Consider the following 57,211-nt stretch of genomic DNA (forward strand, 5'->3'; position numbering starts at 1 on the left):
GCCCACCCACCAGCATGCTTTCCATCAAGCCCAGCCCTTGTTCCTCGGGCAACGCCTTCAACAGCCCCGGCAACTGGTTCAGCAGCGTCGCCAGCACATGCGCGGTAGCCACCAGGGCTTCCCCCTGCAGCTTCGCCTGCGGTGCGATCAACCGCAGCAACCCCGCCTCATAGCGCTTGCGCAACAAGGCCAGGCGCGCCTGCTGGTCGTCGCTCAGGCAACACAAGTCGCGCTCCGCCAGGCGAAACTGCATCGGCCGCTCGGCATGCAACTGCCAGTGTGCTGCGATCAGGCAGCTCAACGCCGACGCGCCACGGGCCATGGCCCGGCGGCCCTGGTCCAGGGTGGCCTGCAACTCCTCGTACAACTCTTCGATCAGGTCGTACAACAGGTCCTGCTTGCTGGGAAAGTGGTGGTACAGCGAGCCGGCGGTCAGGCCTACATGGGCCGCCAGCTCGCGCATGCTGACCTGGCCGAAGCCCTTTTCGGCAAACAGCGCCATGGCCCGCTCACGTCGCTCCTCGAAATTGGCACAGCGCATCGCGGCATTGACCGGGGGCATGGCGTTCGCTCCTCAGTAGGTGAAGAAACCGCGGCCGCTCTTGCGTCCGAGCCAACCGGCCGCAACCATTTCCTTGAGCAGCGGGGCAGGGCGGTACTTGCTGTCGTTGAAGCCTTCATGGAACGCCTCCATGATCGCCAGCAGCGTGTCCAGGCCGATCAGGTCGGCCAGGGCCAGCGGGCCGATCGGCTGGTTGCAGCCCAGGCGCATGCCGGTGTCGATGTCTTCGGCACTGGCCAGGCCTTCCTGACGCACGAAGATCGCTTCGTTGATCATCGGCACCAGGATGCGGTTGACCACGAAGCCCGGGCGGTTGCCGGCAGTGATCGGGGTCTTGCCGACCTTTTCGGTCACCACCAGCGCCTGGGCATAGGTGCTGTCGCTGGTCTGCAGGCCGCGGATGATCTCGACCAGTGCCATCATCGGCACCGGGTTGAAGAAATGCACGCCGATGAAACGCTCGGGGTGCTCGATGCTGGCGGCCAGTTGGGTGACTGACAGCGACGAGGTGTTGGTGGCGATGATGCATTCGGCGGCGACGTTGGCCGCAACCTGCTGCAGGATGCGTTGCTTGAGCTGCAGGTTTTCGCTGGCCGCCTCGATCACCAGTTGCGCAGCGCTGAGCTGGGTGTAGTCGGTACTGGTGCGGATACGCGCTTTCGCCACCGCAGCCTTGTCCGCATCGAGGGTGCCCTTGCTGACCTGGCGCTCGAGGTTCTTGCTCAGGGTGGCCACGCCGCGCTCCAGCGCCGCGTCGGAAACATCCACCAGCAACACCTGGTAGCCGGCGACTGCACACACCTGGGCGATGCCGTTGCCCATGGTGCCGGCGCCAATCACGGCAATTTGTTCAATGTTCATCTGTCAGGCTCCCTCAAACGCGCTCGAAGACCACGGCGATGCCTTGGCCACCGCCGATGCACATGGTGGCCAAGGCGTAGCGGCCCTGGATGCGCTGCAGTTCATGGATGGCCTTGGTGGCGATGATCGCGCCGGTGGCGCCGACCGGGTGGCCAAGGGATATACCCGAGCCGTTTGGGTTGACCTTTTCCGGGTCGAAGCCCAGTTCGCGGGCCACGGCGCAGGCCTGGGCGGCAAACGCTTCGTTGGATTCGATCACGTCCAGGTCCTGCACCTTCAGGCCGGTCTTTTCCAGTACCTTGCGGGTGGCCGGGATCGGGCCCAGGCCCATCAGCTCCGGCTCGACGCCGGCATGGGCGTAGCCCACCAGGCGTGCCAGAGGCTTGAGACCCAGGCGGCGCACCGCGTCACCCGTGGCCAGCACCAGGCCGCCAGCGCCGTCGTTGATGCCGCTGGCGTTGCCGGCGGTGACGGTACCGTCTTTCTTGAATACCGGCTTCATCCCGGCCAGTTGCTCGGCGGTCACTTCGCCCCGGACATGCTCATCCACACTGAACTGCACGCTGCCCTTGCGGGTTTTCAGCTCCAGCGGGACGATCTGGCTGGCGAAACGGCCTTCGGCGATGGCGCGGGCGGCGCGGCGCTGGCTGGTCAGGGCCAGTTCGTCCTGCATCTCGCGGGTAATGCCGTGTTTGGCCGAGACGTTCTCGGCAGTGATACCCATGTGGAAGTGCTCGAACGGGTCCTGCAGCACGCCGACGGTGTAGTCGATACCTTGCAGGTCACCCATGCGCGCACCCCAGCGGGCCTGTGGCAGCAGGTACGGGCCACGGCTCATGGATTCGGCGCCGGCCGCCACCGCCACGTCGGTGTCGCCGAGCAGCAGGCACTGGGCGGCCGAGACGATGGCCTGCAGGCCGGAACCGCACAGGCGGTTGACGTTGAAGGCGGGGGTTTCCTTGGGGATGCCGGCGTTCATCGCCGCGACCCGGGCCAGGTAGGCGTCGCGTGGCTCGGTGGGGATCACCGTGCCCATCACCAGGTGGCCGATGTGCTCGGCAGCCACACCCGAGCGCTCGATGGCGGCACGGGTGATGGCGCTGGCCAGGTCAGCCAGCGGCAGGTCCTTGAGGGAGCCGCCAAAGCCACCAATGGCGGAACGGACGGCACTGACGACATAGATTTCTGCGCTGCTCATAGGGGCTCCGATTGCGAAGGCATGGCGGGACCGGGCCAGGCTCTGCGAGAATGGCCGACGATCCCGGAGTGGGACCGAGTCTAGGCAAAGGCTCTGTTGCAGCCTATGCCGGAACTGTTCAGACAACCTGGCACTTTTTGCCACTCAGCATAGACAGCGAAAACCGCCATGCGCGATAGCGATTCGGTCGCCGTGTACTTCCTCAATGCCATGCTCCACGCCCTGCGTGGCTGCCCCGATGAACGCGATGCACAACTGCGCGCGGTGGGCATCGACCCGCAACTGCTCGCGCAGCCCCAGGCCCGCGTGCCGGCCAAGGCCTTTGCCCAGCTGTGGCTGGCGCTGATCCAGCGCCTGGATGACGAATTCTTCCGCCTCGACAGCCATGGCATGCCGCAGGGCAGTTTCGCCCTGATCTGCCGCGGCCTGATCCTCGAGCCGAACCTGGAAAAAGCCCTGCGCCAGTGCATGGCCGGTTTCGGCCTGTTCCTGCGCGACTTGCGCGGCAGCCTGACGGTGCGTGGCGGGCGGGCCGTGATCAGCGTGTACTCGAACATTGCCGACCCGCTGACCCGGGTGTATGCCGAGGAAACCTACCTGGTACTGATGATCGGCATGCTGTGCTGGCTGGCCGGGCGGCGGATCGCCATCGACCGTACCGAACTGGCGGTGTCGCGCCCGGCGCAAGAGGACGACCTGTTGTTGTGGGGGCCGGACCTGCGCCTGGGTAGCGGGCGTACCGAAGTGGAGTTCGACAGCGCCTACCTGCGCCTGCCGGTGGTGCAGGACCTGGCCGCCCTGAAAACCTTCCTGCGCAGTGCGCCACAGGGGCTGGTGATTCGCTTCCGCAACCAGAACGGGCTGGTGGCCGAGGTGTACCGGCACCTGCGGGCGCGGCGTTATGGGCAATGGCCGACGCTGGCGGCGCTGGCGCAGCAGCAGGGCGTCAGTGCCAGCACGTTTCGCCGCCAGCTGGAGCGGGAAGGCCGCTCCTACCAGCAGATCAAGGACGAGGTGCGCCGGGCAATGGCCTTCGAGCGCTTGCGCGAAGGGGTGTTGAGCATTGCCGAGATCGCCGAGCAGGCGGGGTTCCAGGAGCCCAGTGCGTTTCACCGGGCATTCAAGAAGTGGACCGGGCAGAGCCCTGGCAGCTACCGGGCGCGTTTGGCCGGACGATAGCATTTACCTGCACCGGCCTATCGCCGGCAAGCCGGCTCCCACCGGTACGGCGCAACTTTCGAATGCCATGAATTCCCTGTGGGTGCAACTGTCCTGCTCAAATGTTCAAAGCGGGCGTTATTTCTGGACTGCCCCCAAGGGTTGGATTGGTGTCCAACTTCTTGGGGCAGTCCATTCTGTGGGAGCGGGCTTGCCCCGCGAACACGGGCGAAGCCTGTGCCATCCACTGCGTCGCCTGTTTCGCCGGCAAGCCGGCTCCCACAGGTACGGCGCAACTTTGTGCATGCCATGAATCCCTGTGGGAGCGGGTTCACCCGCGAAGAGGCTGGCACTGGCAGCGGCTCAAATGATCAGGCTGGCACCATGGCAAACCCGACGCCAAAGCGGTTCCAGGCATTGATGGTGGCAATCGCCAGGGTCAGGTTGGCCACCTCGGCCGGTTCGAAGTGCTCCTGCAAGGCATCATAGTGGGCCTGCGGCGCACCGTGCTCGGGCAGCCGGGTCAGGCTTTCGACCCAGGCCAGCGCAGCGCGCTCGCGTGGGCTGAAGTAGCTGGTTTCCTGCCAGACGCACAAGGTCTGCAGGCGCGCTTCGGTCTCACCAGCCTTGCGCGCGTCGTTGGCGTGCAGGTTGACGCAGTAGGCGCAGCCGTTGATCTGCGAAGCCCGCAGGCGCACCAGCTCCAGCAGCGATTGCTCCAGGCCGCTCCTGGCCAGGGCCTGTTCCAGGCCGACCATCGCCTGGTAGGCCTCAGGTGCGTGTTTGGCCCATTCGATACGGTTGTGCATGGCTAACTCCAAGGGGGTAGGTGGGATGGCGCTACTGTAGCGCCGGCCATGCGCCGCCCCGATAGCCAATCGCGCGCATGAACAGGAGGCCAATCGGCTATTCGGCTGGCCACTGACAAGCATCCAATCTCTTCATTTCTGCCCTGACCTCGGGGCCGGGATAATGGCCGGGTATTGCTATTGGAGAAGCCATTCATGTCCGCAGAACATTTCATGCGCGAAGCCCTCGACCTGGCCCGCGCCAACATCCGCGCCGGTGGTCGGCCCTTCGGCGCTGTGCTGGTGTACCAGGGGCAGGTGCTGGCGCGCGCGGTCAACGAGATACACAGCACCCAGGACCCTACCGCCCACGCCGAGATGCAGGCCATCCGCAAAGCCAGCCATGCGCTGGGCCAGGCGCGCCTGGCGGGTGCCGAAATCTACGCCAGCGGCCATCCATGCCCGATGTGCCTGGCGGCCATGCATCTGTGTGGTATCGAGCGCGCCTGGTTTGCCTACGACAACACCGAGGGCGAACCCTTCGGCTTGTCCACCGCGGCGGTGTACGCGCAGATGGCCCGCCCGCCGCAACAGCAGAGCCTGCCGCTACGCGCACTGAAGCCCAGCGGCGAAGCCGGCCTGTACCAGGAATGGCTGCAGGCCAACCAGCAATGAGCGCGGCATTTAACCTGTTGCTGGTGATCTTGTTGGCACTGAACCTGCGGCCGATCCTGACCAGTATCGGCCCGTTGCTCGAGGCCATGCGCGCCAGTACCGGCCTGGGCTACCAGCAAGCGGCCTTGCTGACGGCGTTACCGGTGCTGTGTATGGGCCTGGTGCCGCTGCTGCAGCCATGGTTGCAGCGCTGGCTCAGCGAACATCGCGGCATGCTCGCGGGCCTGGCGGCGATCGCTCTGGCCTGCCTGTGGCGCCTGCAACTGGACAGTGCCTGGGCGCTGATTGCCAGTGCGCTGTTGGCCGGCCTGGGGGTAGCGCTGGTCCAGGGCATGATGCCAGGGTTGGTCAACCGCTGGTTCCCCGGGCGCCTGGCCGCCGCGATGGGCCTGTATTCGGCGGCGCTGATGAGCGGCGGCGGCCTGGCCGCCGTGCTCGGGCCGCACGTCAGTGACTACTTTGGCCATTGGCAGGTCGGCCTGGGCCTGTGGGCCGCCCCTGCGCTGCTGGCGCTGCTTGCCTGGGCCATGCTGCGGCCTCGCCGGCACGTACCGACGCAGGCCGGTGCTGCGCGTGGGCACTGGTTCGGGACGCGCCGGGCCTGGTTGCTGGCGCTGTACTTCGGCCTGATCAATGGCGGCTACACCAGCATGGTCGCCTGGTTGCCGGCCTATCACATGGAGCACGGCGGCAGCGCCCAGGGCGGCGCAGACCTGGTTGGCCTGATGACCCTGTTCCAGGTGGCTGGTGCACTGGGCCTGCCGCTGCTGTTGCGGCGCTGGACAGACCGCCGCCCCGGCCTGTGGCTGGCACTGGCGATCCAGCTGGCGGGTTTCCTCGGCCTGCTGCTGGCGCCCACACTGGCACCGGGGCTGTGGGTGGCGTTGATCGGCTTCGGCCTGGGCGCCTGTTTCAGCCAGAGCCTGACGTTGACCCTCGAGCATCTCAAGACCCCGGCCGAGGCAGGCAGCCTGGCGGCGTTCGTGCAGGGTATCGGTTTCATCATCACCGGCATCGTGCCGTACATCACTGGCTGGTTGCGCGATGTGAGCGGCGACTTCCAGGCGTCGTGGACACTGCTGAGCGTGACTGTGCTGGCCATGCTGCTGGTGACTGTCTGCTTCAACCCGCGCGGCTACGCCGCTGCCATCGCCCGCCCGCTGCCGACAGGCAAGGCCGCGGCGGTCAACTGAGGCGCTGCAAGGTATCGCGCACGCGGTCCAGCGCCGGGTCGATGTCCAGCAGTTCGATGGCGCCAAAGCCCAGCAGCAGCCCGGGGCGCACCGGGGTCTCGCTGAAGAACGGTGCCAGCGAGTAAAGGCCGACCTCCACCTTGCGTGCCAGGTTGGCCAGCAGCTCGACATCTACCCCAGGCTTGGCCAGCGCACTGAGGTGGAAGCCGGCACTGGCGGGAATGGCACTGAACCATGGCGCCAGGTCGCCGCCCAGGCGTGCTAGGATGCGTTCGCGGCGGGCGCTGTATATGTCGTGGCAACGGCGGATGTGTCTGTTCAGGTGGCCTTTGGCCAGAAAGCGCGCCAGCGCCCACTGCAACAGGGTCGGGCTGTGCCAGTCACTGAGGTGCTTGGCCACGCAGGCGGCTTGCAGCACGGCGGGTGGAAGCACGGCATAACCCAGGCGCAGTTCCGGCAGCAGGGTCTTGGAAAAGGTTCCCACATAGGCCACCAGGCCATGGCGGTCGAGGCGCTGCAGCGCATCTGCCGCCGGCCCGTGGTAGCGGAACTCGCAGTCGTAATCGTCTTCGATGATCAACGCCCCCAGCTCGGCGGCCCGCGCCAGCAGGGCGTGCCGGCGTGGCTCGCTCATCGGCATGCCCAGCGGGAACTGGTGCGAAGGCGTCACATAGATCAGCCGGGTGCCGTCGGCGATCTGCTCCACGCACAGGCCTTCGTCATCCACCGGCACGCACTGCAGACGCGCACCCAGCGCCAGGAACAGTTGCCGGGCGGGCGGATAGCCGGGGTCCTCCATGGCCACCTGGCAACCCGGCTCGATCAGGACCCGGGCGATCAGGTCCAGTGCCTGCTGGGCGCCGTTGCACACCAGCAGGTCGGCGGCACTGCAATGCACACCCCGGGCGTAGGCGATGTGGTGGGCAATGGCCTCGCGCAGCTCGGCCAGGCCCTGGGCCGGGAAGTGCCGCTCGGGGTGGCGCTGGCTGCGACGCAGGGCGTAGTTCAGGCAACTGCGCCACTGGTCGAACGGGAACTGCGCCTTGTTCGAGGCCCCGCCGACGAAGTCATAGCGTGAGGGGGATTCCAGCTGGCGACGGCCGAGCACGGTGGCGCGTTGCTGCCAGCGTTCGAGCGAAGCGGCGCTGGCCAGCGGGAGGGTGGTGGAGGCACTGCTGCGCAGCGGCTGACGCGGGGTGATGAAGGTGCCGCGCCCGACCACACCGCTCAACAGGTTGTCATAGGTCAGGCGCGAGTAGGCTTCGGCCACGGTCTTGCGTGACACGCCGAGTTGCTCGGCCAGCAGGCGGCTTGGCGGCAGTTGGGTGCCGGCAGCCAGGTGGCCGCTATCGATGCCGGCACGCAATTGCTGGTAGAGCTGGTCGGCCAGGCCTTTGCGGCCGTGCAGGCGAATATGCAGTTCCATAGGCGGGTCCGCAGTGGGGGGGGAGCGCTCAGGATAGCGGGTACCAGCGGCCGTGTGTTGCGCAAGAGGCGATGGCATGCGGGTGTTCAGATGCGGGCCGTACTCACCGTGATATAGCCTTTGTTCGCCAAGGCTATGCGGATCACCGTTTCATCCGCTGGCGCCGTGCGGGTGCGCTTGATGCGCACGCCTTCCACTGCTGCCGCCTTCATATGCTGCGCAATGGCCCGCCCGTGCGCGTCGAAGAACACCTCGCTGGCCAGCAATTCGATACGCTCGATCAACTGCCGGGAGCGTTCATCCGTGGCGCAGAAGAACATCACCCCTGACAGGTGGGGGTCTTCGTCGGGGTTGTCCATGTCATGGGCCAGCAGTTCGCGCAGGCTGCTGCGCAATTCGGCGGTGGAGCGGGCGTACTGGTGCATGCGGAGCCTCCTCTGGATCGCGACCTTGCGTCTCCAGTGCCGATCATGTTTTCAACGGCCAGGGGCAACAAGTAGGGCGTTTCCGAACGCCCTGTAGGAAAAGGCTGAGCGGGACAAGGCCCGCCCAGACTGGCTAGTGGCAAGGGTGGCGGCGGCCTTGCACCAGGCCGCTGCCGATCAGGGGGTGCCGCCCTCTAGCGCTGGACCTCCTGTTTGAAGCGCAACCGCCAGCCATGCAGCAATGGCTCGGTGTAGCCGCTCGGCTGCTTGCGCCCTTCGAACACCAGCGCCCGCGCGGCGCGGAAGGCATGTGAGGCAGTGAAATCGGCCGCCATCGGCCGGTACGCCGGGTCTGCGCCATTCTGCTGGTCGACCACGGCGGCCATGCGCTGCAAGGTCGCCTCGACCTGTTCGGCATCAACCACCCCATGGTGCAGCCAGTTGGCAATGTGCTGTGCCGAAATCCGCAAGGTCGCGCGATCTTCCATCAGGCCCACATCGTGGATATCCGGCACCTTGGAACAGCCGATGCCGTGCTCGACCCAGCGCACCACATAGCCGAGGATGCCCTGGCAGTTGTTGTCGAGCTCGGCCTGGATCTCGCTGGCAGTCCAGGGGCGCTCGGCGCTCACCGGGACACTGAGCAGGTCATGCAGCAGCTCGGCGCGCTGGGCATCCGCGTCAACCTGTTCCAGCGCCTGCTGCACGGCGGCCACATCCACCTGGTGATAATGCAGCGCATGCAGCGTCGCGGCAGTGGGCGAGGGCACCCAGGCGGTGTTGGCGCCCGCCCTGGGCTGGGCGACTTTCTGTTCGAGCATGGCCGCCATCAGGTCGGGCATGGCCCACATGCCCTTGCCGATCTGCGCCTTGCCACGCAGGCCGCAGGCCAGCCCGACCAGCACGTTGCTGCGCTCGTAGGCCTGGATCCAGGCGCTGCCCTTCATGTCGCCCTTGCGCAGCATGGCCCCGGCTTCCATGGCCGTGTGCATCTCGTCGCCGGTGCGGTCGAGGAAGCCGGTGTTGATGAACACCACCCGTGACGCGGCGTTGGCGATGCAGGCCTTGAGGTTGACGCTGGTACGCCGCTCCTCGTCCATGATGCCCATCTTCAGCGTGTGCGCAGGCAGGCCCAGCAGCGCTTCGACGCGACTGAACAGCTGGTCGGCGAAGGCCACTTCGGCTGGCCCGTGCATCTTCGGCTTGACGATGTACAGGCTGCCCTCGCGGGAGTTGCCGCGGCGCTTGAGGTCGTGCAGGCCGATCAGGCTGGTGACCACGGCATCGAGGATGCCTTCCGGGATCTCCTGGCCGTCACGGTCGAGAATGGCCGGGTTGGTCATCAGGTGGCCGACGTTGCGGATAAAGAGCAGCGAGCGGCCCGGCAGGGTCAATGGCTGGCCGTCCGCGCCTTGGTAGTCGCGGTCTGCCGCCAGGCTGCGGACGAAGGTCTTGCCGCCTTTGCTGACCTGTTCGCTGAGGTCGCCCTTCATCAGGCCGAGCCAGTTGCGGTACACGTTGACCTTGTCGTCGGCATCCACCGCGGCCACCGAGTCTTCGCAATCGATGATGGTGGTAAGCGCCGCCTCCAGGAGAATGTCCTTGACCCCGGCCGGGTCCTGCTGGCCGATGGCGTGGCTGGGGTCGATCTGGATTTCGAAATGCAGGTGGTGATGTTGCAACAGGATCGCGCTCGGCCTGTTCGGCTCACCTTGGTAGCCGCGCCATTGCCCAGGGTGTTCTAGACCGACCTGGCGGCCATCGGCCAAGGTGACTTGCAGCCTGCCCTGGTTGACCGTGTAGGCCCTGGCATCGTCATGTGATGCCCCTGGCAGCGGCGCACTGGCATCGAGGAACTGGCGGCCGAAGGCAATCACCTTGGCACCGCGCACCGGGTTGTAGCCATGGCCACGTTCGGCACCCTCGGTTTCGGCGATGGCATCGGTGCCATACAGCGCATCGTACAGCGAGCCCCAACGGGCGTTGGCGGCATTCAGGGCGTAGCGGGCGTTGCTCAGTGGCACCACCAGTTGCGGGCCGGCCTGCTCGGCGATTTCACGGTCGACGTTGCGGGTGCTGACCTGCACGTTCGCGGGGGCTTCCACGAGGTAACCAATGCCGTGCAGAAACTGCTGATAGGCGGCCATGTCACGGATCGGGCCGGGGTGCTGGCGGTGCCAGTGGTCCAGTTCGCCCTGCAGGCGCTCGCGTTCGGCGAGCAGGGCGCGGTTTTGCGGGGCAAGGTCGTGAACCAGGGTACTGAAACCTTGCCAGAAGGCACGGGCCTCGATGCCGGTGCCGGGCAGCACTTCGTCTTCAATGAAGCGCTGCAGGGTGGGGGCGATGTGCAATGGGTGGTTTGGCATGGGTTGTTCGCTCGAAAGTCTGTCGTCGGAAAAGAGAGCAGGTGCCGGCCTTTCGCGGGTTTACTCGCGAAAAGGCCGGCACCGGATTCAGAGGGCCGCAGCCCCGGCCATGGCCACCTGGGCATCCTGCGCGGGCTTTACCCCGGATACGCCAATGGCGCCCACCACCTGGCCATCCACCCGCAGCGGCACGCCCCCTTCGAGGCTGGTCAGCAGCGGCGCGGTGACGAATGCCGTGCGGCCTGCATTGACCATTTCCTCGTAATCCCGCGTTTCTCTGCGCCCAAGCGCTGCGCTGCGCGCTTTTTCCATGGCGATGTAGGCACTGGCCGGGGCGCAGCCATCCAGGCGTTCCAGGGCCAGCGGGTGACCGCCGTCGTCGACCACGGCAATGGTCACGTTCCACTGTTGCGCCAGGGCGTCCTGGCGGGCGGCGCTGAGCACACGGGCGATTTCGGCCTGGCCGATTACGGGCTTGCTATGCATGGGGGTTCTCCGGGTTCAAGGCTGCTTCGACGATTTCGATCCAGTGCCGCACCGGTGTGCGCCCGGCCCCGTCGAGGTGGGCCTGGCAGCCGATGTTGGCGGTGGCGATGACTTGCGGTTTGCCGCTTTCCAGGGCGTTGAGGCGGTTGTCGCGCAGTTGCCGCGACAGTTCGGGCTGGGTCAGCGAGTAGGTGCCGGCCGAGCCGCAGCACAGGTGGCTGTCGGCGACCGCGGTCAGGGTGAACCCAAGGCGCGTGAGCAAGGCTTCCACGGCCCCGCCCAGTTTCAACGCGTGTTGCAGGGTGCAGGGGCAATGGAAGGCCAGGCGCTGTTCGGCGCACAGGCCCAGTTGTTCGAGCGGCTCGTCGCGCAGTACCTCTACCAGGTCGCGCGACAGCGCGCTCACGCGCGCAGCCTTGGCCGCGTAGTGCGGGTCGTTTGCCAGCAGGTGGCCATAATCGCGCACAAATGCGCCACAGCCGCTGGCGGTCTGCACGATGGCCTCGGCGCCGGCCTCGATGGCCGGCCACCAGGCGTCGATATTGCGCCGCGCGCGTTGCAGGCCTTGCTCCTGGGCATTGAGGTGGTAGTCCACCGCGCCACAGCAACCGGCTTGGCGAATCGGCTCCACACTGATGCCCAGGCGGTCCAGCAGGCGTGCGGCGGCGGCATTGGTGTTGGGCGACAGGGCCGGTTGCACGCAGCCTTCCAGCAACAGGACCCGCCGCGCATGACGGGCTGCCGGACGCACGCCGGGGGCGGCAACCCGGGCCGGCAGCTTGTGCCTGAGCGCGGCCGGCAGCAGCGGGCGCAGCGCCTGGCCGCTGCGGGTCAGGGCCTTGAACAGCGCCGGGCGCGGCACCACTGCACGCAGGCCCTGGCGCAGCAGGCGCTGGCCGAGTGGGCGCGGTACCTGCTGGTCGACCACGGCGCGGCCGATATCCAGCAGATCGTGGTACTTCACCCCGGAAGGGCAGGTGGTTTCGCAATTGCGGCAACTCAGGCAGCGGTCCAGGTGCGTCTGGGTACTGGCGCTCACTGGCTCGCCTTCGAGCATCTGCTTGATCAGGTAGATGCGCCCGCGTGGGCCATCCAGTTCATCGCCCAGCAACTGATAGGTGGGGCAGGTGGCCGTGCAGAAACCACAATGCACGCAGGAGCGCAGGATGCTTTCGGCTTCGTCGGCGCGGGCCAGGCGCCGGGCGCTTTCGCTGAGGTTGGTTTGCATGGTCTGGGCTCACAGGTCCGGGTACAGGCGGCCAGGGTTGAATATGCCCTGGGGGTCGAGTTGCTGCTTGAGGGCGCGGTGGTAACGCATCAGCGCAGGGGTTAGCGGTGGGCTGCTGGCCGTGCCGGGGGCATGACAGGTGGCATGGCCACCCACCTTGGCGACCTGCTCGCGGATGTCCTCTGCTGCTGCGGTGGATTTCAGCCAGCGCTGGGCACCACCCCAATCGAGCAGTTGCCGGCCGGGCAACTCCAGTTCGCCGGTGGCCAGCGGCACCGACAGGCGCCATAGCGGTGCAGGGTCAGCAAAAAACGCCAGGCGCTGCTCGCGCAGGTCGCTCCAGAAGCGGCTGTCGAGCGTTCCACCGCCCAGGCGCTGGCGTGCTGACTGCACCGACCCTTCACCGCCTTCCAGGCGCAGGTACAGCGCGTCGCCGTCATGGCAGGCAGCGCTGATCGGCAACGGCTGCTGGCCCCATTCAGCGAGTTCCAGCAGCGCCTCGTGGCGGCTCATCGGCAGGCGCAGGCTCAGGCACTGGCGCGGACGCGGCAGCACTTTCAGCGACACCTCGGTCAGCAGCCCCAGGCAACCGAAGCTGCCCGCCATCAGCCGCGACACGTCGTAACCGGCTACGTTCTTCATCACCTCGCCACCAAAGCGCAGCAACTTGCCATGGCCGGTGATCACCCGTGTGCCCAGCACGTAATCGCGCACCGACCCGGCCCACGGCCGCCGTGGCCCTGACAGCCCGGCCGCGACCATGCCACCCAAGGTGGCATCGGGGCCGAGGTGCGGCGGCTCGCAGGGCAGCATCTGGCCGGCTTCGTGCAGCACCGCCTCGATTTCGCGCAGCGGCGTACCGGCTCGGGCGGTGAGCACCAGCTCGGTCGGGTCGTAGCTGACGATGCCGCGGTGGCTGCGAGTGTCCAGCACCTCGCCGGCAACCGGATTGCCGAGCATGGCTTTGCTGTTGCCGCCCTGGATACGCAGCGCCGTGGCCTGGTTCAATGCCTGGCTGACCTGCTCCAGCAGGGCCTGGCTCATATCACGGTCCATGCTCATCAGAAGCGCTCCAGCTCGGGGAAGGGCAGTTGCCCGTGGTGCACGTGCATCGCGCCGAATTCGGCGCAACGGTGCAGGGTGGGGATGTTCTTGCCGGGGTTGAGCAGGCCCTGCGGGTCGAAGGCGGCCTTGACCGCATGGAACAGGGTGATTTCCTCAGCGTTGAACTGTGCGCACATCTGGTTGATTTTCTCGCGCCCGACGCCATGCTCGCCGGTGATGCTGCCGCCGACCGCCACGCACAGCTCGAGAATCTTGCCGCCGATGGCCTCGGCGCGCTGCAGTTCGCCCGGCAGGTTGGCATCGAACAGGATCAGCGGATGCATGTTGCCGTCACCGGCGTGGAACACGTTGGCCACGCGCAGGCCATACTCGCGGGACAGGTCACTGATGCCTTTGAGCACCCTCGGCAGCTCGCGGCGCGGTATGGTGCCGTCCATGCAGTAGTAGTCCGGGGAAATGCGCCCCACCGCCGGGAAGGCGTTCTTGCGCCCGGCCCAGAAGCGCACGCGTTCGGCCTCGTCGCTGGCCAGCCGCACCTCGCGCGCCCCGGCCCGGGCCAGCACAGCGGCGACCCTTTCACAGTCGTCGTGCACATCGGCTTCGACGCCATCCAGCTCGCACAGCAGGATGGCCGCCGCGTCCACCGGGTAGCCGGCGTGGATGAAGTCCTCGGCGGCGCGGATCGCCAGGTTGTCCATCATTTCCAGGCCGCCGGGGATGATCCCGGCGGCGATGATCTCGGCCACGGCCCGGCCAGCATCCTCGACGCTGTCGAAACTGGCCAGCAGCACCCTTGCCACCTGGGGTTTGGGCAACAGCTTGACGGTGACTTCGGTGACGATGCCGAGCATGCCTTCGGAGCCGGTGAACAGCGCCAGCAGGTCGAAGCCGGGGCTGTCCAGGGCATCGCTGCCGAGGGTCAGGCGTTCGCCTTCAACGGTCAGGATCTCGACCTTGAGCAGGTTGTGCACGGTCAGGCCGTACTTCAGGCAGTGCACGCCACCGGCGTTTTCGGCCACGTTGCCGCCGATGGAACAGGCAATTTGCGAGGACGGGTCTGGCGCATAGTACAGGCCGTGCGGGGCGGCGGCCTGGGAGATGGCCAGGTTGCGCACGCCGGGCTGCACCCGGGCGAAGCGGCCCTGCGGGTTGACTTCGAGGATGCGATTGAAACGCGCCATCACCAGCAGGATGCCCTTGGCCAGCGGCAAGGCACCGCCCGACAGGCCGGTACCGGCGCCGCGTGCGACCACCGGCACGCCGCGCTGGTGGCAGAGCCTGAGCAACGCCTGCACCTGCTCCAGGCGCTCGGGCAGCACCACCAGCAGCGGCACCGTGCGGTAGGCGGAAAGGCCATCGCATTCGTAGGGTTTGAGGTCTTCCTCGCGGTGCAGCACCTCGAGGTCCGGCAGGGCATCGCGCAGCGCCTGCAACAGGGCCGGCTGGTCCACGGCAGGCAGGGCGCCATCGACGCGTTCGTCGTAAAGGATGTTCATGGGCTCACTCGGCAACGGTTCTTGTCGTTATTGGCACATCGCTCACCCTTTGCAGCCTGCGCGTCATAGGGGTTGGGGTCGAGTAGCGGGTGAGCTGGTCCTACCAGTTTGTGCCCGAAGCACTGGTTATTGACGGTAGGGCTCGGCTAGATTGGGGCCGGCAGGCAAACTGGTCCTACCAGTGGGAGGGTGCGCAATGGGTACTGAAGGCAAGGCCAAGGTCGCCGACCAGGTGGCCGAACGGGTCGAACGGCTGATCGTCGAGGGTGTGCTCAAGGTCGGCCAGGCCCTGCCATCGGAGCGGCGCCTGGTGGAGAAGCTCGGCTGCTCGCGTTCGGCGTTGCGTGAAGGCCTGCGCATCCTGCGTGGGCGCGGCATCATCGACACCGAGCAGGGCCGCGGTTCGTTCGTCGCCGACCTGACCGGGCAGGCCGGGGGCACACCGTTGATGCACCTGTTCACTTCGCAGCCGCGCACGCTGTTCGACCTGCTGGAAGTGCGCGCGCTGCTGGAGGCCGAATCGGCGCGCCTGGCCGCCTTGCGTGCCACTGATATCGACCGGCTGCTGATCCGCCGGCGCTATGACGAGATGCTTGCCGCGCATGCCGGCCACGAGGCGCTCGATGCCCGTGAACATGCCCGCCGCGACCACGCCTTCCACCGCGCGATCAGCGAGGCGTCGCACAACCCGGTGCTGGTGCTTACCTTGCAATCGCTGAGCGACCTGACCTTGAGCACGGTCTTCGCCTCGGTCAACAACCTGTATTGCCGCCCGGCGCAGAAGCGCCAGATCGACCGTCAGCATGCCCGCTTGTATCACGCCGTGATGGAGCAGCTGCCCGAGCAGGCGCAGAGGGCCGCGCGGGAGCACATCAACGGCATACGCGACAGCTTGCGCGAAATCGAGCAGGAGGAGCAGCGCTTGGTGCGGGCGACCATGCGTATGGATGGTTGGGGGTGAGGTTGACCAGTACTGGCCCCGGTGCAGGCAAGCCCGCGCAGAGGCCGGTACTGGGAGGGATCAATCAGTGATTGGCGACGGTATCGTCTTGCGACAGGATCGCCCGCGCCAGTTCTTCATCACTGGCCTGTAGGCCAGGGTGGTCCTTCCGGGCCTGTTCCAGCGCCGCCTCCACATAGGCGCCACGGATTGCACCGCCGCTGGCGACATAAGCGGAAAGCTCGTCACGCGCCGGGATGATCCGTTTGTCGTCCTTGAAGGTCGAGTAGAGCGAAGCGGAAACACCGGCCGAGGTGGCGACGTCGCCCGCGTCGACGTCAGCCAGGGCGGCACCGGCAGGCAGCAGAAGCAGCAAGGCAGGGGCGAGGAGTAGGTGGCGCATGGCATGTTCTCCAGTAACGTGCAGCACAGGGAAATAAACCACTCAGTGTTTAAGAGCGTGCGAACCTGGCCGGAGTTCCATGCAGTGTTCCACGGCCGGTGCGGCCAGCCGTCAGCAATCGTGCGTTGACTGTGGCGAGCCCGGCGTGATTTGCTCGGGTTGCCCACTACGGGCCCGCGCGATCGTTCAACGGAATCTGAAGGTCCTCTAATGCCCGACTACAGGCTGCATTGCTTCGCCGAATCCGGTAACGCCTACAAGGCTGCGCTGATGCTTGAACTCACTGGCCAGGATTGGCAGCCGGTGTTCGTCGACTTCTTCAATGGCCAGACCCGCGCGCAAGCCTGGCGTGACGAAGTGAACGAACAGGGCGAGGTGCCGGTGCTGGAACATGCCGGCAAAACCTTCACTCAGTCTGCGCTGATTCTCGACTATCTCGCCGCGCAGACCGGGCAGTTAGGCCCTCGCGACGAGGAGGAAAAACGCGAGATCTGGCGCTGGATGCTGTTCGACAACCACAAGTTCACCAGCTATTACGCGGCGCTGCGTTTCCTGTTTTGCCTGAAGAATGCCGGCGAAACGGATGTGACCCGGTTCCTGCGCGAGCGTGCTCAGGCGGCCTACGGTATCGTCGACGCTCACCTGGCAAAGGCCCCGTTCATGGTGGGTGGCCGCCTGACCATCGCCGACCTGTCGCTGGCGGGGTATGTGTACATGCCGGAGGACACCGGCATCCGGTTGGCGGAATTCACCCATATCGAGGCCTGGAAGGCCCGGATCCAGGCATTACCGGGATGGAAACACCCGTACGAGCTGATGCCCCGCGCAGCCGCCTGAGGCGTACCGCTGCCGAGCTGTCACGCCGTTTTCATGCCTAGCTGTGTGGCGCAGTGTGCGCGCCTGCGCCACCGGCATATTCAGGCTTCAGATGGCCCTGTTCGTCCAGCAGATAGGCGTCCATGACCTCTCGCACCACCGGGCCCGCTACCCGTCCACCGGCTTCGCCGTTCTCGATCATCACCGCTACCACCATGCTTGGGTGGTCAGCAGGCGCAAAGCCGACGAACAGGGCGTTGTCGCGGTGCCGTTCCTGGGTCTTGTCGCGGTTGTAGCGCTCGCCCTGCTTGATCGCCACCACCTGCGCGGTGCCGCTCTTGCCGGCAATCCGGTACTGCGCGCCAGCCGCTGCGGCGCGGGCGATCCCCCGCGGGTCGTGCATGACCATCTGCATGCCCTGGCTGACCTGGTCCCAGGCATGCTTGTCGTGCAGCACGATGTCGGGCATCGGGTGGGGGTCGACCGGGGCTGCACCGCCCACGGTCCGCGCCAGGTGCGGGCGGTGCCAGACGCCCTTGCTCGCCAGCAGGCTGGTGGCCTGGGCCAGTTGCAGCGGGGTGACCTGCATGTAGCCCTGGCCGATGCCAAGGATCAGCGTCTCGCCCGGGAACCAGGCCTGGCGCCGCGTGGCACGTTTCCACTCGGCCGATGGCATCAGCCCAGGGGCTTCCTCGAACATGTCCAGCGACACCTTCTGACCCAGGCCGAACTCGGCCAGGTAGTCGTGCAGGCGGTCGATGCCGAGCTTGTGGGCCAGGTCGTAGAAGTAGGTGTCGTTGGAGCGCATGATGGCGGTGTACATGTCCACCCAGCCATCGCCGCTACGGTTCCAGTTGCGGTACTTGTGGTCATAGTTGGGCAGTTCGTAGTAGCCAGGGTCGAATACCCGGCTGCCTGGGGTGATCACGCCGCTGTCGAGGCCGGCAATCGCGACCTCCGGCTTGACCGTCGAGCCCGGTGCATAGAGGCCACGCAGGACACGGTTGAACAGCGGTCGGTCGATCGAGTCGCGCAGCGCAGCGTACTGCTTGAAGCTGATGCCCTTGACGAACAGGTTGGGGTCGAAGCTGGGGTTGCTGACCATGGCCAGCACATCGCCGTTGGCCGGGTCGAGCACTACCACCGAGCCACGCCGGTCGCCCAGGGCTTTTTCCGCCGCCAGTTGCAGGTGCGCGTCCAGGGTCAGGACGATGTCCTGGCCCGGGGTCGGGTCCTTGTGGTTGAGCACCCGCATCACCCGGCCCTGGGCGTTGGTCTCGACCTCCTCGTAACCCAAGTGACCATGCAGCTGGCTTTCGTAGAAGTGTTCGATACCGGTCTTGCCGATCGACTGGGTACCGCGGTATTCAGTGTTGTCGAGGGCCTTGGCCTCTTTTTCGTTGATCCGCCCCACGTAGCCCACCGAATGGGCGAAGTGCTCGGCCAGCGGGTATTCGCGGATGAACTGCGGCTCCACTTCCAGGCCCGGCAGGCGGAACTGGTTCACCGCCACCAGGGCGATCTGCTCTTCGCTGAGGCCGACCATCAGGGTGACCGGCTCGAACGGCTTGCGGCCCCGGCGCAGGTCCTTGTCGAACTGCTTGCGCTCGTCTTCGCCCAGGCCCAGTACCTGCGCCAGGGTGTCGAGCACCCTGGCCGTGTCGCCGCCGGCCCGTTCGCGGGTCATGGTCAGGTCGAAGCTGGGTTTGTTGTCGGCCAGCACCACGCCGTTGCGGTCGTAGATCAACCCGCGCTCGGGAGCGATGGGCAGCACGTGCACGCGGTTGTTTTCCGACACCGCGCTCTGCTGGTCATGCTGCACCACCTGCAGCACATAGAGCCGGCCTACCAGGACGGCGCACAGGCTGAAGACCAGGGCGGCGCAGGCCAGAAGCCGGCGGTTGACCAGGTGCTTTTCCTTTTCGTGGTCCTTGAGGGGGATGGGTTGCGGCATCGGCGGTTCTGTCTGCGGGTGGCGTGGCTGGGTCAGGCGCGGGGGCGGTGATGCTACGCAAGGTGCCAGGCCCTCTCAAGGCGAACGCTGCTTGCCGCAACCGGGCGACGCTCGCCACGCCCATGATCATGCGGCCCGCCGCCAAGATGAAGATTTGTTCATCACCAGGGCAGCGGGCTGCAACCTGCCGATGCAACGATACACGCGCATCGCGCCGAACCTGCTATTCCTAAATGGACACCTGAACCGACCAAGGCCCCTCGATGCTGGTCATCGAACAACTGCACAAAGCGTTCCCCACCCCACAAGGCCTGCTGCCGGTATTGCAGGGCGTCGACCTGCACCTGGCACGTGGCAGCAGCCTGGCGCTGATGGGCGAATCAGGCAGTGGCAAAAGCACCTTGCTGCACCTGGTAGCCGGCCTCGATCGCGCCGACCGCGGCCGTATCCTGATCGACGGCGCCGTCCTCGACAGCCGTTGCGAAGCGTCGCTGGCGCTATGGCGGCGCGAGGCGGTTGGCCTGGTATTCCAGCAGTACAACCTGATCAGCAGCCTGGACGTGGCGGCCAACCTTGCCTTCCAGGCGCGCCTGGCTGCGCGGCATGACCCGCATTGGGTCGCCTACCTGGCACAACGCCTGGGCCTGGCGGGTTTGCTGGCGCGGTACCCGGAACAGTTGTCCGGCGGCCAGCAGCAACGGGTTGCCATCGGCCGTGCACTGGCCGGGCGCCCGGCCTGGCTGCTGGCCGACGAGCCCACCGGCAGCCTCGATGAAGCCAGCAGCGACGAAGTACTGAGCTTGCTGCTGCAACTGGTCGCCGAGGCCGGCAGCGGTGTGCTGATGGTGACTCACAGCCCGCGCCTGGCGGCACGCTTGCAGCAGCGTTGCTACTTGCAGGCCGGCCGCGTGCGCGCCGAGCAGGGCCGATGAGACTGCTGTGGCTGGCCCTGTGGGCGTTGCTCAGCCATTGGCGGCGTCACCGTGTGCAGTGCTTCAGCATCTTCACCGGCCTGTGGCTGGCCACGGCCTTGTGGACCGGCGTGCAGGCGTTGAACAGCCAGGCGCGCAGCGACTATGCCCGGGCCAGTGCGGTACTGGCGGCGCCCATGCAGGCGCAACTGGTGGCGCGCCATGGCGAACGCTTCGACCAGGCGCTGTACGTGCAGCTGCGCAGGCTGGGCTGGGCGCTGAGCCCGGTGCTGGAAGGCCGCCTGCGTTTGCCGGGCGAGCCGGCGCGCAGCGTGCGCTTGATCGGCATCGAGCCGTTGAGCCTGCCGCCGGCCAGCAGCATTGCGGGCGTACAGCCGCAGGCATTCGACCTGCAGGCGTTCATTGGCCCGCCTGGGCAAGCCTGGGTCGGGCCAGACCTGCTGCGGCAACTGAAGATGGCCCCGGGGGAGGTGACACGCGACAGCGAAGGGCAACTGCTGCCACCGGTGGTGCTGCAGCCAGCACTGGCACCAGGGGTCATGGTGGTCGATATCGGCCAGGCGCAAGCGCTGCTGCACGCGTCCGGGCAGTTGTCGCGCCTGCTGGCCACTGCACCTGGGCCGCTGCCGGCGCAAGTCGCTGCCGAGCTTGAATGGCAACCCCGGCAGGACGACGGCGGCCTGCAGCGGCTGACCGACAGTTTCCACCTCAACCTCACAGCCCTGGGCCTGCTGGCGTTCGTCGTCGGCCTGTTCATTGCGCATGCCGCGATCGGCCTGGCGCTGGAACAGCGGCGCGGGCTGATCCGCAACCTGCGTGCTTGTGGCATCAACCTGAAGGCCCTGTTGTGGGCGCTGGTGCTGGAACTGGGCCTGTTCGCCGTGCTGGGCGGTGTTGCCGGGGTGGCCAGTGGTTATGCGCTGGCGGCGTGGCTGCTGCCTGATGTGGCCGCCAGCCTGCGTGGCCTGTATGGCGCCCAGGTGGCCGGTACGCTGAGCCTGCCGGCGTGGTGGTGGCTGGCGGGGGTGCTGGTTGGCGTGGTGGGGGCGTTGCTGGCCGGGGTCGGCAGCGTATTGCGCGCTGCACGGCTACCGTTGCTGGCGCTGGCACAACCCCAGGCCTGGCGCCTGGCGCAGGGGCCGTGGTTGCGGCGGCAGGCTTTGCTGGCGGGCCTGCTGCTGGTGCTGGCCCTGGGTTGCGGCCTGCTGGGTAACAGCCTGCCCAGCGCGTTCGGCCTGCTGGCGGGGCTGCTGCTGGCGGCGGCGCTGTTGCTGCCAGCCTTGCTCGACAGCGCGCTGGCCTGGCTGGCGCGCCGTTGCCGGCGACCCTTGGCGCAATGGTTCGTCGCCGATAGCCGTCAGCAACTGCCCGCCTTGGGGCTGGCGCTGATGGCCCTGTTGCTGGCGCTCGCCGCCAGTGTCGGGGTAGGCAGCATGACCGAGGGCTTTCGCCAGACCTTTGTCGGCTGGCTTGACCAGCGCCTGTCGGCCGAGCTGTACATCACCCCACGGGATACCGCCCAAGGCCTGCAGATTGCCGAATGGTTCAAGCAGCAACCGGTGCCCGCCACGCTCCTGCCCGCCTGGCGCGTGGAAACGCAGCTGCAAGGTTGGCCGGTGCAGCTTCAAGGCATCGTCGAACATCCTGCCTACCGCACGCGCTGGCCATTGCTGGAGCAGCAGCCGGGCGCCTGGGAGCGACTGGCCAGCGGGCAGGCCGTGATGCTCAGTGAACAACTGGCCAGGCGTCTGCGCCTGCAACTGGGGGACAGCCTGACGCTGCCGGCAGACACCCCGCGCGCGCTGACTGTCGTAGGTATCTATGCCGACTATGGCAACCCCAAGGGCCATGTCCTGGTCAGCGCCGACGGATTGCGCGAGCACTGGCCGCAGGCAACCCTGACGGGCTTGAGCGTCGATCTGGCCGCAGACCAGGTGCCATCGCTCATGGCCGCATTGCAGCAGCGTTTTGCCCTGGACGACAGCCGGGTGGTCGAGCAGGCGCGACTGAAACGCTGGTCGACCGAGGTGTTCAACCGTACCTTTGCCGCCACCGCTGCGCTCAACAGCCTGACCCTTGGCGTGGCCGGCCTGGCGCTGTTCATCAACCTGCTGACCCTGGGCCAGACCCGCCTGGGCCAGTTGGCGCCCTTGTGGGCGCTGGGGGTGCGGCGGGCGCAACTGGCCTGGCTGAGCCTCGGGCAGACTTTGCTGCTGAGCAGCCTCACCGTGCTGCTGGCGATTCCGCTGGGTATCCTGCTGGCATGGTGCCTGGTCGCGGTGCTGAACGTGCAGGCATTCGGCTGGCGCCTGCCGCTGTATGTGTTCCCCGCACAACTGTTGCATTTGGGCCTGTTGGCCTTGCTGAGCAGCCTGTTGGCCAGCGCCTGGCCCCTGTGGCAGCTGGCGCGTCGCCAGCCGCGCGAACTGTTGAGGCCGTTCACCGATGAAGCGTAGCCTGCGCGTGCTGCTGTGTGGCCTGTTGAGTGGCGTGCTGGGTGGCTGCGAGCAGCCGACGGAGCAGAGCTATGCCGGGCTCGGCCAGCAGGCGGTTGCGTTCAGCCAGGTGACTCGTGGCCAGCACCTGGCCTTCCCGCGCGACCACGGGGCGCATGATGGCTTTCGCATCGAATGGTGGTACGTCACCGCCAACCTGCACGATGCCCGCCAGCGGGACTGGGGCGTGCAGTGGACACTGTTCCGCTCGGCACTGCGCCCCGGCCCGGAGATTGCTGGCTGGAGCAGCCCGAACCTGTGGCTGGGGCACGCGGCGTTGACCGGCCCGGGTGGCCACCAGTCGGCTGAGACCCTGGCGCGTGGCGGCATCGGCCAGGCCGGCGTTCAGGCCCAGCCGTTTCGGGCGTGGATCAATGACTGGTCGCTGCAGGGCAGCGCTGGCATCGACAACCTGCAGATGCTGGCTGCTGGCGAAGGCTTTCGTTATGACCTGCAACTGCACAGCGACGGGCCTTTGGTGTTGCATGGCGAACAGGGTTACAGCGAGAAATCCGGCCAGGGACAGGCTTCGTATTATTACAGCCAGCCGTTCTACCGCGTTCGCGGCTATGTGCAGCGTGGTGGTCAATGTATTGCTGTCACAGGCCGGGCCTGGCTGGACCGGGAGTGGAGCAGCCAGCCATTGGCCCCCGGGCAGACCGGCTGGGACTGGTTTTCGCTGCACCTGGACAACGGCGCCAAGCTGATGCTGTTCCAGGTGCGCCAGGCCCAGGGCGAGGCGTATCGCGCCGGGACCTGGGTGGGCCCGCAAGGTCAGGTGGTAGCGCTGTCGGGCGCGCAGGTCCAGCTGCAGGCGCAGGCCTGGACGCGGCAGAAAAATGGCAAGCGGGTGCCGACGCGCTGGCGGGTGCGGGTGCCGGGGCAGGGCCTGGATGTGCAGGCCGAGGCGCTGGAGCCGCAGGCGTGGATGGACACCCGCTTCCCGTACTGGGAAGGGCCGGTGCGGTTGACCGGGAGTGCGGGTGGGCGCGGTTATCTGGAAATGACCGGGTACTAGGTTCTGTACGAAAAAAATGTCGCAAGCACCGCATGGAACAGGCCAGTGAGACCATGGCGGTTTGGCTGGCTGGAAAGAGAAGCGCCGTATCGTGACACGCTTCAACAAGCTCGCGAAAAGCTACGCCCCCCATGGTCTCACTGGCCTGTTCCATGCGGTGTTGCGACATTTTGTTTCGTATAGAGCCTAGCCGGTGTTGGCTGGGCGCGACACAGCTGGCCATATCCCCAATGGCTATGGCACCCTCGCTGACGGCGTGCCGAGCACCAATACCCTTGGGTCTTTCCGGCCGCATACATCACCAAAAAAAAGAATAGAGAAATCACCATGCCATTTCGCCGTACCCTCCTGGCTGCCTCCCTCGCGCTGCTGATCACTGGCCAAGCCCCGCTGTACGCCGCACCGCCGCTGTCGATGGACAACGGCACCACCACCCTGACTGTGCAGAACAGCAACGCCTGGGTCGAAATCAGCGCCAGCGCGCTGCAGCACAACATTCGCACCTTGCAGGCCGAGCTGGGTGGCAAGTCCAAGTTGTGCGCCGTGCTCAAGGCCGACGCCTATGGCCACGGCATCGGCCTGGTGATGCCATCAATCATTGCCCAGGGCGTGCCCTGCGTGGCGGTGGCCAGCAACGAGGAAGCCCGTGTGGTCCGTGCCAGTGGCTTCACCGGGCAGCTGGTGCGGGTGCGCCTGGCCAGCCTCGGTGAAGTGGAAGATGCCCTGCAGTACGACATGGAAGAACTGGTCGGCAGCGCCGAGTTCGCCCGCCAACTCGATGCCCTGGCCGAGCGTCATGGCAAGACCTTGCGCATCCACCTGGCGCTCAATTCCAGCGGCATGAGCCGCAACGGGGTAGAGATGGCCACCTGGTCCGGCCGTGGCGAAGCACTGCAAATCACCGATCAGAAGCACCTCAAGCTGGTCGCGCTGATGACCCACTTCGCCGTGGAAGACAAGGACGATGTGCGTAAAGGCCTGGCCGCCTTCAACGAGCAGACCGATTGGCTGATCAAGCATGCCAAGCTGGATCGCAGCAAGCTTACCCTGCACGCGGCCAACTCCTTCGCCACGCTGGAAGTGCCGGAAGCGCGCCTGGACATGGTGCGCACCGGCGGCGCGCTGTTCGGCGATACCGTGCCGACGCATACCGAGTACCAGCGGGTCATGCAGTTCAAGTCGCACGTGGCGGCGGTGCACAGCTACCCGGCCGGCAACACCGTCGGTTATGACCGCACCTTTACCCTGACCCGTGATTCGCGCCTGGCCAACATCACCGTCGGTTACTCCGATGGCTATCGCCGGGTGTTCACCAACAAGGGCCATGTGCTGATCAACGGCCACCGTGTACCGGTGGTGGGCAAGGTGTCGATGAACACGTTGATGGTCGATGTCACCGACTTCCCCGATGTGAAGGGTGGCAACGAAGTGGTGTTGTTCGGCAAGCAGGCCGGGGGCGAAATCACCCAGGCCGAGATCGAGGACATCAACGGCGCGCTGCTGGCCGACCTGTATACCGTATGGGGCAGTTCCAACCCGAAGATTCTGGTCGACTGACATAGCCGTTGCAGCAAGCCCTGGCGCTGCCGGCCCAGGGCTCGGGCGCTAGGTGCCTGGGCAGCGGCCTTTGCCCAGGTAAGCGGCGAATTCCGCCTCCGGCACCATGCTGCCGCCTGTGCCCCACACCAGGTGCGTGGCCCTGGCCATACGCTCACTCGACAAGCCCATGCGTGCCAGGTAATCGGGCGCTTCGAGCACCTTGACCATTCCCGGCATGCCGGCCACCGCCGAAGGTTCCAAGCGTGCATTTTCCAAGTCATGGGCCAGGGCCAACAGCCGGTACAACGTTTCGTCGCTGACCGTGTAATAGCCATCGAGCAAGCGCTGCATGGCCTTGCCGACGAAGCCGGACGGGCGGCCCACCGCCAGGCCGTCGGCGGCGGTCAGGTTGTCGATGCCAAAATCCTGCACGCTGGTGGCGTCATGCAGCCCGCTGTAGACCCCCAGGAACATGCACGGCGAGTGGGTGGGTTCGGCGAACAGGCAGTGCACATGGTCGCCCCACAGCAGCTTCAGGCCGAACGCCACGCCACCGGGGCCACCACCGACACCGCAGGGCAGGTAGACGAACAATGGATGCTCGGCATCCACCTCGATACCGGCTGCGTCGAACTGCCTGGCAAGCCGCTCGGCGGCCACGGCGTAGCCAAGGAACAGGTGCGGCGAGTTCTCGTCATCGACGAAATAGCAGGTCGGGTCCGCCGCCGCCTGCTGGCGCCCTTGCGCCACCGCAACGCTGTAGTCGCTGGCGTACTCGACCACCTTCACGCCATGGCTGCGCAGTTTGTCCTTCTTCCACTGGCGCGCATCGGCCGACATGTGCACGGTGGCCTGGAAACCCAGCCTGGCGCTGATGATGCCGATCGACAGGCCGAGGTTACCGGTCGAACCGACGGCAACCTTGTAGCGGCTGAAGAACGCCCGTGCCTGGTCGCTGGCCAGCGCCCGGTAGTCGCTGTCGAGGCTGATCAGGCCGGCGGCCAGGGCCAGGTCCTCGGCATGCTTGAGCACTTCGTGAATACCGCCGCGGGCCTTGATCGAGCCGGAGATCGGCAGTTCGCTGTCGGCCTTGAGCCACAGCGAACCGCTGGCGTGCAGGCCGGCCGCCTGCAGCAGGGTGGTGTGCAGCCTGGGCAACGGGCGCAATGGCGATTCGATGATGCCGCCGCTGGCGGCGGTATCGGCAAATACACTGGCCAGGTACGGGGCAAAGCGCGCCAGCCGGGCACTGGCCGCACTGACATCAGCGGCGCTCAGGCCGACATCGGCCAGGGCCTGGGCGGCAGGGGCGATGTGCGGGTTGAACCAGCGGGTTTCGCGCAGAGCCACCAGCTCCTCGATCAAGGGGTGGGAGTTGCACCATGCTTGCAGCGTCTTGCCGTGAATCATCGTGGCGTTCCTGAATGGGGCGAGGCTGGCTGAGCGAAGTAATCAGATTTGCCCCTGGTCGGCAAGGCCGATCAGTTGCATTCATAGTTCCGCGCCCCGGCAATATGCCGCCCGGCCACATAGCCAAAGGTCAGCGCCGGGCCCAGGTTGATGCCACCCGACGGGTACCAGCCGCCAAACACACTGGCCATGTCGGTACCCGCTGCGTACAGGCCGGCGATGGGCTGCCCGGCCGCATCCAGCACGCGGGCACTGGCGTCGGTGCGCAGCCCGGCAAAGGTGCCAAAGCAGCCGGGTTGGACTTTCACCGCATAGAACGGGCCGTGTTCGATCGGTGCCACGCAGGGGTTGGGCCCTTCATGCTGCGGGTCGCCCTGCTTGCGGTTGAAGGGTGTGGAGCCACGGCCGAAGGCGGGGTCCTGGCCGTTACGGGCGTGCTGGTTGAATTCGCTGACCGTGGCCTGCAGCCCGACCGGGTCGATGCCGCAAGCCTTGGCCAACGCTTCCAGCGTGGCGCCGCGCCTGAGGTAGCCGCTGCGCAGGTGCGGCCGTACCGGCAGCGGGGCCGGGCGGGCGTGCCCCAGGCCGTAGCGGCGCAGGAAACGGTGGTCGCAGACCAGCCACGAGCACACCTCCTCATGCGGCGGTACGGCGGCGATCATGGCCGCCACGTAGTCGTAATAGCCATGCGCTTCGTTGACGAAACGCCTGCCGTTGGCCAGCACGCCAATGATGCCTGGCTTGCCGCGCTCGATGATGTGCGGGAAGTGGCCGACACTGCCGTCGCGGTGCGGCACCAGCGACACCGGTGCCCAGGCCACTGGCGACTTCAGGTCGGTGGCAACCACGCCGCCAGCCGACTCGCCCAGGCGCAGGCCGTCGCCCGAGCAGCCCTTGGGCGGCAAGGCCAGGTGGTCGTGGCCGCTGGTATCGCGCGGAAACAGTTGCTGGCGCCGTGCAGAGTCGTTGGGGAAGCCGCCGGCAGCCAGGACCACGGCTTTGGCGCGCACCGGTTGTTCGCCCTGCGCCGTGGCGATCACTGCCCCGCACACCCGGCCATTGTCGACCAGCAGGCGCCTGGCCGGTGCCGACGCTTGCAGTTGCACGCCCAGGTCCTGTGCCGACTTGGCCAGGCGCGCCACCAATGCCACGCCGTTGACCAGGTGCATCGCCCGGCCATACCGGGCCAGGTGGTACAGGTGGCGGCCAAACCGCTTGCATACGTGCAGCAAGGCCTTGGGCGAGCGGGTCAGGTTGAGGAACGCGGCAAGGTCGGCACCGGCCATGATCGGCATGCCCATGAACGAGGTTTCGCGCAAGGTCTTGCGCAGGCGCGGCAGCAGTGCGCCCACTTCGCGAGCGTCATAGGGCGCGGCAATCACTTGGTGCCCACCCTCGGCCGCACCTGGCGTGTCGCCGTGCATGTCCGGTATGCCGTTGCCGTCGACAAACTGCAACGCCGTGTGCTGCTCAAAGAATGCCACCATGTGCGGGCACGCCTCGAGGAAGGCGTCTACCAGCTCGGCGTCGTAATACGCCCCCAGCTCGTTACGCAGGTAAGTGCGCGGTTGCTCGATGCTTTCCTCGATGCCGGCCCGGCGCGCCAGCGGGTTGCGCGGCACCCAGGCCCAGCCGCCGGACCAGGCGGTGGCACCGCCGAATACCGGTTCCTTTTCGACCACGATCACCTGCTGCCCATGCCAGGCGGCCGTCACCGCGGCAGCCAGCCCGGCGGCGCCGGACCCTATGACCAGTACATCGCATTCGCTTTCCATCGGGGCGGAAGGCATCACAAGTGTCCTCTATTTTTATTGGAACAAGGTTCCACATTTTTATTGGCACGGCTTCACGCTGCAAGGATGTGATGGGTCGGTCAGGCAAGATATGGGCGATCACCGGACAATTCCTGCCGACTTGACTGCGCCGGCTATCGTGCCTGTGGAATCATCTTCTAGAATCCGCAAAAATTTTCAGGGACCCGAGTCATGGCTGGTAGTCAGATCGAACGCGCCTTCAGTCTTGTAGAACACCTGGCCGGGGAACCGCAGGGGCTGCCTTTGCAAACCCTGGCCGAGCGGATGGACATCCCCAAGAGCGCTACCCACCGCATGCTCGCCGAGCTGGCACGGCTGGGCTACGTACGGCAGAACCGTGACAACAGCCGCTATCAGCTGTCGGCCAAACTGGTGGCATTGGGCTTCCGTTACCTGGCCAGCAGCGGTGCCGATATCATCCAGCCGATTCTCGACCGCCTGGCCCAGGACAGCGGCGAACTGGTGCGCCTTGGCGTGATCGACGGTACTCGCCAGACCTGGATCGCCAAATCCCAGGGCGCCCGCTCGGGGCTGCGCTACGACCCGGACATGGGCCGCGATGCGCCGCTGTTCTATACGGCGTCCGGGCATGCCTGGCTGGCCAGCCTGGATGATGAGCAGGCGCTGCAGATGGTCTTGCGTCAGGGTATCGCCGACCCGGCCCAGTTCGGCCCGAAAGCGCCACGCTCCACCGATGAGCTGCTGGCCTATCTGCGCCGGGCGCGTGAGCGCGGTTACGCCTGGGTCGAGGAAACCTCGGCGATTGGCACTTCGGCCCTGGCAGCGGTCGTGCGGCGCCCGCAAAGTGACCAGGTGATTGGTGTGCTGAGCATCGCCGGGCCCAGTGCGCGCCTGGCGCAGAGCCGCCTGGCAGAGCTGGCGCCGTTGCTGCTGGCGGCAGCGGAGGAACTGTCGCTGGCCAGCCGGGCCAGCGAGCTGTTTGCCTGAGTGCGCATTTCTGGTCGATAACCGCACAGTCTGTGCTGCCTGTACTTCTTGAAAGCGGAACTTGGTTCTAGATTGTTGAACGAAGATTGTGGAACCTGGTTCCGGAATCCTCGGTACAACAATCACAAGAGGACAGGCTGTTGAACGCACCCCTTCGAATCGCCTTGATCGGCGCCGGCCTCATGGGCCGGCAGCATTACCGCCATCTACTCGATGTGCCGCAAGCCCGCCTGTGTGCCGTGGCCGATCCGGGCCCGCAGGCCGAGGCTTTCGCCGCCGAATGCGGCGTGCCGTGGTTTGCCGACCATCGGCGCATGCTGGAAGGCGCGCGCCCCGAGGCCGTGATCGTCGCCAACCCCAACAACCTCCACGTCGCCACTGCGCTGGACTGCATCGAGGCCGGCGTACCGGTGCTGGTGGAAAAGCCGGTGGGCGTGCACCTGGATGAAGTGCGCGCGCTGGTCGAGGCCTCGCGCCGGCGCAATGTACCGGTACTGGTCGGCCATCACCGTCGGCACAACCCGCTGATCAGCCAGGCCCGCCAGGTGATTAACGATGGCAAGCTGGGCCGCTTGATCAACGTGACCGCGCTGTGGCAATTGCAAAAGCCCGACAGCTACTTCGAAACCCCATGGCGCCGCGAGCCGGGTGCCGGTTTCCTGCTGACCAACCTGATCCATGACCTCGACCTGCTGCGCCACCTGTGCGGTGAGGTGGAGCAGGTACTGGCCTTCACTCGCAACGATGTGCGCGGGTATGCCAACGAAGACAGCGCAGCGGTGTTGCTGCAGTTCGCCAATGGCGCGTTGGGCAGCCTGACCGGCTCCGACGCGGTGGCCGCGCCCTGGAGCTGGGAACTGGCCTCTGGCGAAAGCCCGGTGTACCCGCGCCAGGATGGCCAGCCGTGCTACTTGCTCGCCGGCACCCAGGGCGCGCTGAGCATTCCCCAGCTCAAGCGCTGGCACTACGCCGAGGCGGGCGCGGGGTGGCACACGCCGTTGCTGCAGAGCGAGGAAAACATTCCCGCCGGCGAAGCATTGACCTTGCAGCTGCAGCACTTCGTGCGGGTAGCCCGCGGCGAGCAGGCGCCGCTGATCGACGCGGCCGACGGTGGCCGCACCCTGGCCTTGATCGAAGCGATCCGCAAGGCAGCGGACAGCGGCCGGGCCTGTGCGCCCGAGCAGGTGGCCTGAATGCGCGTTTCATTGACGGGTGACAACTGATGACTGACCGAATGTTCTCCCTGGCAGCGCTGACCGTGCTGGAGCTGTCTCCACCTGACATGGTTGAAGCGGCAGCCCGTGCCGGTTACAGCCACGTTGGCCTGCGCCTGGTGCCGGCCACCGAGCAAGAGCTGCATTTTCCGCTGGTGGCCGATGGCGACCTGCGCCGCGAGACCCAGGCGCGTCTGCGCGACACGGGTATCAAGGTGCTGGACCTGGAAATCCTGCGCCTGAAGGCCGACACCTGTGTGGCCAGTTTCGAGCCGATTCTGGCCGTGGGCGCCGAACTGGGTGGCACAGAGCTTCTGGTGGCTGGCAACGATGCGGACGAGGCGCGCTTGACCGAGCGGTTTGCCGCGCTGTGCGACCTGGCGGCGGGCTACGGTATTCATCCGCACCTGGAGTTCATGCCCTGGACCGATGTACGCGACCTGCGCCAGGCCGTGCGGGTGGTAGCCAATGCCGATCGCGGCAATGGCTGCGTGCTGGTGGATGCGTTCCACTTCAACCGCTCCAACTGTTCGTTGCATGACCTGGCGCAGCTGGCGCCGCAGCGCATGCGCTATGCCCAGTTGTGCGACGTCGCCGGCCCGGTGCCGGCCGACATGGACGAAATCCTGCGCCAGGCACGCAATGAACGGCGTTTCCCCGGCGAGGGCGATGCCGACCTCGTCGGCCTGCTGCGCACCTTGCCGCCGAACGTACCGCTGAGCCTGGAAATCCCCACGCGGCAGCTGCTGGCGCAGGGCATCAGTGGTGAACAACGTGCGCGCATGGCACTGCAGAAAGCCATGGCGGTGCTGGCCAAGATTTGACCGAAGCAGCGCGAGACTGCATTTGTTCGCTGGCAAGCCAGCAGGCATGACCCCTTGCGGCTCGACAAAAAAAAAGGGCCCGCAAGGGGCCCGCAGAGGAAGTGTCAGCGCGCCTAGGCGTGCTCGACCTTGCGCGGTGCCATGAAGTACATCCACAGCAGCGCCAGGAAGTACATGGCCGGGATCAAGGTGAACAGCAGCGCATAGTTGTTGTGGGTGGCGGTCAGTACGCTGCCGACGATCTGGGTCATGAACATGCCGCCAATCGCCGCACACATGCTGCCGAAGCCGAACACCGTGCTCACCAGGTGCCTGGGTGTGTAGTCCATCACCAGGCTCCAGATATTGGCCGTCCACGCCTGGTGCGCGCCCACCGCCAGCGAGATGGCGGCCACCGCGACCCACAGGCCACTGGCATTGGCGGCGAAGATGACGCTGAGCATGGTGCAGGCGAAGATCAGCATCGACACCAGCCGCGCCCTGGTGGCGCGCATGCCACGCCCGATCAGCCAGGACGACAGGATGCCGCCGCCGATGCTGCCGAAGTCCGCCGTCAGCCAGATGATGATCAGCGGGATTCCCATCTGGGTCACGTTGATACCCAGGCTGTATTGCTGGTTGAGGAACGGAGGCAACCAGTACAGGTAGAACCAGAACACCGGCGCGGTAATCGCATAGGCCACGGCGAAGGCCCAGGTGCCACGCAGGCGCAGGATGCGGCTGAACGGCACGCGGCTCGGCTCGGCGGTATCGCCCTGCTGGATGTATTCCACCTCGCTCTGGCGCACGCGGGGATGGTCTTCCGGGTTGTAGTACTTCAGTACCCACAGCACCACCCACACCAGGCCCAGGCTACCCATGGCGATGAACGCGGCCTGCCAGCCCCACACCGCCAGGATCAGCGGCAGCAGGGCCGGGGTGACCATGGCGCCGACGTTGGTACCGGCATTGAACAGGCCGGTGGCGATAGCGCGTTCCCCCGCCGGGAACCACAGGCGCACGGTCTTCACACAGGCCGGGTAGTTGGCCGCCTCGGTCAGGCCGAGGATGAAGCGGCAGACCATGAAGCCGGCAGCCGACGTGGCCAGGCCATGCGCGCCGGTGGCCAGGCTCCATAGCAGCACGGCGAAGAAGAACGCGCGTTTTACCCCGACCTTGTCGATCAACCTGCCTTGCAGCAGGAAACCGATGGCGTAGCCGACCTGGAACCAGAAGTTGATGTTGGCGTAGTCCATCGCCGTCCAGCTCATTTCCTTGGCCAGGATTGGCTGCATGATGCCCAGTGCGGCGCGGTCGATGTAGTTCAGGGTGGTAGCGAAGAAGACCAGGGCAAGCATGCCCCAACGGGTCTTGCCGACGGCGAAGGCGCCGCGAAGCTTGTCGCCGATCGAACCCTGGGGCGTCCGAGGGGGGGCGGGGGTGTTCGTGGAGTGGTTCATAAACTGCTCGTTCTTGAAATTGTATTCAGCTGCGATGCTACGCGTAGGCGCCAGTCCCAGGCAGGGGACATGCAAGGCCGGTGAATGGTGGGCAGTGAAGGCGGCAGCGTCAATTCAAGTGAGAGGCTAGTGTTCGGTTATCGAACGGTTGCGGTGGCCTGCGGGCGAGGCGGTGGGGCGGATCATGGCGATGTAGAGGGAGCCCTCGTCTCGGCACCGCAGGCCGGGAAGGTGTCGGCAGGGGGCATTAGTGTTCCTGGCAGGTATGAGTTGGCACCAGGGTGTCAGTACCACACAGTTGCCCAGCGTTTCACCTCCTCGCGGCCGTATTGTTGGATCCATCGTTGCAGCGTTTTGTTCAAGGTGCTCTTCGCTTCTATTACCTCAGCGGTGTACGGGTTTCTGTAGTACCTGCTTTGCCGTGCCCTGAAGCGGCGCAATGGAAGTGGAGGCGACCATGAATGGTTGCGATCTTCGTCTTCTATTCCGCTGATCGCCAATATGTCCGATAGGCCGAACTGGTATTCGGCAAGCAGGTCGTGGAGTTTGCTTTCGAACTCGAATTCTCGTTTGAGGTGCGGGTCGATCCTTATGAAGGGCAGCTCGGACTTCTTGGCGGCGAGCAGGTGCTCGAGTGCGCGGAACTCGGCAAGTCGGGACATGTTTTACCTCCATCGTTTGATGGGTAAGTGTTAGTGGCTGTCGAACGGTAATGCAAGCAGAGAAATAATTTGTGAAATATTCAGGATTGGCAGCGGGCGCATCGTCTTGAATGGGGTGTTTAATTCTGGTTTGGTTGTGTAGGTTTATTCCCACACTGAAGTTGGTTAGTTGTAATAAGTTATGAGGACTGTTTATCTTGGCGGGGCGTCGGGCCGCAAGGCAGCCCAACTGTTCGATTGAGGGCTTTGTCCAATGGCGGGCTTCGCCATGGGTCGGGCAACCATGACGAAGGCCAACCACGGGCTTCATCTGCGTTTCTTTCTAGTGGGTTGAACGGTAGCTTTTTGAAAGGCTTCCGGAGGTGGCGGGGCTGCGCGGACATTGAACAGCCGACAGACGCCGTACCAGCAGATGGCGACTGTCAGGTTGTAGGGAAACAGTACGGCCCAGAACGGTAGTTGCCAGTTTTTCTTGCCTTGCATCTCACCAGGCTCGCCGGTTCGCCAAGGGGCATAGTGGCGCCAGGCTTCGGCCGGGGTCAGGCAAATGGCGTGAAGCGGCCGGTGCCACCAATTGGGTTCACCAGGTGGGGGGAGTTTGTCGGGACCGTGGTCCATGAAGTGACGGAGGTATTCCCATACCTCGGCGACATGCTTGACGCTGGCTTCGGTGGGTTCGTTGCTGTCGACCCAGAGGCAGTCCTTTTGGTGAAGGCTGCCGTCTTCCCGGCGAGGGGCGAAGGCGAGGGCATAGCTGGTGCTGAAGGAGGAGCCGCCAAACTCGGTGCGTTTGAAAATGCCACCTCCGGTGTTATTCCAATCAAAGACTACGGTCTTGCTCAATCGTTGATAGTATAATTTTTTAGATATTCGGTTTAGGTAAATGCTTGATAAGCTTTTTATGAGATATATTCGATAGATCAGGAATGGAGTGAACACGAATGGTGTTATTAGGAGTAATAGCATTAGTACGGCGTCTTCGGTGTATATGTCCAATATGTCTGGGAGGAAATAGGGGTATAAGCCGATTAGTAGTGTGAGCATCATTGCGCAATATAGTTTTCCCATAAATACAGAGTCTGTTACCCATGGGTTTCGCAAGCATAACGTATTTTTGGATAAGCTTAATAATTGCCCGCCAATGGCAGGTTTGTTGCCTGAGTCGGACGTAGTGTTGAATAACCAAAGGGTTGCCATAATTAGCGCTATAGACGAAAAGTTGACAGAGTCTCATTCTCTTCATCTAACCCTTGATTGGCACTATAGGCTAAATGCAATGAGACATACATTTGGTTGGCTATCGGGCTCACGAAATGCAGGACTAGACCAGCATCCACAATATGGCCGGACGGGGTGATCGGAAGTACGTCCACTCTTTGGCCGTCACGGAGGGTGCTCAAGCTCCCTGACCATTCGCTTACCCCAAGCACAAAGCCAGGCAGCAGCACTGTGAACTCAACAGTTGGTCGAGGTGTGGCTACTTCGTTATGTGTAATAGCGGTCCAGTTTGGAGGAGTCCAGTGATTGTCATGATGCCATCGGGTGTCGGCTTTAGTTATGCCGAGTGATAGTGCCTGTTCGGCTGAAAGTAGTTTCGGCCCATAATGCTCGCTGTGCCAAGCTTTAATTTCCGCTTGCAACGAACGGAATTGCGGCAGTTTTTTTCATGGTCCAAGGGGATGCCAGGGCGAACCTCGCCATCATTATCACGATTGCCGAAGATGCAACGTGCTGCCCACAACTCTATTGGGCTGTGAATTCGCTCATGTGCTTTGGCATGAAGGTAGAGGCCCCCTGCAATAATGACTGTTCCTGCAAGGACAAGGGCAGCGGCGGCCCATCCAGCGAAGGGTATAAACGATGTCGCACCCGCAACGGCAAGTCCAGCTTCGAGTACAACGGCAGAACCAATAGCCATGGTTAAACCACCAGCGATTGTGAATCTGCCTGCAGTGGAGTCACCGTTATTGGACTGGCGAATTCCCTTGAATGTATCAGAGAACATACCAAATATTATTGCCGGATATCCTGCTAAACGCGCAAATAGATTACTGCTCAGAAATCTGATAATCCCGTTGCCAAACGTCATCCCTGGCGCGGTCGAACTCAACCTCAGCATCACGGCTTTCTGCGTTGCGCGTACGCTGACCAACGTCGACGCCGCCGCACCGATAACACCGAAAATCGATGAAGCGAAGCCCATGGTGTATTCCGGCGCATCACTTTTCTGCAGGCTGCTGTAGGCCGTCTTCAGCGATAACACGTTGAACCACAGCATCCCGGCGTTCAACCCGCCGCCAACGCTGGATGTCAGCAACCCGAGGAAGTTGGGTTTCACCCGTACGGTAGTGGTCATTTCAACTGAAACCGTCCGGCTCCCCGAGATACGCAGGCGCTTCATTTCCTCCACCTGCGCCATGCCGCTTTTCAGGTACTTCTGCACCTCCTGGCTGAATGGATTTTCCCTGATCGCCTGGTCGGTAATCCGATAGCGTGCCGCCAACAGCCCGAGCGCTTTCTCGGCATTGGCTTCACCTGCCGCCAGCAGCACTTGCTGGCGCAGGCCACGGCTGGCATCCCAGCGAGTCTGCCCACGCAGGCGCCTGAGCACCACGGTGTTGACCGACTGGGCCGTCAGGTCGGTGATGTCGGCCATGGCCGGAAAACGCCCGGCCAAGCCTTCGATCACGTTGTCGCTGGCGCCGAGCAGGCTGCCGATCGCGTCGGCCTTGTCCTTGAACGGGTTGAACGGGGCGAGGGCGGTGTAGAGCGGGCTGTCGTGCTGGTCCAGCCACTGCTCCAGGCGCTTGAAACGCCGGTCCTGGTCTTCGGTACCGGGGGCCGGCTGGCCCATCGGCTGGATCAGCAGCGCCAGGGAGATTTCCAGCCCGCGGGCAGAGGTGAGTTCGTCGCGGTCGTAGCAGGCCAGGGCGGCGGCCAGGCTGTAGGGATCGTCGATATGCCGGGGTTCGGCGGTTGCCAGCCAGGCGTCATGGTCGTGGCTGGCTTGCAAGGCCTGGTTGCGCAGGGCGCCGATGCGCTGCGCCAATTCATCGCGTTCGGCGAGGAAGCGCAGGTAGCTGGCGCTATCGAGGCGCTGTGCCAGGCGCGCGCCATTGGGTGAATAGTCTTCGTGAGTGAGGGCCTGGAACCGCGATGCCGAGGGCGACAGGGCAGGCCCGCGCCGTTCCGTGCCCAGCCGGAACGCGGCCAGCTCCGGGGATGGGGCATCCGCCGGGTACAGGCTTTCCAGGGTCTTGTCCAGCAGCATGGCGACCAGGTTGCGGTGGTGGAAGTCGCGGCTCTGCGGGCTCAGCTGTTCGGCATCCAGCCGGTAGCAGGCCGGTACCCGTTCGTGCTCGGGGCCCTCGGCGGGTTTCAGGTGTTGCAGCTGCTCGGCGGGCATCAGGTCGCGCAGTTGGTGCTGGTAGGCGGACACCGACAGGCTCAGGTCCAGGGCCATGCCCTCGGCGTCGGCGAGCGCCACCACCACCGGTACCTTCGGCTGGGTGTAGGGGTAGTGCCGGCCAACGGCAACGAGGTTGCCGATGGGCAAGGTTTCGCTGAGCGGATCGCTGCTCCAGGTCAGTGGCATGCGCCGCGCGGCGGGCTTGAAATCTTCGACCCAGGTGGGCAGGGCACTGACTGGCAAGACGTGGGGCTGGGTTGAGGGGGCCTGGCTGGCGCTGATGAGTTCGGCCATGTCCAGCTGGCGCATGTGCCGTTTGCGCAGGGCTGGCGAAGCGCTGATGCGGGCGGTCATGGCGTTGGTCCACAGGTGCGGGCTGTAGCCGATCCACACGTCGCTGGCGGTATCGGGGCAGGTGTCGGCCCAGACCCAGCCCAGGGTGCGGCTGGACAGGTAGCGATCGCGCAGGTGGTAACCCTCCAGGCCGCGATAGCGCAGTTCCTTGTAGAGGCCTGCGCCGAGGTACTCGTGGATGACCAGCTTCTGGCCCCGGGGGCCTTGCATGAACACGTAGACATAGCCCGGGCGCAGGGCGCGCAGGGTGTAGGCGGAATGCTGCAGCGGGGGGAAATCCTGCTCGAGGTTGAAGCCGGCATCGGCATAGCGGCAGGCGGGAGCGTCGCCGCTGCGCGGGACGATGGCATAGCGTACCGGCAGGATGGGAACGCGTGCGCTGCAGGCAGGGCCGGAGGTGGCGCTGCTCACGGAGGCGTCGTTCATGGGGCGGGCTCCTCGCTTTCGATCAATGCATGCAGTTCGTGGAGCCGGCTCTGGGGTGACTCCTTCAGGTTGGTGTAGATTGTCACGGCCTGATCATCGGTCATGAGCCACATGTGCCTGGCGATCAGCCTGATGAATTGCCCAGCGACCTCCTCATCGCGAAAATTCAGCGCCTTCAATTGCGGCAGCAGGTTTTCAATCCATTGCCTGATGTCCGCCAATGTGTGGCTGGCATGCTGTGGCAGGGCTGCTACCTCGTGAGCCAAGGTGAGCACGAAGTGCTCGTGCAGGCCTGCCTGCAGCCGTTCCAGTTCGACCTTGCTCAGGGAGAGTGGAGCCTGCGAGAAGGCACGAGCGCTGGTCGGGTTGCGCTCGAGCGTCTTCCACTCGTGGGCTGGTCCCCAGTTGACTCGCCAGGCCAGTGAAGTCACAGGCCCAAGCCAGGCAGCCCGATGATCGTCATCCAGTGCATCCAGCCAGGCTGCAAGGTGATCCGCTCTGAACTGGAACGTGGCCAGCCCCTGGTCGGGAACCGACACCTGTACCAGGCTGGTGAAATGGTCCGCCAACCCGCCAAGGTCAATATCGGCATCCAGCGCGATGGCACCGCCAATGGGCATCCAGGTAGCGATTGCATGGGCAAGCAGTTCGGGCGCGTCTGCCACGTACACCAGCAGGGGCCCGAAGTCGTGGCGCTCGTCCAGGGCACTGCGCTTCCACAGCCACGCCTGCCGGGTGTTTCGGCGCACATCACTGACCAGCTCAAGTACCGAAGGGGCATAGGCCGGCACCAGCTCGCCATTGGGCAGAATCTGGGATATTGGCCGGTAGGCCCAGTACTCGAGCACGTTGGTCATCAGCAGCAGAAAGCGCGCGCTTTTCCCGAACTGCACGCTTGGCAAAGTGTTTGAGGACGTGGTTTTCATCGACCTGGCCCTCTGCGACAAGGGCAGTCGGGCAACGGGCAGGAACCATCAGGGCGGCGCCCGCACTGGCGATCCAGTGGCTTGCCAGGGTCTGGAGCGCCACTGATGGAGAACAGCTTGCCTGCTCCATCCGCCGATTGCAGCACCTGACCGTTGATGCGTATTGTCGGGCTGTCCAGGGTTATGCCTGCCGCGTCGATCCGGATCGAGCCGCCAGGACCCTGGATGACCACCGCTTCTGCTGTACGCAGCTCATAGCGCTGGGTACGCCTGCGAATTTCACCGCGGGCCTCCAGCTCAACATGCCCTTCCACCTGTTGCTCAAGATTGCCGCCAATGCGGGTGTGGTGGTTGGCAGCGATCTGGTCATGGCGGTGGTTGCCGATGGTTTCAACCCGGTCCTTGGCGATCTTGATTGTCTGGTTTCGACCGATAACGAGTGTGGCGTCATGGCCGATGTCGACGCGTTCATCATTGCCAACGGTTTCAACGCGGTCACGGCCAATCAGAATGGACTCGTCGTTATTGACCTGTTCCTTGCGGTCATTGCCGATCTGCGTGGACTCATCGTGCCTGACCACAATGTTCTGGTCTTTCTGTGCATGGATGAAGACTTCCTCCTGCCCCAGTTCATCTTCGAAGCGCAGCTCGTTGAAGCCATCGCCCTTGTGGGTCTGGCTCTTGATCGTCATGCGTGTCTTGTGCCGCGGAAGGTCGTAAGGCGGCAGTTGATCTGCGCAGTAGGTACGTCCGGTAATCACCGGCTGGTCAGGGTCGCCATTGACGAACTGGATGATCACCTCCTGGCCGATCCGGGGGATGGCCATCGAACCCCAGCTGCCACCCGCCCAGCCTTGCGATACCCGCACCCAGCAGGAGCTGAACGCGTTGTTCTGGCTCTCGCGGTCCCAGGGGAAGCTGACCTTGACCCGGCCCCACTCATCGCAATGGATCTCTTCGCCGGGCGGGCCGACCACCGTGGCCATGTGGGGACCATCGACGCGAGGCCTGGGCAGCGGTGCAGGGCGCCACTCGGTTCTGCCAGGGACCAGCATTGCGGTTTGCTGGTAGCGGGTGCTCTGGTCGGCGCCGGCGGCTTCTTCCTGCAGGCTGGTGAACTGGCTGCCGGTGTGGCTGACCGCATTCACTCGCCAATGCACATTGAGGTCGTCTCGCGGGTGGCCGGCAAGTGTGAAGCTCAGGCCAGGTTGCAAGCGCGGGTCGTCGCCTTCGACCTCGGCGATACGTACATCGTGACGCAACGCGGTGATGCGGTTTTCGGTAAACGGCTTGCCGACGGCATCAGACTTGTAACGGCCCGGATAATCGAAGCGTTCATAGGCGCTGGACTGGTGCTCCAGAAAAGGCCCCGAAGCGCTTTGCTCCAGGCGATAGGCTGGTTTGGTGAAGGTGTAGTCGCGCTGCACCTGGCGGGCGGTACGCACTCGCTCGCTATAGCGCAACCGCCGTAGACAGGGGGTTGCCTGGGCGCCGCCGCCATGCGATTGATACAGCACACGGCGCGGTTCGCCAGGCTTGTCATCAGGGTCGAAGCCTGCTTCGTCATGCCTGGCGGGGGTTGTAGCGGACGGGATATTTCCGAATGCGAGTACTCGGTCGCTCAGGATGAGTTTGTGATTGTTTTCGGTATGTTCGAAGCGATAGACGAAGCCTTCTTCGGCCGCCAGGCGGGAAAAGAAAGCGAGGTCGGTTTCTCCGGCCTGGACGCAGAACTCCCGCGCCGGGTAATCGAAACCTTTGGCGATATGGTATTCAGTAATGCCTTGGCGCTTGAGCATCATTTCGAGAATCTGCGGCACGCTCTTGTGCTGGAAGATCCGCCAGTTCGAGCGAAGGCCGGCGCGGGCCAGTTGCGGTTCGACGACGGCGCTGTAGCGGGTGCGATGCGGGCCACTATCGGCCTGGCTGAACGCGCTGATCAGACCATGGACATGCCGCAAGGGGCAGTTCGCACGGCTGATGGTGAACAATGCCGGCTTGTCGAGTAACTGCCCGAAGTCGAGGTCGTGTTCGTAGCTGATGAGTTCCAGTTCCAGCTTGAAGTTCTGGCTGATACTTTCCTTGAGGGTGAAGGACACGACCTCCAACGCGGGTCGGTAAACAAGCGGTTGGAAGCTGTAATACAGGTCGGATTGGCTAGGCATGAGCAGTCCTTGTTCACCGTCTGATAGTCTCCAGGTATCCGGGCGGCGAAGCCGTCCGGATCATCCAATGCCTGGACGCGTGGTTGGGTGTCAGGATTGTTGCCAGTCGTCAGACCCTTCGGTGCCGCAGATTTCGTGGCATTCCGTTATCTTTCGATAGGAAAACCAAAGTTCCACCTCCTGATGTCGCGGTGTGGAGGTGACTTCTTGTGCATGCGGCTGCTCGGTCCGCATCTTGATGATTGTCGCGTCCGTCAGAGTCGTTGTGTAATAGTGCTCGTTGGGGTCTTCGCTGGTGGCGCGAAACTGCTTGATTGTCACTTCCGGCAATAACTCTGCCTTGCAGATTGCTTCCAGTAACAGCGGCTTGGACTTGTTCGTGGTGAAGGTCACCTTGTACGGCCCATGCACACGCTTGCCAGACGGTTGGCCGTTCTGTGGGTCGATCGGTGTGGTGATTTCATGTTCGACCTTTTGCAACATGATTTCACTTTCAAACTCGGACTGGTAGATATTGCCGATCGACGCCGCCGTGCTTGCGCCTTCGCTGATATCGCCTTGCACTTTGCCGGTGACTTTCAAATATGCGGGTGAGGCCATTGTGTACTCCAGATTTACACGGGTTACATGCCCTGTCTCGCAAGGGCATGGCCATCGGGAACGATGGGCTTGTCAACGAGGCGGGCGCCTCGCTAATTCGTGGCAGTCGATGATGCGTTTCAGCTGGATTACTGCTGCAAAATGCCGTTGAGGGATTCCAGTACTTCGGTGGTAATCAAGTGCAGGCGATAGCTGTAGATCCCGTAGGCCACGGCCATGGCAACCAGGGAAATCACCAGGGGACTCCACCATGGCCATTGCCGGTTCATGCGGAAATTTCGCGGCGCGACATGGGTGTAGGGGTCGCATACCGCTTCGGGTGCAGGGCCGCGTAGTTCACGAAGCATCCTGTGAAGCTGGTGGATCAGCGCGTTCAGCGTTTCTTCGCCTTTTGGCGCGATGGCGTACTTGCCTTTCAGCCCCAGGCACAAGGCGAAATACATGAATTCCAGTACGTCCTGATAACGTGCGGGTTCCTGCATCAGACGGGACAACACCGTGAAGAATTTTTCCCCACCCCAGGTTTCGTCGTGGAAGATGCTCAGCAGGGGTTCCTGGCTCCAGCAACTGTTCTTGCCCCATGGCCTTTCCATGACCGCTTCATCGATGTACAGGCACAGGGCGTAGGAATAGGCGAGCGCCTGGGCGGGCTCGTAGCCGTGCTGGCGGATCTCCTCCTGGATATTCTCGATCTGGTTGCGCACTTGCTGGTGCACCTTCTGGATATTGGGCAACTCATCCAGCGTGCGCAGGCGTATGACCAGGCCGAACAGCGGTGCTGCAGCATCCAGCATGAGGTTGTCGTAGCCGCCCCGCAGTTGGAATTCCGGATCCGCCGGGTAGCCTTCCTCAACCTGTTCCGGCGGCGGCGTCTGCGCTGAGGCTTCCGGCTCGGCCGAAACAGCTGGCTCAGGCGGCAACGGCTTGCCGAGCGCTGCCTGCAGTGGTGCGCTTTCAACACGTGTGGTGCCGGTGGGGGTAGTGTTGTTGCCTTTCATCTCATTCACTCCTGATCGCCCAGAACTGCAGTTCAAGCCCAGGGAAGTCCCCTGCGATATGGATGCCGAAGCCGTTTGCCGTCTTCATGCATGCCCAGGCTGGATCACGCCGGTCCAGTTCGAAGTAGCTGAAGCCTGCATGGAAGGGCAGGTCGCGAGGCGCCACTGGCAAGGGATTCAACGGGATGCCGGGGAGCTGCAGCGGCACCAGTTCCTCCAGCGATTCCAGCGACGTGATCTTGGCTTTTTGCACGAACATCTGGCGTAACACCTGCGGTTGCAGATGGGCGCCCACGGCGATGACGAAGTCGGCCTCATCGATCAACCGGCGGTCGTCCAGCGTGGCCTTCATCACGCCGTAGTCCAGCGTTTCCAGTGGCAATGACACGGCACGTGGTTGCAGTACCGTACTCAGCGCCCGGCGTAGCGTGTCCTGCAGTGGCTGGAACGAGGTGCGCAGCGCGGTGTGGTGATAGGCGGGGTATTCCTGCGGCAACCGATCGGGGTCGGTGAACGTCACGAATTCACCGCAGGCCTGGCTCATGCACAGATAAAGCTGCTCGGGGTGCGTCTGGGCTTGCCTGGCCAGGTGCTGGAAGCAGGGCCACCAGCGGTTCATGGCTTGCAGCAGATTGAAGTCGCGGATGTCGGCGATACCCGACTGGCGCCCCCCGCCGAGGCGTGTGGCAAGGTTGCGCCCACGTTCGCGCAAGGTATTGGTGATTTCCTCCAGGAAGCGTTGCAGCGCCGGTATCGCCCGTACCGATACACAGGTGGGGTAGAACGCTTCGTCCAGCTGCAGGCTGCCGTCGGGACGACGCTCCAGGATACGTGCCAGGGCCAGGCGGGTATAGGCGCTGCTGTCTTCGGTCTGGCGTTTGAGCTGCAGGTTGGGAACGGCCAGGTCGACTGAAACCAGGTCACCGTCAGCGCTGTGGGTGTCCTTGATTTCGTGGGCCTGGGCGATGTAGCGCAGGTTGGCAGCGTGGTCGGGCCAACTCACTTCACGCCCGCCATTGGTGCGCAAGGGCAGGCACAGATACACCTCGCTGTCCCTCGCGCCATCATCTTCGATTTCCAGCGGTGGGGGCGGCGGCAGATCGGCGGGAATATCGAACACCGTGCCATCCGGCATGATGCCCCGGGCCCGGGTGATGGCGATTTTGCCAAGGGTCAGATACTCGTCGTTCAGCTGTAGTTCGCTGAAGCCATAAAAGGCTGCATTGAGGCTACCCAGGCGTTGCTGCAAGGCTGCTTCGCTGGCGCGGGCTGCCTGTTGAAAATGCTGCGGCTTGACGAACAGGCCTTCAGGCCAAAGAACAGGATTACGGGTACTCATGGGCACTCCATGTCAGCGCGAGTAAGCGAAACGGGAAGGGTTGTCGGCCTCATCAATCCTCTTCCTTGAGCAGGATCTGCGTGTCGTTTACCAACACCGACAGAATGATCTGGTGACCGCGTGGCGGAATGCGCAGCACTTGCTGCCAGGTGGCGTTTTCCTGGTTTCGGTAGTCGCCGATGACGGCGACGAAGCGGGTGTCAGGCTCAATCGGGGCGAAGGGGATGAACTTGAACTGGCCGGGCCGCAGCAGGTAGTCGTCATCGCGGATGTAGGTGCTGCGCAGGGCTTTGGCAGGGTCCTGCTCCAGCAATTCATAGACGCTGTTGCGTAGCAGTGAGTCGTCACGCAGTTGCAGGATCTTGATGGCGATGGGGGTCGCCACGGCCTCGCTGGCCACGCTCGTGGCGCGCGGCATGGTCAGGACTACCGTCGAGTCGTCGTAGCTGCCGGGTGTACTTTCCTCCAGCGGCGAGCGAACCGGAGCGGCGCCGTCTTCCTCGGCCAAAACCACGGCCGGGGTTGCAGGGAATTGCTCCTGGAGGTATTCGAACAGGGTCCCGACTTTCTCAGCCAGCACGTAAGGGTCGCTTGCGCTCAGGCTCACGGCGTAGGGGCTGGGATCCAGGGCTGTCGCCGGTTCGACGGTGGGATCAAGGCTGTTCGGGTTGCTATTGAGGGTCGGGCTGGCGTTGATGCTGAATGCAACCGCGGTCGGCTGATCCTTGGGCGGCCCGATGGGCAGCGAAGGGTCCAGGACCACCTGGCTCACCCTGCTCATGGCGGTACAGCCGGCAAGCGCGATCAGCGCGGTGCAAAGGGCGGCGGTGAACAGATGTCGGGTCATGCGCCTTCTCCTGCAATCAGGCGCTGCAGCGGGTTCTCCGACGATGGCCTGGTCACTGCAACGGCATCCAGTGCCGCCAGCGGGTCTTTCCCGGTGTCGCAGCTGAAGACCGAGCAGATTTCGCTGGCCGCCTGGGGCGCTGCAGGGCTGGGCTGCCAGGCCTGGGCCGAAGTCTCGGCGAGCAACTGGTCCAGCACGCTGTGGTCAGGGGTGAACAGCGCGTCCAGGCGTGCATCGGCGTGTGCGCACTGAACCAGCAGCCGATAGTTGCCGACACGAAGCTGGTCGCCCTCGACAAGCCGTCGCGCAGGGCGCTTGCCAAGGCTGACACTGCTGTCGTTCAGGTAGGTGCGGTTACAGTGGTCAATCACACAGAAGCTGCCCTCCAGCCAGCGGATTTCGCAGTGGATGGGCGCCACGCTCTGCTCGCGGTCAGTGAGCAGCCAGGTAGCCGCTTCGCTGCCGATGGTGCCGCCCGTGCGCTCGAACCGGTGCCGCGCTGTCACGCTGTGCTGCAATTGGTCGAGATTGATGACGCTCAAGGTCAGGCTGCTCATGCGCGCCCCCGAAAGCGGACAACAGGGCAGACCCGGCCGTGGCGGTCGTCGACAAAGCTGGTCCAGCCCAGGTAGGCCCCCTGGCTGCGATGCAGGCAGAATGGGGATAGCGCATTGCGCTTCAGGCGCAGCTCCAGGTCATAGGCCAGGCCATCGCGCAGCAACAGATCGATCAGTGCGCGCAAGCGGTCGAAGTTGACGCCGCCCGGAAGCAGATCGTGCAGCTGCTTCTGGTCGAGTTCGCCAATCACGATGGTGAACTTGCTGCTGCGGGTACGCGTGCGACTGCCCAGCATGAACGTGCGGCCCAGTTCGCCATTACGCCGACCAAGGCAGGCCAATTGCTTCAGCGTGGTGGATACGGAACGCGTTTCGAACTCGCGAATATGGACCTGCTCGAGGTCGAAACAGTGGGCAATGATGCCGGCGACGGTTCCTGGCGCACGGCTGCGGCTGGCAATGACACCCGCGAAGCTGAGCAGCCGGCTCCACGGCAGCGCGGTGTTTCCGCGCAACTGCCTGTCGTTCAGGCCGAGCAGCGCAAAAATGTACTGAGAGAAGCCATCGGTGGCTCCCGGCTGGAAGCGGATGTAGTAGCGGTATTTACGCCAGATGCGATGCAGCAGGCTGAGCAGGTAGTGGTTGAAGAAATCGAAGAATGCCGGGCGCACACCGATACCCTGTGCATGTTCGTAGGCCACCTGTTCCAGGTAATAGGTCGGCAACGGCGAGTCGGTGCCGTGCAAGCCCATGAAGGTCGTGCACACCCGATAGCGCTGCTCCTGGCCGGGCATACGTTCGGCTTTGTATACGTCCGAAACCGGGAAGGTCAGCCGCGGGTCGCTGGCAAGCCGTACCCGCAACCGGGTGGCCTCGCTTGGCCAGCGTGGTTCAAGGTCATCGCCGTGCAGTCCGTACAAGCGTTCCAGCAACTGGAAGAAGTTGTACTGGTGCGCGTCGGCGAGCAGTCTGTCGGCTAGATCAGTGGTTGTTTGCCGGTCTGCAGTGGCCATGTGTAGTGCTCGTTGTTGGTGATGTTGATCACTTCCAGTTGGTGGAAGGAATTGATGCTGGCGTACAGCGCGAAGAAGTGGGCCAGTGCGCAACTGAACAGGTAGAGGTCGCCTTCGCAGAGGAAGGCAGCCTGGTCCAGCTTCAGGCGGGTACGCAGCCCGCGAATGGGCTGCCCTTTAATCAGCCAGTCCAGGGGCTCTGTATGGATCTCGCGGATGCCGTCGAGGTGCTTGCGCGTGGTGCGAGCGTGCTGGATGTCGTGCAGCGCGGCGAAGTCGTACGCGCGAATCACTGCTTTGAGTGGATCGACCGATAGCAGTGACAGGTAGTTGAGTGACATGTTGGAAATCAACGCCCACTGCAACTGGCCGTCCAGCACCGGGCGATAGGGGCGCGACGGCGCGCAGATGTTGGTGTAGGTGGCGAGGGGAGGCGTAGCCTCGGTGAGCACGTTGATGTCATCGATGCCCAAAGCCAGCGGCAGGTCGCGGTTGGTGCAGGTCAGGTCGATGGACGCGGTTTCCAGCTCGCCGATATAGGCGTTGGCATCCGCGCGGACAAAGGCGATGCGGTGAGTGACGCCTTGGTCGCGCAAGGATTCTTCGACCGTGTAGCGGTAATACAACGCCGTGCGGCCTTGCACGTGCTCGATTTCGTGGGCGAACGACTCGAATGGCCGGAAGATTCTGAGGTGTTCGCCGATGCTCCCGTCCGCGGTGGTGCGGGTGCTGATGACCGCATCGACGCTGAAGATCTCGTGAGCGTACTGCTCCGAGCCTTTGGGCTTGAGCTCGAACTGGGCTTTGCTGCTGGACAGATCGATGGGTTCGGCGCTGTGTTCGAACAGGTTGACCGCCGGGGTGCAGAACAGCTTGAAATCGGCTTTGCCGATACGCAGCGAATCGGGTAACAGGCGGCAGAAGTGGAATTCGATGTCGACCTGCTTGCTTTGCTCCGCAGGCCAAAGCCTGTCCAGCCCGGTGAGGGTGAAAAAATGGAAGCGCTGCGCGAACATGAAGTATTCCTGCAGGATCCGGTAGCCATCAAAGACATTTTTCGGGTAGGGCAGCAGAGCTTCATCAGCGCTGAAACCGGGAAAGGCGAGGCTGCTGGCCGGCAACCGGCGCACCTGGCCATTGACGGTTACGCAGACATGCTCGAGGTACTGCGACATCCACAGGTACAACGTACGGGCGGTACGCTGGTCGCCGCTGAGGTGAAAGTCGAGGCTGGTACAGCCCAAGGTGTTCAATGGCCGTTCGACCAGCGTTCGCAGGCGGATGCGGACCACTGCGCTGTCGAGGGTCTGGGTCGCGGCAACCGCGTTGATCTCGAACGGATGAATATTCACCGGGGTGCAGGTGCGAAACTCGCAGGCGACACCGTCCACCGGCTTTGAGAACAGCCTCGAGCCTTTGGCAATCTGTTGTGCCTGGCTAAGCGCCTGCATGCGTGGCGTGAACTGGATGATCGTCGCGCTGGGCAGGGGCCGAAGGTAGTTTGGCCACAGTAACTGCAGCATGGGGTGGGTCAATTCCGGCAGGTCGTCTTCCAGCTTCAGCCTCAGCCTAGCTGTGAGAAAGGCGAACGCTTCCATCAGGCGCTCGACATCCGGGTCGCTTCCCCCGGTGCCAAGCAACCGGGCCAGTTGCGGGTTGTCCTTGGCGAAGTCGTTTCCCAATTCGCGCAGGTACCGCAGTTCTTCGCTGAATCTGTCCTTCAGTGACATGGTTCATCTCACTCGGGTGAAGCGGTTGTGCCCGTTGACCAGCAGTTCCAGTTGCAACTGCTCTGCCTGGTCATTGACCTGTACCTGGCAGTCCAGCCGGAAATGCAATTCCAGTGGGGTGTGATCATCGGGCACGGCTTTAAGCGCACAGACTTGTATGCGTGGTTCAAAGCGTCGGATGGTGCGGCGGATATCAAGGCTCACTTGTTCCAGCAGGTCGCCGCTGCTCGCATCGTGTCCATTGAAATCCCGCAGGCCCAGTTCAGGGCTGCTCTGTGAGCAACCTTGCCGGGCGTTGAGCAGTGTTTCGAGATGGCGCTTGATGGCGGTGATCTTGTGAAAGGCGTTCTCCTGCCGGGAGTGCCCGCTGCTAGCGGATTGAGCAGCCGTCAAACGATCAAAAAAGCCAGTCATTGGGTGTCGAGCCGCCCGACCAGGGAGATCTCGAAGTTCGCGCCCATGTACTTGAAGTGAGGGCGCACGGCGAGCGAGACCTGGTACCAGCCCGGATCACCGGCAACGTCCGAGACTTCTACCCGGGCAGCACGCAGTGGACGGCGGCTGCGTACATCCGCTGAAGGATTCTCCTGGTCGGCGACGTACTGTTTGATCCACTTGTTGAGTTCGGCCTCGAGATCGCGTCGCTCCTTCCAGCTGCCGATCTGCTCGCGCTGCAGCACCTTGATGTAGTGGGCCAGGCGGTTGACGATGAACAGGTAGGGCAGCTGCGTACCGAGCTTGTAGTTGGTCTGAGCTTGCAGCCCTTCGGGCGTCTTTGGGAAGTTCTTGGGTTTTTGCGCCGAGTTGGCCGAGAAGAACGCGGCATTGTCACTGTCCTTGCGCATGGTCAGGGCGATGAAGCCCTCTTCGGCGAGTTCGAATTCCTTTCGATCGGAAATCAGCACTTCGGTAGGAATTTTCGCCTGCAACTGGCCCATGGCCTCGTACAGGTGCACCGGCAGGTCCTCGACAGCACCGCCCGATTGCGGACCGATGATGTTCGGGCACCAGCGATAGCGGGCGAAACTGTCGTTGATGCAGCTGGCCAGCAGGAAGGCGGAGTTGCCCCACAGGTAGTTGTCGTGGCGCCCGGCAATGTCTTCTTCGTAGTTGAAACTTTCAATCGCCTGTTCCGTAGGGTGGTAGGCGGAGCGCAGCATGAAGCGCGGGCCGGTCAGCGCGACGTAGCGGGAGTCTTCGCTTTCGCGGAAGGCACGCCATTTGGCGTGCCGCGGTCCGGCAAAAATGTCCTTGATCTCCTTGAGGTTGGGCAGATCCTCAAAACTGCCGAGGTTGAAGAACTCTGGAGACGGCGCCGTCAGGAAGGGCGCGTGTGACATGGCGCCGACAGAGGCCATGTAGTTCAGCAGCTTGATGTCGGGAGAGGAGGGCCCGAAGCTATAGTTGCCGACCATGGCCGCCACGGGCTCGCCACCAAACTGGCCATAACCTGCGGTGTAAACGTGCTTATACAGGCCGCTGCAGGTGATGTCGGCAGCATTCTCGAAATCCTCGAGCAGGTCATGCTTGCTCACATGCAAGACTTCGAGCTTTATATTTTCGCGGAAGTCCGTGCGGTCGACCAAAAGTTTGAGGCTGCGCCAGGACGACTCCAATTGCTGGAACGCGGGGTGATGCAGAATGGCGTCCATCTGCTTGCTGAGCACCCGATCAAGTTCGGCAATCATCTGATCAACACGATGTTTATTGACCAGTTGCTCCGGCTCATTACTTTTCAGGATTTCAGCAATAAAGGCAGAAACACCCTGGCGGGCAACCTGATAGCCCTCTTGCGCGGGTACCAACTTGGTCTCGGCCATGATCTGGTCGAGCAGGGTTGCGTTGCTCAACGTTTCGCTCGTTGTTTCAACTGCTTGGGTAGTGTCGCTTGGTTTTGGCATCGGACGCTCCTTTGTCTCAATCTTCTTGGGGCGCCGCGAGCGCCTGTTCGAGTTCTTCGGCAAGTTGTTTGCGCGCTTGCTCGTCAGTCAACAGCTGTTGCAGGTGTTTGCGGAAAGTTGGCACGTTGCCGAGTGGCCCCTTCAAGGCGACCAGTGCTTCACGCAACTGCAACAGTTTGTTGAGCTCTGGTACCTGCCGGACAATCTGGTCTGGGCTGAAATCCTTGATGGACCTGAACTGCAGGTTGACCGCCAGCTCGCTGTCGGCTGCGGTGCTGAGCAGGGAGGGGACGGACAAGGCCAGGCTGACGTCGGCGTCGTGCAACACGTTGTTGAACGTGTGTTTGTCAATGCGCATCACCGAACGGTCTTCAAGCGCACGGCTGTCATCCAGACCGAAGTCGCCCAGGACAAGCATCTTGTGTGGCAACTCTACTTCGGCCTGTTCATCACGGGTGGCTGAAACGTACTTGATGTTGATACGTTCTTTGGGTGCAACGGATCCCGAGTTTTTAGACATCGGCACATGGCTCTCTAGTGAAGTTGTAGGATATTTCCGTATGACGTGTTTAATTGTGCATTCTGTTTGTAGGAAGTTTCCTGCAAAGTGTTTTTGGGCCTCGCTTACTTGTCCGGTCGTCTAAAAAACCATGCATGGAAAAGCCCCCCTTGGTCGAGGCTTAAGATGTAAATAAATATTTGTTTGTATGCACGGTGTGCGATGTACTAGGCTCGTACCGGTTTCGTTTGGAGTGGTTATGCGCGGGAGGGCGTAAGTGGGTATTCAGTTGTCAGAAAAACAATGCGCAGGGCCGTGCAAGGCTTATGTGCTCATTGCGTGGGTGAACTTGGGATGATATTCCGCCGTGCATGTTACGCAGGCGTTTCGTTGCTGTTTTGTATGCAGCCGGTGCTGGCTGAGCTTGATCGCGACTGCCCCCGGATCGTCTCCGACATCGAGCGCCTGGCTTGTTTTGACCGGGCTGCCGGTACGCCGGCACATGTGTCATCCAGGTCGTGGTCAGCGCAGGAGCAGGAAGCGCCCACGGTGATGCGGGTCATGGCAAATGAGGCATCGCGCGCAGCGGATGACCTGACCTTTCGCATCGGTGGTGGCGGTGAAGTCGGCTCAGCAACGGCGGAGCTGATGATCTCGGCGCCTGCCATCGCCTCAACCCATGAGCGCCCCTATCTCGCCATCAGCTGCATACAGAAAATATCGCGGCTGCAGCTGATTACCACACGGCCCATCGACGCAAGCTGGGTTACCGTGAGGCTGACAAGCGAGGGTGGCGCCACGCGCAACACGCCGTGGCGCGTGATGGAAAACGGCCAGGTACTCGATGCCGGGCGTGGCCTGCCGGCGATCGAGCAGATCAGGCAGCTGATCGGGGCTCACCGGATAGTGGTGGCGAGCGATCGCAGCGAGGTCGACGGGTTGGTGTTCGATGCCCAGGGCCTGGGGCCGTTGATCGAACAGGCGCGGAGTGCTTGCCGGTGGTAATGCAGACATCAGCGGATGAGATCAGTCGGCTGCTCGCCCCGATCGATCCAGCGATCCCGGCTGGTTTGTTCGATATCGAGGATGAAACCTACCAGGCGATAGACCAGGAGATGGTCAAGCTGGGCGGGCTGCAGGCGGCCTCGATCGACTGGGCCTACATCGAAGAGGCGTCCTGCCAGTACCTGTGCCGGCAGTGCAAACACATGCGGATCGTTGCCCACCTGAGTACTGCGTGGCTGCGCAGCGCGTGCTGGGAACGATGGGGAAACACCCTGGCGTTGCTGGCCGGCATGGTCGAATGCTATTGGGAAAGCGCTCATCCAAAGCCGGGTCCCACAGGTTTCCTCGGCAAGCGGAAGCTGGTCGGCCTTGTACTCAGCCGCTTGATCGATGCGCTACCGCGCCTTGACCGGTTCACCTACAGCCCTGCCCACGCAGTGGCGGCGCAGGCGGCCCTGACGCGACTGAAACAACAGCAGGACGGCGCCCAGCTCGATGCGGCTGGGTTGGGCGAACTGGAACGCTTGTTACAGCGGCAAACGGAGCTGGCCAACGGTGTTGGCGAGGCTGTTGCGCCGGCCCCGACCGCTGCAAGCGAGCAGCCCATGCCACTGGCAGACGTGATCGCCATGCCAGCGCCCCGGGTTTCCATCGGCAGCGAGCGGGAAACCCGGCGTGCCGTACTGACCATGGCGGAGCTCATCAATCAACAGGATCCGTACGATCCGACCGGTTACCAGCTTCGTCGTTTCGGCCTGTGGTCGCATATCCAGGCGGCGCCTGCCGTCAGGCAGCGGCACTGCACGGGCCTGATGGCAGTGCCGCCAGAGGTGATTGCGGGCTACGAAAATCTCGTAGCAGGTACTTCAGTGGACATCGCGCTACTGCATCGGATCGAGAAGAGCCTCACGGCAGCCCCTTACTGGTTTCGGGGCAGCTTCCTGGCAGCGAGCGTAGCATCGCAGCTGGCGTTGAACGAGGTCAGCGAGGCCATTCGCAGTACCACCGCGCGTTTCGTCCAGCGCCTGCCTTCGTTGCAGCAATTGTGCTTCAGCGATGGCACGCCGTTCCTGGACGATCAAGCCCTGGCATGGCTGAACGGCTGCCAGGGTGCGTCAGCCCAAGGCGCTGCTTCCCAGGAGTTCGGCAGCCTGCGCGAGGAACTCGTTGCCCAGCTTGACGGCATGGGGGTAGAGCCCGTGCTCCTGAGGTTGCAGGGGATGCAGGCGGATCTGAACTCGCCGCGTGAGCGCTCGCACACCACGCTCATCGCCGCTGACTTGCTGGCGGCACGCGGCGTGTCCTGGCTGGCCCGGGACCTATGCATCGGCGTTGCGCGGACGATGCAGCAAACCACTGCCGATGCGTGGGAGCCCGAGGTATTCCAGCGGCTCCAGCACTACACGACATCCGCCGCATTGGCAGTTCAGATCAAGGATCCGGAGCCCATATGAACCCACCATGGAAACAACTGAAACGCTGGGGCTTGCGCCTTTCCAGCCGTATTGGCCTGGCAATGCCGCTGCTCCTTGGGCTGGGCGCCGTGCTAATGCTGGTCGCCATCTGGTGGCTTGGCCCGCATTGGACATGGCGCGAACAACAACCGCTGGCCAACGTCGCCCATCGTATCGTTGCGAGCCTGGTGTTGGTGGTGGTGCCGTTACTGGGCTGGCTCATGGTGTTGCGCAGACGTGTCCGCCGCCTGCAAGCGGACCGCAAGCAGGCCGTGGCGGCCGCGCTGGACCCCACGCTGTCGTTGGTTCAGGCACAAGAGCACGCGTTGAACCAGCGGCTGGCCAGCTATCTGGACAATGCCGGCGGACGAAGCGCCTTGTACCGGGTGCCATGGTATCTGGTTCTGGGTGACATACAGGCTGGCAAGAGCAGCTTCATTGATCGCAGCGACCAGCGTTTCTCCCTGACCCGTATCGGCAGGGCCCAGGCGCTGGCTTACCCGGTAGGCTGGTGGGTCAGCAATGATGCCGTGATGATCGACCCTCCGGGTGCCTTCATCAGCCAGGCTGCAGCGGCGGGTCCGCTGCCTGGCCCTGAGCAGCCTGAAGTTTCCCCGCCGCCTGAAGCCCCGGCCAGGTTGTGGGAGCACCTGCTGGGATGGCTGCTGAGCAACCGCAGTCAGAGGGCGTTGAATGGGGTGGTGCTGGTCATTGACCTGCCTGCGTTGTTGCATGGGACGTCCGACCAACGCCGGGCGTTGGCCCATATGCTGCGCGCGCGCCTGTTCGAGATCAGTAGCCGGCTGGGTGCGCGCCTGCCGTTGTATGTGGTGCTGTCCAAGTTCGACTTGCTCGATGGCTTCGATCAGCTCTATGGCAGGCTCCCGGCCTCCAGGCGGGAGGAGCTGCTGGGCTTCACGTTCAAACTGGCTGCGACCGGTTCGACCGATGCCTGGCTGGACGAATACCGCAGCCAATACCATCGGTTGATCAAGCTGCTGTTCGAGCAGGTCTTCGATCAGCTTGATGGACTTGGCCGGGCGCCGGCACGTGCGCGCCTGTTCTCCCTGCATGCGCAGCTGGTTGGGCTGCAACCGATATTGCTGTCGTTTTTGCGTGAAACGCTGGGCAGTGACCGCTTCACCACGCCCGCCCTGGTACGTGGGCTCTACTGGTCGTCGGTGGTGCAGCAGGGCGATATGCTCAACGCGTTCGTCCGTGAGGCGGCGCAGCCCTACAAGACAAAACTGCCCTTGCGTGAAGGCAAGGCGCAGGGCAAGGCGTTGGCATACTTCATCCCGCAGGCCTTCAGGCGCGTCATCTACCGCGAAGTCGGTCTCGCCGGCGACAACGCCAGGGTGGCACGCAGCAAGCGCCAATTGTTCCGGGTGGGTTCCGCAGTAGGCCTGCTGGCGTTCTGTATCGTTGTCGCCAGCTGGCAGCGCTACTTCGATAGCAATGCTGCCAAGGCTGCCAGCGTACTGGTCAAGAGCAAGGAGTACAGCCACCGGCAACTGGACCAGCAGCTTGACCCGACCGGGCGCAACCTGCTGGAGCCGCTGGACCAGATCCGCGATGCAGTGGCGCTGTTCGGCGACTATCGCACTGCATGGCCCGGTGTTGCCGATGCGGGCCTCTATCAGGGCCGCGCCATCGGTCCTCGGGTCGACGAGGCCTATCTGCGCTTGCTTGGCAGACACTTCCTGCCGGCGTTGGCCAGTGGTGTAGTCGACGCGATGAGCGCCGCGCCCCCTGGCAGTGAACAGCAGATGGCCGCGCTGAGGGTTTACCGAATGCTTGAGGACCGCCAGAACCGCCGCCCCGAATGGGTCGAGGAGTGGATGGCTCAGCGCTGGCAGCAAGCCTTCCCGGGCCAGGGGCAACTGCAGCGCGACCTCATGCGACACCTGCAATACGCCTTGGCTTATGCCGACGCCGACCTGCCCGAGTACCAGCAACGTGTTGCCGAGGTACAGCAGACCCTGCGCAAGTTGCCCCTGCCGGAGCGGGTCTATGCGGGCCTCAAGCAGCGCGCTCAGGAGCAGCTGCACCAGGGCCTGGACTTGCGTTACCAGGTCGGGCCAGCCTTCGATGTGGTGTATCGGCCGGCTTCCGGTTCCATGCACGGTGATGCTGGCGTCGTGATTGCGCCGATGCTCACCGCCAAAGGTTTCCAGGCGTACATTGCAGCGCTCGGCCAGCGGTTTGTCGAAATCGCGATGATCGATCAGTGGGCGCTGGGCGAGCGCGGCCAACTCGATTATTCCGATGCCGACCGGGACGCGCTTGCTGCTCGTCTGCACAGCCTGTACAGCAGCGATTACATTGATAGCTGGCGGCGGGCACTGGCCGCGTTTTCGCTGGTGGACTTCCGTGATCTGGAGCATGCAGTCGCAGTGCTCGAGCAACTGACCGGGCCTGCGGCACCGCTGCAACGCCTGCTGGCTACAGTGAAGGACAACACCACGCGCTGGGCGCCAGCAGACGTGGAGGTGCCAGGCGAGACAGCTGTTCTGCTGGCAGCCGGCCGCCCCGCTGAACAGCAGCAGACCTTGGCTATCCAGCGCGCATTCGCCGGGCTCAGTGGCATGTTGCAGGCGACCGGTGACAAGCCGAGCGGTTATGAAGAAACGCTTGCCGCGCTGACGGCGGTTCACGCCTATGCCAAGGCGGTGCAGGACAGTCCCGACCGGGGCAAGGCGGCTCTGAAGGCTGTGCGTCAGCGCTTTTCGATGACCGGGCACGACCCGATCGGCACCTTGCAGCGGCTGGCGACAGGCTTGCCGGAGCCACTCAACCATCAGCTCGGAAAGGTCGCGGAACAGACTGCGCAGGTGCTGAACATTCAAGCATTGCTTGAGCTGGAGCGCCGCTGGGATGCTGACGTCTACAGTTTCTTCCAGCAGCGATTGGCAGGGCGATACCCCTTCGTGGTGAGGGCACCTGATGCTTCCCTGGAGGATTTCGAAGCGTTCTTCGGGCCAAAGGGGCGGCTGCAGCAATTCCACGATCAGTACCTGAAGCTGTTCCTCGATGACAACCTCGAAGCCCTGCGAGCCGGACAGCAGCAGTCGCTGATCCGCAGCGATGTGCTCGAACAGTTGGCGCTGGCGAATCGCATCCGCGAGACGTTCTTCGATCAACGCGGAAACCTGAGCGTGCAGTTCAGCATCGAGCCGTTGGGGCTGAGCGCCAACCAGCGTACCAGCCTGCTGGACCTGGACGGTCAGTTGATTGCCTACACCCATGGTCCGAGTCAGATTACCGGTGTCGTCTGGCCCAATACGCTGGGGCAGCAGGTGCGCAGCAACCTGACCTTGCTCAGGCAAAGCGGCACCAGCAGCAGCCTGGGTTACCACGGCCCATGGTCGCTGTTCCGCTTGCTCAGCCGCGGTTCGCTCAATGGGCGCACTGCCACCAGCGTGGACCTCAGTTTCCGGACCGGTGATGGCGTGATGCGCTATCGGCTGAACGCGGAAAAAGCCTTCAATCCCATTACCCAGCAACCATTCAAAGGTTTCAAGTTGCCGCGAGGTCTGCTGCAGCAGCCAGTGAACGTAGCGCAGGCGGAAGGGCTGGATGAGCAGGCATTATGACCAGAAGCCGACCCGTTCGTCTTGCGCCTGCAAGCCGCTCAATGCTCTACCAGCCAGGTAGCCGAAGGTCATGCCCGGCCAGAGGGTGATGCCGCCACTCGGATAGTACCCGCCCATCACGCTGCCCATGTCATTACCCACCGCATACAGCCCGGGTACCGGCTGGGCCGCGTGGTCCAGGGGTTTTGCATCGTCGATCAGGAATTTGAAATCGGCGCTTCTGGACCGTACAGGCCGGCTGAATGCGACGCTGACCATTACCACCGATGCTGCGCGGTTGAGTGTGGATGAAATGCGCCTGCGCTACCTGCCCAGACGGTATGAGGCGCAGGCGTTGTTGCGGCCGGTGCTGGATTGGAGGCCCGTTCCAGCAGGGACTGCAGCGACCTCGGCGGTGTGCAGTACCTTGCCGGTCGGGCCTGGGTGACTATCGCTCGATCTGGCGATTCCAGCGGGCGTTCCATTCCGGGCGCTGGTTGTTGACCTGGTCCCAGTCGATGGTCACGGCGGTCTGCAGATAGGTATGCATGGCCTCGACCTGGCCGCGGGTCTTGTCGCTGGTCGGCGTGTTGGGGTTGGAGGGGATCTGGTCACCCAGCTCCAGGGCCGGCGCCTGCGCCTCCGGGCTGAGCAGAAACTCTGCAAGCTTCTGTGCCAGCTCCGGCTGGTCGTTGTTGGCCGTGACGCACTCTGCCTGGTTGAGCACCACCGCGCCTTCCTTGGGCGCGGCGTATTCGACCGGGATGCCTTTGAGCTTCAATGCCGTCACCTGGGTGGGGGTGAGCGGGAACAGCGCGGCTTCGTCGGTCTGGACCATTTCCGAGAGTTTGGCCGAGTTGGGTATGTACTCGAGCACGTTCGGGCCAACGTGTTTCTGCCACGCTATGAAACCGGGGTTGACGTCGGTATCGCTGCCGCCTTGCAGACGGTTGTACATCAGGAAACCGTGCAGGCCGAAGGTGGACGACGCCAGCGATTGGAAGACCACCTTGTCCTTGAACCGCGGGTCGGCCAGGTCGTTCCATGAGGTGGGTGCAGCCCAGCCTTTCTCCTTGAA

General features: G+C 63.9%; 46 protein-coding genes and 3 pseudogenes (1 of these 49 cut by a window edge). 16 read left to right on the plus strand and 33 right to left on the minus strand.

The genetic code is table 11. From position 1 onward, the window contains the following. The 3 genes from QSV36_RS13170 to QSV36_RS13180 all read right to left on the minus strand — a co-directional run. Window positions 1-562 (minus strand): TetR/AcrR family transcriptional regulator (locus QSV36_RS13170; RefSeq protein WP_289132170.1); only part of this gene is annotated, 562 nt, incomplete at its 3' end. Between the two features lie 12 nt (window positions 563-574). After that, on the minus strand, window positions 575-1,423 hold the full coding sequence (locus tag QSV36_RS13175; protein WP_289132172.1) for a 3-hydroxybutyryl-CoA dehydrogenase: 849 nt from the start codon (window positions 1,421-1,423) through the stop codon (window positions 575-577). A gap of 13 nt (window positions 1,424-1,436) precedes the next feature. Further along, window positions 1,437-2,621 carry an acetyl-CoA C-acyltransferase family protein gene (locus QSV36_RS13180; RefSeq protein ID WP_289132173.1) on the minus strand — a complete coding sequence of 395 codons (1,185 nt, stop codon included), beginning with the start codon at window positions 2,619-2,621 and terminating at the stop codon, window positions 1,437-1,439. 168 nt (window positions 2,622-2,789) lie between these two features. On the opposite strand from QSV36_RS13180, the gene QSV36_RS13185 reads away from it, so the two are divergent. Continuing rightward, window positions 2,790-3,800 carry an AraC family transcriptional regulator gene (locus tag QSV36_RS13185; protein WP_289132175.1) on the plus strand — a complete coding sequence of 337 codons (1,011 nt, stop codon included), beginning with the start codon at window positions 2,790-2,792 and terminating at the stop codon, window positions 3,798-3,800. Window positions 3,801-4,150: 350 nt separating this feature from the next. On the opposite strand, the gene QSV36_RS13190 is transcribed toward QSV36_RS13185, so the two are convergent. Beyond that, the gene (locus tag QSV36_RS13190; protein WP_289132177.1) at window positions 4,151-4,588 is read right to left on the minus strand and encodes a carboxymuconolactone decarboxylase family protein; all 438 of its coding nucleotides are present in this window, start codon (window positions 4,586-4,588) and stop codon (window positions 4,151-4,153) included. A gap of 195 nt (window positions 4,589-4,783) precedes the next feature. On the opposite strand from QSV36_RS13190, the gene QSV36_RS13195 reads away from it, so the two are divergent. Next, entirely contained in the window at window positions 4,784-5,242 is a 459-nt protein-coding gene (locus QSV36_RS13195; RefSeq protein WP_289132179.1) for a nucleoside deaminase, read from the plus strand. Continuing rightward, complete coding sequence (locus QSV36_RS13200; RefSeq protein ID WP_289132180.1) at window positions 5,239-6,435, plus strand: cyanate transporter; 1,197 nt, start codon at window positions 5,239-5,241, stop codon at window positions 6,433-6,435. The genes QSV36_RS13195 and QSV36_RS13200 overlap by 4 nt, the downstream gene beginning before the upstream one ends. Here QSV36_RS13200 and pdxR read toward each other — a convergent pair. The 7 genes from pdxR to glcD form a co-directional block, all read right to left on the minus strand. Further along, entirely contained in the window at window positions 6,428-7,861 is a 1,434-nt protein-coding gene (gene pdxR / locus QSV36_RS13205; RefSeq protein ID WP_289132182.1) for a MocR-like pyridoxine biosynthesis transcription factor PdxR, read from the minus strand. The two genes, QSV36_RS13200 and pdxR, sit on opposite strands and share 8 nt — an antisense overlap. A gap of 86 nt (window positions 7,862-7,947) precedes the next feature. Next, window positions 7,948-8,286 carry a hypothetical protein gene (locus QSV36_RS13210; RefSeq protein WP_225777380.1) on the minus strand — a complete coding sequence of 113 codons (339 nt, stop codon included), beginning with the start codon at window positions 8,284-8,286 and terminating at the stop codon, window positions 7,948-7,950. Window positions 8,287-8,480: 194 nt separating this feature from the next. Continuing rightward, the gene (locus QSV36_RS13215; protein ID WP_289132183.1) at window positions 8,481-10,652 is read right to left on the minus strand and encodes a malate synthase G; all 2,172 of its coding nucleotides are present in this window, start codon (window positions 10,650-10,652) and stop codon (window positions 8,481-8,483) included. 87 nt (window positions 10,653-10,739) lie between these two features. After that, window positions 10,740-11,138, minus strand: a complete 399-nt coding sequence (locus QSV36_RS13220; protein WP_289132184.1) for a heme-binding protein — start codon at window positions 11,136-11,138, stop codon at window positions 10,740-10,742. Next, window positions 11,131-12,366: a glycolate oxidase subunit GlcF gene (glcF, locus tag QSV36_RS13225; protein ID WP_289132185.1), complete on the minus strand. Its 1,236-nt coding sequence runs from the start codon at window positions 12,364-12,366 to the stop codon at window positions 11,131-11,133. Before glcF ends, QSV36_RS13220 begins: the two co-directional genes overlap by 8 nt. A gap of 9 nt (window positions 12,367-12,375) precedes the next feature. Then, a complete protein-coding gene (glcE, locus tag QSV36_RS13230) occupies window positions 12,376-13,428 on the minus strand; it encodes a glycolate oxidase subunit GlcE (protein WP_289132187.1) in 1,053 nt (350 codons plus the stop codon). Continuing rightward, a complete protein-coding gene (gene glcD, locus QSV36_RS13235; protein ID WP_289132189.1) occupies window positions 13,428-14,927 on the minus strand; it encodes a glycolate oxidase subunit GlcD in 1,500 nt (499 codons plus the stop codon). The genes glcE and glcD overlap by 1 nt, the downstream gene beginning before the upstream one ends. 196 nt (window positions 14,928-15,123) lie before the next feature. Here glcD and glcC point away from each other — a divergent pair, with 196 nt between their 5' ends. Next, window positions 15,124-15,888 carry a transcriptional regulator GlcC gene (glcC, locus tag QSV36_RS13240; RefSeq protein ID WP_289132190.1) on the plus strand — a complete coding sequence of 255 codons (765 nt, stop codon included), beginning with the start codon at window positions 15,124-15,126 and terminating at the stop codon, window positions 15,886-15,888. Window positions 15,889-15,952: 64 nt separating this feature from the next. Here the strand turns inward: glcC and QSV36_RS13245 are convergent, their stop codons facing one another. Next, complete coding sequence (locus QSV36_RS13245; RefSeq protein ID WP_289132193.1) at window positions 15,953-16,270, minus strand: DUF2388 domain-containing protein; 318 nt, start codon at window positions 16,268-16,270, stop codon at window positions 15,953-15,955. Between the two features lie 210 nt (window positions 16,271-16,480). On the opposite strand from QSV36_RS13245, the gene QSV36_RS13250 reads away from it, so the two are divergent. Then, complete coding sequence (locus QSV36_RS13250; RefSeq protein WP_289132196.1) at window positions 16,481-17,107, plus strand: glutathione S-transferase family protein; 627 nt, start codon at window positions 16,481-16,483, stop codon at window positions 17,105-17,107. Between the two features lie 37 nt (window positions 17,108-17,144). Here QSV36_RS13250 and mrdA read toward each other — a convergent pair whose 3' ends face one another. Continuing rightward, window positions 17,145-19,040 (minus strand): penicillin-binding protein 2, encoded by a 1,896-nt coding sequence (gene mrdA, locus QSV36_RS13255; RefSeq protein ID WP_289132199.1) that lies wholly within the window; start codon window positions 19,038-19,040, stop codon window positions 17,145-17,147. Between the two features lie 263 nt (window positions 19,041-19,303). On the opposite strand from mrdA, the gene QSV36_RS13260 reads away from it, so the two are divergent. The 4 genes from QSV36_RS13260 (at window position 19,304) to alr (ending at window position 25,042) form a co-directional block, all read left to right on the plus strand. Further along, window positions 19,304-19,972: an ABC transporter ATP-binding protein gene (locus QSV36_RS13260; protein WP_289132202.1), complete on the plus strand. Its 669-nt coding sequence runs from the start codon at window positions 19,304-19,306 to the stop codon at window positions 19,970-19,972. Then, window positions 19,969-22,428 carry an ABC transporter permease gene (locus QSV36_RS13265; protein WP_289132204.1) on the plus strand — a complete coding sequence of 820 codons (2,460 nt, stop codon included), beginning with the start codon at window positions 19,969-19,971 and terminating at the stop codon, window positions 22,426-22,428. Before QSV36_RS13260 ends, QSV36_RS13265 begins: the two co-directional genes overlap by 4 nt. Continuing rightward, the gene (locus tag QSV36_RS13270) at window positions 22,418-23,485 is read left to right on the plus strand and encodes a lipocalin-like domain-containing protein (RefSeq protein ID WP_289132207.1); all 1,068 of its coding nucleotides are present in this window, start codon (window positions 22,418-22,420) and stop codon (window positions 23,483-23,485) included. The genes QSV36_RS13265 and QSV36_RS13270 overlap by 11 nt, the downstream gene beginning before the upstream one ends. 327 nt (window positions 23,486-23,812) lie before the next feature. Beyond that, window positions 23,813-25,042 carry an alanine racemase gene (gene alr, locus QSV36_RS13275; protein WP_289132210.1) on the plus strand — a complete coding sequence of 410 codons (1,230 nt, stop codon included), beginning with the start codon at window positions 23,813-23,815 and terminating at the stop codon, window positions 25,040-25,042. Window positions 25,043-25,090: 48 nt separating this feature from the next. Here the strand turns inward: alr and dsdA are convergent, their stop codons facing one another. After that, a complete protein-coding gene (gene dsdA, locus QSV36_RS13280; protein ID WP_289132213.1) occupies window positions 25,091-26,434 on the minus strand; it encodes a D-serine ammonia-lyase in 1,344 nt (447 codons plus the stop codon). A gap of 71 nt (window positions 26,435-26,505) precedes the next feature. Then, window positions 26,506-28,224 (minus strand): FAD-dependent oxidoreductase, encoded by a 1,719-nt coding sequence (locus tag QSV36_RS13285; RefSeq protein ID WP_289132216.1) that lies wholly within the window; start codon window positions 28,222-28,224, stop codon window positions 26,506-26,508. 195 nt (window positions 28,225-28,419) lie between these two features. Here QSV36_RS13285 and QSV36_RS13290 point away from each other — a divergent pair, with 195 nt between their 5' ends. The 3 genes from QSV36_RS13290 to QSV36_RS13300 all read left to right on the plus strand — a co-directional run bounded on the left by QSV36_RS13290 (window position 28,420) and on the right by QSV36_RS13300 (window position 31,234). Further along, entirely contained in the window at window positions 28,420-29,196 is a 777-nt protein-coding gene (locus QSV36_RS13290; RefSeq protein WP_289132219.1) for an IclR family transcriptional regulator, read from the plus strand. A gap of 140 nt (window positions 29,197-29,336) precedes the next feature. Then, on the plus strand, window positions 29,337-30,389 hold the full coding sequence (locus QSV36_RS13295; protein ID WP_289132220.1) for a Gfo/Idh/MocA family protein: 1,053 nt from the start codon (window positions 29,337-29,339) through the stop codon (window positions 30,387-30,389). A gap of 29 nt (window positions 30,390-30,418) precedes the next feature. Beyond that, complete coding sequence (locus tag QSV36_RS13300; RefSeq protein WP_289132221.1) at window positions 30,419-31,234, plus strand: sugar phosphate isomerase/epimerase family protein; 816 nt, start codon at window positions 30,419-30,421, stop codon at window positions 31,232-31,234. Between the two features lie 113 nt (window positions 31,235-31,347). Here the strand turns inward: QSV36_RS13300 and QSV36_RS13305 are convergent, their stop codons facing one another. From QSV36_RS13305 to tssB, 16 genes and pseudogenes are all read right to left on the minus strand, one after another. After that, window positions 31,348-32,673, minus strand: coding sequence for an MFS transporter (locus tag QSV36_RS13305; RefSeq protein WP_289132222.1), 1,326 nt, complete (start codon window positions 32,671-32,673; stop codon window positions 31,348-31,350). A 284-nt stretch (window positions 32,674-32,957) separates the two neighbouring features. Then, window positions 32,958-33,335: a histone-like nucleoid-structuring protein, MvaT/MvaU family gene (locus tag QSV36_RS13310; RefSeq protein WP_289132223.1), complete on the minus strand. Its 378-nt coding sequence runs from the start codon at window positions 33,333-33,335 to the stop codon at window positions 32,958-32,960. 306 nt (window positions 33,336-33,641) lie between these two features. Continuing rightward, window positions 33,642-34,532, minus strand: coding sequence for a DUF6708 domain-containing protein (locus QSV36_RS13315; protein ID WP_289132225.1), 891 nt, complete (start codon window positions 34,530-34,532; stop codon window positions 33,642-33,644). Window positions 34,533-34,540: 8 nt separating this feature from the next. Next, window positions 34,541-37,524 (minus strand): annotated as a pseudogene (locus QSV36_RS13320) (T6SS effector BTH_I2691 family protein). Beyond that, window positions 37,521-38,450 carry a DUF4123 domain-containing protein gene (locus QSV36_RS13325; protein WP_289132227.1) on the minus strand — a complete coding sequence of 310 codons (930 nt, stop codon included), beginning with the start codon at window positions 38,448-38,450 and terminating at the stop codon, window positions 37,521-37,523. The pseudogene QSV36_RS13320 and the gene QSV36_RS13325 overlap by 4 nt, the downstream one beginning before the upstream one ends. Then, window positions 38,447-40,615 (minus strand): type VI secretion system Vgr family protein, encoded by a 2,169-nt coding sequence (locus tag QSV36_RS13330; RefSeq protein WP_289132228.1) that lies wholly within the window; start codon window positions 40,613-40,615, stop codon window positions 38,447-38,449. The genes QSV36_RS13325 and QSV36_RS13330 overlap by 4 nt, the downstream gene beginning before the upstream one ends. Window positions 40,616-40,705: 90 nt before the next feature. Continuing rightward, entirely contained in the window at window positions 40,706-41,215 is a 510-nt protein-coding gene (locus QSV36_RS13335) for an Hcp family type VI secretion system effector (RefSeq protein WP_289132231.1), read from the minus strand. Between the two features lie 128 nt (window positions 41,216-41,343). Next, window positions 41,344-42,213, minus strand: coding sequence for a type IVB secretion system protein IcmH/DotU (gene icmH, locus QSV36_RS13340; RefSeq protein WP_289132232.1), 870 nt, complete (start codon window positions 42,211-42,213; stop codon window positions 41,344-41,346). Between the two features lies 1 nt (window position 42,214). Beyond that, window positions 42,215-43,552, minus strand: coding sequence for a type VI secretion system baseplate subunit TssK (tssK, locus tag QSV36_RS13345; protein WP_289132233.1), 1,338 nt, complete (start codon window positions 43,550-43,552; stop codon window positions 42,215-42,217). Between the two features lie 52 nt (window positions 43,553-43,604). Then, entirely contained in the window at window positions 43,605-44,399 is a 795-nt protein-coding gene (tssJ, locus tag QSV36_RS13350; RefSeq protein ID WP_289132234.1) for a type VI secretion system lipoprotein TssJ, read from the minus strand. Then, window positions 44,396-44,956, minus strand: coding sequence for an FHA domain-containing protein (locus tag QSV36_RS13355; RefSeq protein WP_289132236.1), 561 nt, complete (start codon window positions 44,954-44,956; stop codon window positions 44,396-44,398). The genes tssJ and QSV36_RS13355 overlap by 4 nt, the downstream gene beginning before the upstream one ends. After that, complete coding sequence (gene tssG, locus QSV36_RS13360) at window positions 44,953-45,969, minus strand: type VI secretion system baseplate subunit TssG (protein ID WP_289132237.1); 1,017 nt, start codon at window positions 45,967-45,969, stop codon at window positions 44,953-44,955. Before tssG ends, QSV36_RS13355 begins: the two co-directional genes overlap by 4 nt. After that, window positions 45,933-47,699, minus strand: a complete 1,767-nt coding sequence (gene tssF / locus QSV36_RS13365) for a type VI secretion system baseplate subunit TssF (RefSeq protein ID WP_289132239.1) — start codon at window positions 47,697-47,699, stop codon at window positions 45,933-45,935. Before tssF ends, tssG begins: the two co-directional genes overlap by 37 nt. A gap of 3 nt (window positions 47,700-47,702) precedes the next feature. Beyond that, entirely contained in the window at window positions 47,703-48,113 is a 411-nt protein-coding gene (gene tssE / locus QSV36_RS13370) for a type VI secretion system baseplate subunit TssE (RefSeq protein WP_289132241.1), read from the minus strand. Next, a complete protein-coding gene (gene tssC, locus QSV36_RS13375) occupies window positions 48,110-49,600 on the minus strand; it encodes a type VI secretion system contractile sheath large subunit (RefSeq protein WP_289132242.1) in 1,491 nt (496 codons plus the stop codon). Before tssC ends, tssE begins: the two co-directional genes overlap by 4 nt. A 16-nt stretch (window positions 49,601-49,616) precedes the next feature. Beyond that, complete coding sequence (gene tssB, locus QSV36_RS13380) at window positions 49,617-50,120, minus strand: type VI secretion system contractile sheath small subunit (RefSeq protein WP_289132243.1); 504 nt, start codon at window positions 50,118-50,120, stop codon at window positions 49,617-49,619. 333 nt (window positions 50,121-50,453) lie between these two features. Between tssB and vasI the strand changes: the two genes are divergently transcribed. The 3 genes from vasI to tssM are packed head-to-tail and all read left to right on the plus strand — an operon-like array spanning window position 50,454 to window position 56,154. Continuing rightward, window positions 50,454-51,104: a type VI secretion system-associated protein VasI gene (vasI, locus tag QSV36_RS13385; protein ID WP_289132245.1), complete on the plus strand. Its 651-nt coding sequence runs from the start codon at window positions 50,454-50,456 to the stop codon at window positions 51,102-51,104. After that, the gene (gene tssA / locus QSV36_RS13390) at window positions 51,092-52,558 is read left to right on the plus strand and encodes a type VI secretion system protein TssA (protein ID WP_289132247.1); all 1,467 of its coding nucleotides are present in this window, start codon (window positions 51,092-51,094) and stop codon (window positions 52,556-52,558) included. Before vasI ends, tssA begins: the two co-directional genes overlap by 13 nt. Beyond that, window positions 52,555-56,154 (plus strand): type VI secretion system membrane subunit TssM, encoded by a 3,600-nt coding sequence (gene tssM / locus QSV36_RS13395; protein ID WP_289132248.1) that lies wholly within the window; start codon window positions 52,555-52,557, stop codon window positions 56,152-56,154. The genes tssA and tssM overlap by 4 nt, the downstream gene beginning before the upstream one ends. On the opposite strand, the pseudogene QSV36_RS13400 reads toward tssM, so the two are convergent. Beyond that, window positions 56,149-56,343, minus strand: a pseudogene (locus tag QSV36_RS13400) (FAD-binding protein); the annotation flags it as partial. The gene tssM and the pseudogene QSV36_RS13400 overlap by 6 nt on opposite strands. Between QSV36_RS13400 and QSV36_RS13405 the strand changes: the two are divergent. Beyond that, a pseudogene (locus QSV36_RS13405) lies at window positions 56,290-56,509 on the plus strand (IclR family transcriptional regulator); the annotation flags it as partial. The pseudogenes QSV36_RS13400 and QSV36_RS13405 sit on opposite strands and share 54 nt — an antisense overlap. A 72-nt stretch (window positions 56,510-56,581) precedes the next feature. Here the strand turns inward: QSV36_RS13405 and QSV36_RS13410 are convergent. Further along, a protein-coding gene (locus QSV36_RS13410) for an ABC transporter substrate-binding protein (protein WP_289132250.1) crosses the window boundary here: on the minus strand, window positions 56,582-57,211 show its 3' portion. The gene runs 414 nt beyond the window's last position; 630 of the gene's 1,044 nt are visible here — the last part of the coding sequence; its start codon lies off the right edge, out of view; its stop codon occupies window positions 56,582-56,584.

This window comes from Pseudomonas sp. BCRC 81390 (genome assembly GCF_030341915.1).
Classification (GTDB): Bacteria; Pseudomonadota; Gammaproteobacteria; order Pseudomonadales; family Pseudomonadaceae; genus Aquipseudomonas.

Excerpts from the sequence above, each read along its gene's own strand:
- QSV36_RS13260 (WP_289132202.1), top strand. The coding sequence starts at position 19,304 with ATGCTGGTCATCGAACAACTGCACAAAGCGTTCCCCACCCCACAAGGC.
- QSV36_RS13285 (WP_289132216.1), bottom strand. The coding sequence starts at position 28,224 with ATGCCTTCCGCCCCGATGGAAAGCGAATGCGATGTACTGGTCATAGGG.
- tssK (WP_289132233.1), bottom strand. The coding sequence starts at position 43,552 with ATGAGTACCCGTAATCCTGTTCTTTGGCCTGAAGGCCTGTTCGTCAAG.
- dsdA (WP_289132213.1), bottom strand. The coding sequence starts at position 26,434 with ATGATTCACGGCAAGACGCTGCAAGCATGGTGCAACTCCCACCCCTTG.
- tssM (WP_289132248.1), top strand. The coding sequence starts at position 52,555 with ATGAACCCACCATGGAAACAACTGAAACGCTGGGGCTTGCGCCTTTCC.
- tssE (WP_289132241.1), bottom strand. The coding sequence starts at position 48,113 with ATGACTGGCTTTTTTGATCGTTTGACGGCTGCTCAATCCGCTAGCAGC.
- QSV36_RS13300 (WP_289132221.1), top strand. The coding sequence starts at position 30,419 with ATGACTGACCGAATGTTCTCCCTGGCAGCGCTGACCGTGCTGGAGCTG.
- glcE (WP_289132187.1), bottom strand. The coding sequence starts at position 13,428 with ATGAGCATGGACCGTGATATGAGCCAGGCCCTGCTGGAGCAGGTCAGC.
- QSV36_RS13245 (WP_289132193.1), bottom strand. The coding sequence starts at position 16,270 with ATGCGCCACCTACTCCTCGCCCCTGCCTTGCTGCTTCTGCTGCCTGCC.
- glcC (WP_289132190.1), top strand. The coding sequence starts at position 15,124 with ATGGGTACTGAAGGCAAGGCCAAGGTCGCCGACCAGGTGGCCGAACGG.
- QSV36_RS13355 (WP_289132236.1), bottom strand. The coding sequence starts at position 44,956 with ATGAGCAGCCTGACCTTGAGCGTCATCAATCTCGACCAATTGCAGCAC.
- QSV36_RS13180 (WP_289132173.1), bottom strand. The coding sequence starts at position 2,621 with ATGAGCAGCGCAGAAATCTATGTCGTCAGTGCCGTCCGTTCCGCCATT.
- QSV36_RS13310 (WP_289132223.1), bottom strand. The coding sequence starts at position 33,335 with ATGTCCCGACTTGCCGAGTTCCGCGCACTCGAGCACCTGCTCGCCGCC.
- QSV36_RS13210 (WP_225777380.1), bottom strand. The coding sequence starts at position 8,286 with ATGCACCAGTACGCCCGCTCCACCGCCGAATTGCGCAGCAGCCTGCGC.
- QSV36_RS13215 (WP_289132183.1), bottom strand. The coding sequence starts at position 10,652 with ATGCCAAACCACCCATTGCACATCGCCCCCACCCTGCAGCGCTTCATT.
- QSV36_RS13185 (WP_289132175.1), top strand. The coding sequence starts at position 2,790 with ATGCGCGATAGCGATTCGGTCGCCGTGTACTTCCTCAATGCCATGCTC.
- QSV36_RS13175 (WP_289132172.1), bottom strand. The coding sequence starts at position 1,423 with ATGAACATTGAACAAATTGCCGTGATTGGCGCCGGCACCATGGGCAAC.
- tssB (WP_289132243.1), bottom strand. The coding sequence starts at position 50,120 with ATGTCTAAAAACTCGGGATCCGTTGCACCCAAAGAACGTATCAACATC.
- QSV36_RS13305 (WP_289132222.1), bottom strand. The coding sequence starts at position 32,673 with ATGAACCACTCCACGAACACCCCCGCCCCCCCTCGGACGCCCCAGGGT.
- QSV36_RS13250 (WP_289132196.1), top strand. The coding sequence starts at position 16,481 with ATGCCCGACTACAGGCTGCATTGCTTCGCCGAATCCGGTAACGCCTAC.
- QSV36_RS13290 (WP_289132219.1), top strand. The coding sequence starts at position 28,420 with ATGGCTGGTAGTCAGATCGAACGCGCCTTCAGTCTTGTAGAACACCTG.
- glcF (WP_289132185.1), bottom strand. The coding sequence starts at position 12,366 with ATGCAAACCAACCTCAGCGAAAGCGCCCGGCGCCTGGCCCGCGCCGAC.
- QSV36_RS13270 (WP_289132207.1), top strand. The coding sequence starts at position 22,418 with ATGAAGCGTAGCCTGCGCGTGCTGCTGTGTGGCCTGTTGAGTGGCGTG.
- icmH (WP_289132232.1), bottom strand. The coding sequence starts at position 42,213 with ATGAAAGGCAACAACACTACCCCCACCGGCACCACACGTGTTGAAAGC.
- QSV36_RS13325 (WP_289132227.1), bottom strand. The coding sequence starts at position 38,450 with ATGAAAACCACGTCCTCAAACACTTTGCCAAGCGTGCAGTTCGGGAAA.
- QSV36_RS13335 (WP_289132231.1), bottom strand. The coding sequence starts at position 41,215 with ATGGCCTCACCCGCATATTTGAAAGTCACCGGCAAAGTGCAAGGCGAT.
- pdxR (WP_289132182.1), bottom strand. The coding sequence starts at position 7,861 with ATGGAACTGCATATTCGCCTGCACGGCCGCAAAGGCCTGGCCGACCAG.
- QSV36_RS13265 (WP_289132204.1), top strand. The coding sequence starts at position 19,969 with ATGAGACTGCTGTGGCTGGCCCTGTGGGCGTTGCTCAGCCATTGGCGG.
- QSV36_RS13190 (WP_289132177.1), bottom strand. The coding sequence starts at position 4,588 with ATGCACAACCGTATCGAATGGGCCAAACACGCACCTGAGGCCTACCAG.
- tssJ (WP_289132234.1), bottom strand. The coding sequence starts at position 44,399 with ATGACCCGACATCTGTTCACCGCCGCCCTTTGCACCGCGCTGATCGCG.
- QSV36_RS13315 (WP_289132225.1), bottom strand. The coding sequence starts at position 34,532 with ATGGCAACCCTTTGGTTATTCAACACTACGTCCGACTCAGGCAACAAA.
- QSV36_RS13220 (WP_289132184.1), bottom strand. The coding sequence starts at position 11,138 with ATGCATAGCAAGCCCGTAATCGGCCAGGCCGAAATCGCCCGTGTGCTC.
- QSV36_RS13195 (WP_289132179.1), top strand. The coding sequence starts at position 4,784 with ATGTCCGCAGAACATTTCATGCGCGAAGCCCTCGACCTGGCCCGCGCC.
- mrdA (WP_289132199.1), bottom strand. The coding sequence starts at position 19,040 with ATGCCGCAACCCATCCCCCTCAAGGACCACGAAAAGGAAAAGCACCTG.
- tssC (WP_289132242.1), bottom strand. The coding sequence starts at position 49,600 with ATGCCAAAACCAAGCGACACTACCCAAGCAGTTGAAACAACGAGCGAA.
- QSV36_RS13330 (WP_289132228.1), bottom strand. The coding sequence starts at position 40,615 with ATGCCTAGCCAATCCGACCTGTATTACAGCTTCCAACCGCTTGTTTAC.
- tssF (WP_289132239.1), bottom strand. The coding sequence starts at position 47,699 with ATGTCACTGAAGGACAGATTCAGCGAAGAACTGCGGTACCTGCGCGAA.
- vasI (WP_289132245.1), top strand. The coding sequence starts at position 50,454 with ATGATATTCCGCCGTGCATGTTACGCAGGCGTTTCGTTGCTGTTTTGT.
- glcD (WP_289132189.1), bottom strand. The coding sequence starts at position 14,927 with ATGAACATCCTTTACGACGAACGCGTCGATGGCGCCCTGCCTGCCGTG.
- QSV36_RS13200 (WP_289132180.1), top strand. The coding sequence starts at position 5,239 with ATGAGCGCGGCATTTAACCTGTTGCTGGTGATCTTGTTGGCACTGAAC.
- alr (WP_289132210.1), top strand. The coding sequence starts at position 23,813 with ATGCCATTTCGCCGTACCCTCCTGGCTGCCTCCCTCGCGCTGCTGATC.
- tssG (WP_289132237.1), bottom strand. The coding sequence starts at position 45,969 with ATGGCCACTGCAGACCGGCAAACAACCACTGATCTAGCCGACAGACTG.